Here is a 57,671-nt window from a genome sequence, read left to right as displayed (position 1 = left end):
GCGACGGCGAGCTGGGAATCGATCCGCTGCTGGTGGTCGCCCCCGCGCTGGCCCTGCTCGCCGGGACCGTGGTGACGCTGCGGCTGCTGCCGCCCGCGGCGCGGCTGGCCGAACGGCGGGCCGCGCGCGGCCGGAAGCTGACGGCGGCGCTCGCGGGCTGGCAGCTCAGCCGCCGCCCGGCCCGGGGAGCCGGGCCGGTGCTCCTGCTGGTGCTGGCCGTCGCGCTGGGCATGCTGGCGATCGGCCAGAGCGCTTCGTGGGACCGCTCGCAGGACGACCAGGCGGACTTCCGGGCGGGTGCGCCGGTCCGGCTGACGGGCGGCGGCGGTACGGTCCAGTTCGGGCAGGGCGGCATGTTCGACGGGATGCCCGGGGTGGCCGCGGCCGTACCGGCGGCCCGCCAGACGATGGGCCTGCCCGGCGGACGCCAGGCGACGGTCCTGGCACTGGACACGGACCGCGCGCTGAACCCGGGCGGCGGGCCGACCACGGAGCCCGGACGGCCGAAGGCCCCGGCCGCCGAGGGCGCGACCACGGCCCGGGACGCCTCGCCGGCGACCACCGCCGGCCTTGGGAGCCGTACCACCGACAACTCCGGTGACGGTGCCGGTGCCGATGACGGCGTCGGGCTGCGGTTGCGCGGTGATCTCGCGGCGGACGGCGACCCCCGGCGGCTGATCGCGGGCCTGCGGCCACCCGCCGGGGAACGCGCCGGGTTCGTTCTGCCCGACGGCACCGACCGCGTCGAGCTGGACCTCACCCTGGGGTCGGCGTACGACGGCCCCTACGGCACGGCGGCGCTGAACGCCGGGGCCCTCGGCACCCCGGGGCTGACCGCCGCCGTCACTGTGGAGGACCGCTACGGGGTCCCGTACCGTCTCACTCTCGACAATCTGCGGCCCGACGGGAAGCGGCAGCGTGTGACGCTCGATCTGGCGAAGGCCGCGGACGCCCCGGTCGGCAGGGCCGCCGGACCGCTGGCGCTGACCGCGATCGAGTTCGACGAGCCGGGCTATCCGGACCGGATCGCGCCGAAGCGGCTGACCGTCGGGGCGATCCGGGCGGTCGGCGCCGACGGCGTTGCCCGGCCCGTCGCGGCCCCCGATGGGCTGACCTGGCGGGCCACGGCCACCATCGGCGTCGACTCCGAAACCGGCCCCGAGGACCGGCGGCCCGCCGTCACCTCCGTCACTTCAACCCCGGGCGCGCCACTGGATCTGCGCTATCACACGGGCACGTCCCCGTACACGAGTCAGTGGGGGCCCGATCGTTCGGTCGCGGTCCGGGTCACCGCGAAACGCGGCCCCGCGCCGGAGCCGGGCGCGCTGGCGACCCCGGCGTTCCTCGACGCGAGCGCCGCGAAGGTGGGGTCGCGGATCCAGGTGCCGATGCAGGGCGGCGACATCACGGTACGGATCACCGGGGTGCTGGCGGCCGTACCGACGACCGGCCCCGGCTCCGGGGACCCGGCGGCGCCCGTCAAGCCCGAACTCGACGGCGGTGCGCTGCTCGTCGATCTGCGGGCCGTGAACCGGGTGCTCGCCGAGCGTCCCGACGCGTCCTTCGCGCCCGGCGAGTGGTGGCTGTTCACCGACCCCGGGCAGGCCGGCCGGGTCGCGGCCGCCCTGCGCGACCGGGCCGAGATCGACCCCTCGCAGATCCAGGTACGCGACGAGATCGCCCGCGAGCTCCACGAGGACCCGCTGGGCGCCGGGCCGCAGTCGGCGCTGCTGGCGACGGCCGCGGTGGCGGCGCTGCTCGCGGCCGTCGGGTTCGGGGTCGGCACGGTGGGCGCGCTGCGGGAGCGGTCGGCGGAGTTCGCGGTGCTGCGGGCACTCGGCGCGCCCCGGCGGCTGCCCGCGAGGCTGCTGGCGGTGGAGCAGTCGCTGCTGATCGGTCTCGGGTTGCTGATCGGTGCCGCGCTGGGCGCGGTACTGACCCGGGCGGTGGTACCGCTGATCGTGCTGACCGGCCGGGCCACCCAGCCGGTCCCGGAGGTGCTGGTGCAGCTTCCCCTCGGGCGGGTGGCGCTGCTGCTGGTGGGGGTGGCGGCGGCGCCGGTGCTGATCGTCGCCGCCCTGATGCTCCGGCGCGTGGATTCGGCGGCGGCGCTGCGGGTGCGAGGAGGCGAGTGACCGTGAAGGCGGTGAGGACGGTGAGGGGGAGGACACCGGTGACACGGTGGCGTTCGCGAGGGGAGACGGTTTCCCACGACGACGGGCAGAGGCACGGACGCAGGCACGGGTACGGGCACGGGCACGGACACGGGCACGGGTACGGGTACGGGCACGGGTATGCCCGTACCCGCCCGGGACGGGCCGACGTCCGCGCCGTCCGAGGGCGGTGGGCGTGGTGAGGATCGTCGCCCCCTGGGTCGGCACCCGGCTGAGGACCGCGCCGTTCTCCGCGCTCGCGCTGTTCGTCCTCGTCGCGGTCACCGCCTTCCTCTGCGCCGCGTTCCCGCGCGCCGTCGACGCGTACGAGGGCGAGGGGCTGCGCCATGAGCTGACCACCGCCGCGCCCGATCAGAGCGGCTTCCGGATCGCCGCGCCGCCGCAGGCGCCGTACGACCCGGACGACCCGGAACTCCGTGCGTCGGCCGGCCCGGAGAAGCTGGCCGAGCGGCACCTGCGGATCGTGCGCACCCTGCCCGACCCGCTGCGGACGGATCCGCGTGAGTCGGCGTACGGGGTGCGCGGCCAGCGGCCCGGCAAGGGGAGCGCCCCCGGACTGACCGAACTGGACGGCGGGCCTCCGGCGTTCACGCTGGCGACGCGGTCCGGGCTCGCTGAGCACACCACGGTTCGGTCCGGCCGGCTGCCGAAGGCGCCGCCACCGGACCGGGTGGACCCATCGGCGGCCGCCGCCACCGACGCCGTGGTGACCACGGCGACCGCGAAGGCGCTGAACATCAAGGTGGGCACGGTCGTCCAGGTCCCCCGCGACGGGGCGGATCCGCTCGCCGTCACGGTCACCGGGATCGTGGATCCGGTCCGTCCGCAGGGGGCGTACTGGTCGGTCCAGCCGGTGCTGCGCACTCCGTCCTTCCTCTATACGGAGGGGCCGCCTCCGGAGCCGTACTGGCACGGCGCGCTGCTGTTGCCGCCCGAGGCCGCCCCGGCGCTGCTGTCGCTGCCGCAGGAGGCGGAGCCGTACTGGGACATCGCGGTCGACCCACGCGGGCTCGGTGTCGGGGATCTCGACGCGGCCGGCCGGGCGGTCTCGGCGGTCGAGAGCGGACCGGTGCTGTCGGAGCTGCGGTCGGCGATCTCCCCGGAGCTCCAGGTGATCACCGGCCTCGGCACGGTGCTGGAGGAGTACGGGGAGCTGCGGGGCGCGATCGCCCCGGTGGTGTCGGTGGCGGCGTTCGGTGTCGGCGGGGTGATCGGTGTCGTCCTGTTGACGGCCGGGGGGCTCGCGGCGTCGCGGCGCGCTTCGGAACTGGCGCTGCTGCGGGCGCGCGGCGGGTCGCTGCCCGGGATCGTGGGCCGACTGGGCGCGGAGACCGCTGTTCCGGCGGTCCCGGGGGCGCTCGCCGGAGGGGCGCTGGCGCTGGTCGTGGTGGACGGGGGGCGGTTGTGGCCGGCGGTGCTGGCCGTGGTGCTGGTGGCGGTGGTCGCGTGCGGGGCCCTGCCGGTGCGGGCCGCCCTGGAGCACCGCAGACCGCGGCCGGGCGGTGGCCGGGACGATGTGGTGGCCGCCAGGCCTTCGCGCCGTCGTACGGTGGCCGAACTGACCCTGCTGGCGCTGGCCGTTGCCGCCGTCGTGACGGTACGGCGCCGGGGCACCGGCGACGGCGCCGACCAAGGGGTGGACCAGCTCGTCAGCGCCGCTCCCGTGCTGCTCGGGGTGGCCGCCGCGCTCGTTCTCGTACGGCTCTATCCGCTGCCGCTGAGGCTCGCGGCGCTGCCCGTGGCGCGGCGGCGGGGCGCGATCGGCTTTCTGGCGCTGGCCCGTGCGGGGCGCTCCCCCGCCACCACCGTCCTGCCATTGGTCGCGCTGGTGCTGGCGCTGACGACGGCCGCGTTCGGGGGCTCGGTGCTCGCCGGAGTCGAGGCCGCGCGGGACCGGGCGGCGCTGATCTCGGTCGGCTCGGACGCCCGGATCGACGCGGCGGGCGCGCTGCCCGAACGGCTGGCGGACACAGTACGGAAGCTGCCGGGTGTGAAGGGTGTGGTGGAGGTGCACCGGGAGACGGACCTCTCGCTACGGGACGGCGACGACGCCGAGGGGGTGACGCTGCTCGCCGCCGACGCGGAGGCGTACGCCCGGCTGGCCCGCTCCACCGACCTCGGCGGCTTCCCGACGGGCGCGCTGCGCGCGAAGGGCTCCGGTCCGCTGCCCGCGATCGTCTCGCCGCGCGTGGCGGAGCGGCTCGGTGACGGTGCCCGGACGATCGGGTCGCTCAGCGCGCCGCTGACCGTCGAGGTGGCGGCCGTGCGCGAGCGGACCCCCGCGCTCTCCGACGGCGACTTCGTCCTGGTGGACGCGGCGGCGCTGACCGGCCCGAGGGCTCCCACGACCCTGCTGATCGGCGGCGCGTCGGTCGCCGGGGAGAAGCTGCGGGCCGCGGTACGCGACACGGGCGGGGCGGACGGGGCCCGGGTGGCGCTGCGGTCGGTGGAACGCGACGCTTTCGCCGAGTCGCCGGTCCAGACGGGCGCCGAGCGGGTGTACACGGTCGCGGCGCTCGCGGCGGCCGGATACGCGGCCCTCGCCCTGCTGCTGGCGCTGGTCAGGGCCGCCCCGGAGCGGGTGGCGCTGCTGGCCAGGCTGCGCACCATGGGACTGACCCGGAGTCAGGGGCGGCGGCTGCTGGTGCTGGAGAATCTGCCGGGGTCGCTGCTGGCGGGCACCGGGGGCGTCCTGGTGGGGTGGATCGTGATCCTCGTCCTCTCCCCCGGGATCGATCTGGCCCGCCTGGCGCAGGCATCGGGCGGGACGGCCGTGTCCAGGGTGCCGGTCGAGCTGACCACGGACCTGTGGAGCCTGCTGCTGCCGGGCGCGGGTGTCGTGCTGCTCGCGGCGGGCGTGGCGGCGGCCCAGGCATGGGTGACCACCCGGCGCTCCTCGACGACCGAACTGAGGGTGGGAGACACACGATGACGGATCCGACGACCACGGCACCGGACGCGGCCGCGCCCGCGGGAGCGACGCCGGAGCCGGCCGCGCCCCCGGGGGCGACGCTGGAGGAGTTGCAGAAGCGGGTCGCGACCCGCCGTGACGGGCCCCGGTACGGGCACGACGCGCTGATCACCTGCGACCGCCTGGTGCGGATCTTCTCCACGGACGGTGTCGAGGTACAGGCGCTGCAGGGGCTCGATCTCCTCGTCCGGGAGGGCGAGCTGATGGCGCTGGTGGGCGCGTCCGGCAGCGGCAAGTCCACGTTGATGAACATTCTCGCCGGACTCGACGTGCCGACGGCGGGCGCGGCGGCGGTGGGGGGCTTCGATCTGCTCGCGATGGGCGCGAAGGAGCGGCTGCGTTACCGCCGGGACGTGGTGGGCTTCGTCTGGCAGCAGACGGCGCGGAATCTGCTGCCGTATCTGACGGCGGCGCAGAACGTGGCGCTGCCGCTCCAGTTGCGCGGTCGCGGCGGGGGCGGCGAATCGCGCCCCCGGGGGCGGGCGGCGAAGGCGGCCCGGGTGGAGCTGCTGCTCGGGCTGATGGGGGTGGCGGAGTGCCGCGACCGCCGTCCGCACCAGATGTCGGGCGGTCAGCAGCAGCGGGTGGCCATCGCCGTGGCGCTGGCGAACGAGCCGTCCGTCCTGCTTGCGGACGAGCCCACCGGCGAGCTGGACTCGCAGACGGCGGAACAGATCTTCGCGGCGTTCCGGCGGGCGAACGAGGAGCTGGGGACGACGATCGTGATCGTCACCCATGACCAGACCGTGGCGTCGGAGGTCCGCCGTACGGTCGCGATCCGGGACGGGCGCACCTCCACGGAGATCCTCCGCCGTACGGAGGTGGACTCGGCGACCGGCCAGGAGTCGCTGGTGGCGCGGGAGTACGCGATGCTCGACCGGGCCGGGCGGCTCCAGCTCCCGGCGGAGTACACGGCGGCCCTGGGGATGCGCGACCGCGTGATGCTGGAGCTGGAGCGGGACCACATCGGGGTGTGGCCGTACGACGGCCCCGGCTACGCCTCGCCGCCCGGCCGCGTCCCTCGCCCGGCTACGACGCCTCGTTGCGCGGCGACAGCAGGTCTTCCAGCTGCTCCTCGCGCGCGGGCGCGGCGACGAAGAGGAGTTCGTCGCCCGCCTCCAGCGTCTCCTCGGGGCTCGGGGTCAGGACCCGCGATCCCCGGATGATCGTGACCAGGGTGGTGTCCACGGGCCAGGCGACATCGCCGACCTGGGTGCCCGCGATCGGGGACTCCGGCGGCAGGGTCAGCTCGACCAGGTTGGCGTCGCCGTGGCTGAAGCGCAGCAGCCGGACCAGGTCGCCGACGCTGACGGCCTCCTCCACGAGGGCGGACATCAGACGCGGGGTGGAGACGGCGACGTCGACGCCCCAGGACTCGTTGAAGAGCCACTCGTTCTTGGGGTTGTTCACCCGGGCGACGACCCGCGGAACCGCGTACTCCGTCTTCGCCAGCAGGGACACCACGAGATTCACCTTGTCGTCGCCGGTCGCGGCGATGACCACATTGCAGCGCTGGAGCGCGGCCTCGTCGAGGGACGTGATCTCGCAGGCGTCGGCGAGCAGCCACTCCGCCCGCGGCACCCGCTCCACCGAGATCGCGGTGGGCGCCTTGTCGACGAGGAGCACCTCGTGCCCGTTCTCCAGCAGCTCACCCGCGATGGAACGGCCCACCGCGCCGGCACCGGCGATGGCGACACGCATCAGTGACCGACCTCCTCGTCGGGGCCTTCCGCGAAGGCCGCCTCGACCTTCTCGATCTCATCGGTACGCATCATCACGTGGACGAGGTCGCCCTCCTGCAGCACGGTCTGCGACGTGGGCAGCACGGCCTCTCCCAGCCGGGTGAGGAAGGCGACCCGTACCCCGGTCTCCTCCTGGAGCCGGCTGATCTTGTGGCCGATCCAGGCGGGCGAGGTGTGGACCTCGGCGAGCTGGACGCCGCCGCTGGGGTCGCGCCACAGCGGCTCGGCGCCGGACGGCAGCAGCCGCCGGAGCATCTGGTCTGCCGTCCAGCGGACGGTGGCGACCGTGGGGATGCCCAGGCGCTGGTAGACCTCGGCGCGGCGGGGGTCGTAGATCCGGGCCGCGACGTTCTCGATGCCGAACATCTCACGGGCGACCCGAGCCGCGATGATGTTGGAGTTGTCACCGCTGCTGACCGCGGCGAAGGCCCCGGCCTCCTCGATGCCCGCCTCGCGCAGGGTGTCCTGGTCGAAGCCGACACCGGTGACCCGGCGGCCCCCGAAACCGGAGCCCAGGCGGCGGAAGGCCGTGGGATCACGGTCGATCACCGCGACCGTGTGCCCCTGCTGCTCCAGGGTCTGCGCGAGAGCGGCTCCCACTCGCCCGCAACCCATGATGACGATGTGCACGACCGTCCTTCCGCCCGTCCCTATTCTTTGCTCGAATTTTGAACTTTATGTGCTTTCTCGCACATTTACCCGGAGCGTCCTTCGAGTTTTTGCCGAGACTTAAAGGTCCCCGGGATTAAAGGGTCTCAGACCGCGGCCAAAGCTACACAGCCGCGGCCCCATCAGGGACACCGGCACTACTGGAGCGGGGGATTCCGCCCGTCTCGGGACGCCGAACGGCGGGGTTTCGGACCCCGATAGCGCCCATTCCCCCACCGTTCCGTCCCGCTCCCCGGGCGGCGGGTGGGCCGCATCGAATCGAACGCTTACGATCCTCTCCGTGTCCAAACTGACCGACCTGCCCAAACGCATCCTCATCGGCAGGGCCCTCCGCAGCGACCGGCTGGGCGAGACGCTCCTTCCCAAGCGCATCGCCCTGCCCGTCTTCGCCTCCGACCCCTTGTCGTCGGTGGCGTACGCGCCGGGCGAGGTGCTGCTCGTCCTCTCGATCGCGGGCGTGTCGGCGTACAGCTTCAGCCCGTGGATCGCCCTGGCGGTCGTCGTGCTGATGTTCACGGTGGTCGCCTCGTACCGCCAGAACGTGCACGCCTACCCGAGCGGAGGCGGCGACTACGAGGTCGCGAACACCAATCTCGGCCCCCGCGCCGGACTGACCGTCGCCAGCGCGCTGCTGGTGGACTACGTCCTCACGGTCGCCGTCTCGATCTCCTCAGGGGTGGAGAACCTGGGCTCGGCGATCCCGTTCGTCGTGGAGCACAAGGTGCTCTTCGCGACCTTGATCATCATCCTGCTGACCGTGATGAATCTGCGCGGGGTCCGGGAATCCGGGAAGCTCTTCGCCATCCCGACGTACGTCTTCGTCGCCGGCGTGTTCCTGATGATCGCCTGGGGCGCGTACCGCGGTCTGGTACTCGACGAGACGATGAAGGCGCCGACCGCCGACTTCGAGCTGAAGGCCGAGGAGGCCGGGCTCGCCGGATTCGCGCTGGTCTTTCTGCTGCTGCGGGCGTTCTCCTCCGGTTGTGCGGCGCTCACCGGGGTGGAGGCGATCAGCAATGGCGTTCCCGCGTTCCGCAGACCGAAGTCGAAGAACGCGGCGAGCACCCTGGCGCTGATGGGCGTCCTGGCCGTGACGATGTTCTGCGGCATCATCGGGCTGGCCATGGCGTCGGATGTGCGGATGGCCGAGGACCCGGCCCACGAACTGCTGAAGAACGGGGTCCCGGTCGGCGGCGACTATGTGCAGAATCCGGTGATCTCGCAGGTCGCGGCGGCCGTCTTCGGGGACGGTACGTTCTTCTTCGTGCTGCTGGCGGCGGCCACGGCGCTGGTGCTGTTCCTCGCCGCCAACACCGCGTACAACGGTTTCCCGCTGCTCGGCTCGATACTGGCGCAGGACCGCTATCTGCCGCGCCAGCTGCACACCCGGGGCGACCGGCTGGCGTTCTCCAACGGCATCGTGATGCTGGCGGGCGCCGCGGTGCTGCTGGTCTGGGTGTACGGGGCGGACTCCACCAAGCTGATCCAGCTCTACATCGTCGGGGTGTTCGTCTCCTTCACCCTCAGCCAGACCGGCATGGTCCGGCACTGGAACCGCCACCTCAAGACCGAGAAGAACCCGGCGCGCCGCCGCCGGATGATCCGCTCCCGGGCGATCAACGCCTTCGGGGCGTTCTTCACCGGCCTGGTGCTGGTGGTGGTGCTGGCGACCAAGTTCACCCACGGGGCGTGGGTGGCGCTGCTCGGCATGGTGTTCTTCTACGCGGTCATGAGCGCGATCCGGCGGCACTACGACCGGGTCGCCGCGGAGATCGCGGCGGCCGAGGAGCCGAGCGACGACAGCGTCCGGCCGTCGCGGGTGCACGCCGTCGTCCTGGTGTCGAAGGTGCACCGGCCGACGCTGCGGGCCCTGGCGTACGCCAAGCTGATGCGGGTGGACAAGCTGGAGGCGCTGAGCATCAACGTCGATCCGCAGGAGACGAAGGCACTGCGGGAGGAGTGGGAGCGGCGGGGCATCAACGTCCCGCTGAAGATCCTCGACTCCCCGTACCGGGAGGTCACCCGCCCGGTGATCGAGTATGTGAAGGGGCTGCGCCGGGAGAGCCCGCGGGACGTGGTGAGCGTGTTCATCCCGGAGTACGTGGTGGGGCACTGGTACGAGCATCTGCTGCACAACCAGAGCGCGCTGCGGCTGAAGGGACGGCTGCTGTTCACGCCCGGGGTGATGGTGACCTCGGTGCCGTACCAGCTGGTGTCGTCCGAGGCGGCGCGCGAGCGGGCCCGTAAGCGGCAGAACTGGAACGCGCCCGGATCGGTTCGGCGCGGCCCGGTCGAGGACAGCTCCCGGAAGTAGGGCGGCCCCCGGCCGCGTAGACTGGTGGGCTGCCCCTCCCGTCACCCCCGTAAACGCCTTGTGAACGCCTTGGAGCCATCCGCCATGCCGCACGCGACCGACGCGCCGTCCGCCTCCCCCGCCTCCTTGGTGGGTGAGGAGTACGAGGTCGAGGTCGGGCCCGTAGCCCACGGCGGCCACTGCATCGCCCGTACCGACGAGGGCCGGGTGCTCTTCGTCCGGCACACCCTGCCCGGCGAGAAGGTGATCGCCAGGATCACGGACGGTGACGAGGACTCGCGTTTCCTGCGGGCCGACGCGGTACGGATCCTGGAAGCGGCCAAGGACCGGGTCGAGGCCCCCTGCCCGTTCTCGGGACCCGGCCGGTGCGGCGGCTGCGACTGGCAGCATGTGAAGCCGGGTGCCCAGCGGCGCTTCAAGGGCGAGGTGATCGCGGAGCAGCTCCAGCGCCTCGCGGGGCTGACCCCCGAGGAGGCGGGCTGGGACGGCACCGTGATGCCCGCGGAGGGCGACAAGCTGCCCCCGGGCGAGGTCCCCGCCTGGCGGACCCGGGTCCAGTACGCGGTCGACGCCGAGGGCCACCCGGGCCTGCGCCGCCACCGCTCCCACGAGGTCGAGCGGATCGACCACTGCATGATCGCCGCCCCCGCCGTGACCGAGCTGGGCATCGAGAAGCGCGAGTGGCCGGGCATGGCCTCGGTCGAGGCGATCGCGGCGACCGGCTCCCACGACCGCCAGGTCGTCCTCACACCCCGCCCCGGCGCCCGGCTGCCCCTGGTCGAGCTGGACCGCCCGGTCTCCGTACTCCGCGTCGACGAACGCGACGGCGCCGTCCACCGGGTCCACGGCCGCGCCTTCGTCCGCGAACGTGCCGACGGCCGCACCTACCGCGTCGGCAACGGCGGCTTCTGGCAGGTCCACCCGCAGGCGGCGGACACCCTGGTGAAGGCGGTCATGCAGGGCCTGATGCCCCGCAAGGGCGAGACGGCCCTCGACCTCTACTGCGGCGTCGGCCTCTTCGCGGGCGCGATCGCCGAACGCGTCGGCGAGAAGGGCGCGGTCCTGGGCATCGAGTCCTCCAAGCGCGCCGCCGAGGACGCCCGCCACAACCTGGACGACCTCCCCCGCGTCCGTATCGAACACGGCCGCGTCGACCGGGTCCTCCCCCGTACGGGCATCACCGAGACGGACCTGATCGTCCTCGACCCCCCGCGCGCGGGCGCCGGCAAGCAGACGGTCCGCCACCTGGCCTCCCTCTCCCCCCGCCGCCTCGCCTACGTCGCCTGCGACCCCGCGGCCCTCGCCCGCGACCTGGCCTACTTCCACGAGGTCGGCTACCGCCCGCGCACCCTGCGCGCCTTCGACCTCTTCCCGATGACGCACCACGTGGAGTGCGTGGCGATTCTGGAGCCGGTGAAGAAGGACGCCTGAGCTGGGGTTGTGCCGATGCGCGTGATGCACATTGCGGGCGTTACGGGCGATATCTCGACGCTGAAATGACGCTCGCTGATCATGGCCTGACGCCGTGCCGACCAGCGGATTTCCGTTACTGAGCGTTGATGCTGACGCTCGCGGGCATCTCCTGCGCCTCCCCTGCGGCGGTCAGCGGACAACGAACCGGCCCCTTCTTCCCGTCCTGGACGGGAAGAAGGGGCCGGTGCACGTTCCGTGCACTACGCGACGAGGGTAAGCGGGGTCTCAAGCCACTCCCAGACTCCGAGAATGATCTTGTGGGCGTCGAGCTGAAGGCGGGCGTAGCGCCGGGTGGCCTGGGAGCTTTCGTGACCGAGGAGGTGCTGGACTTCACAGAGGAAGACGCCTCGCTGGACGAGCCAGGAGGCGCAGGTGTGGCGCATGGCGTGGGGCGGGTAGTGCGGTACGGAGTGCCGGTCGCCGTCGGTGTCGAAGTAGTGGGCGTGTTGTCGACTGCGGGCCACCAGGTCTGAGTTCGCCAGTTGCCGTCGTCGAGAAGCCGGCCGTCGGCTCTTGGGGTACTCCTTGATTCCGCTCTTGGTGTTGACCTCGACGACGAAGAGGCGGGAGCGGCGGCGGTCGATGCGGTGGTGATGGAGTCCGGCGAGTTCACCCCGGCGGAGCCCGGCGCAGAAGCCGAGCAGGCACATGGTGCGCCAGGCGGCGGGGAGTTCGTCCAGGGTGCTCCGGGCCCGGTCGACGGCGAACCACTCCGGGGGCTTGGCGGCGATGGTGGGCGGGTCGATGCCGCGGCAGGGACCGACAGGGAGATTTGTGGCATTTTCCGCAAGAGGGCCAAATACCGCACTCTTAATGGTTTCCTGTCACAGCTGGAAACAGGAAACCCATTCCGCCGGTGACCGGATACCGGGATACTGTTTTCGCGCCAGGGGCCAGGAAGATGCCTCCGCGTTTCTATTCGATCTATTTCATGTGGGGATGGAAGATTCCATGCACACTCATCGCTGCGGCGACCGCTCCGCCACTTGAAATCGAAACACGCATACCATGAATTCAAAAAGAAAGGCTAAGCCATTCGTGATGAATGATCCGATCAATTTCGGGAGCGAGCTCCGGCGCAGGCGCAGAGAAGCCCGGATGTCGATCTCTGAAATGGCTCAGCGTGTCCACTACAGCAAAGGCTATCTGAGCAAGGTGGAGACGGGCAGGGCCACTGGAAGTCCTGTTCTCGCTCAAGCATGCGACAGGGAGTTGGGTGCCGGTGGAGAGTTGGCCGAGTTGGCGTCCAGCAAGCTGGATGAGGCGTCGACTTTACCGACTACTCATCCGCTCAATGGCCTGCCACCGGTGACAGGCCACTTCATTGGACGGTCGAAGAAACTGGATGATATCGCTTCGTTCGTCAATGAAGATACCGGCGAAAATGTGTGTCTGATCAGCGGCATGGCCGGAGTGGGCAAGACTGCCCTGGCGTTGCGCGCAATCTGGAATGTGGTGGAGTTATTTCCCGACGGGTGCCTGTTTCTCAACCTCGGTGGAGACACCCCGGGCCGGAGGGAAATCACACCGCACGTCGCACTCGATGCGTTGCTCAGACTGCTCGGAGTAGCGGGCCAGCGCATTCCGTCGGGGGTTGACGCCCGGGCAAATTTATACCGTAGCACCGTACGGGAAAAAAGGATACTGATCTTCTTCGACAACGTTCGCAGCGCTGCGCAGGTCATTCCGTTACTCCCGGCAGAACAGAAATGCAGGGTGATTATCACCAGCCGGAATCGACTTCACGCCCTCGACGATGCGATTTATCTGTCGGTGGATGTGCTTGCGAAGGAAGAGGGAATCGCGCTCTTCCGCTCCGCCGGTGGTCCCCGCGCTGATCGCGCGGACCATGACACCGTCACTCGTATCGTGGCGCACTGCGGTGGGCTGCCGCTGGCGATCCGTATAGCGGCGGCCAGGTTCCGGGGTAACTCGGCCTGGACACCCACGGACCTTGAGTCCCTGCTCGCCGATGAGAAGTCCCGGCTCAGTGTGCTCGACGACGGCGAGCGCAGTGTCGCAGCGGCCTTGACGGTGTCCTGTCGTGCGCTCACCGGTGAGCAGCGGCGTCTTTTCGCCCTGTTGGCCCTGTATCCAGGGCCGGATATGTCCGTCGGGAGTGTAGCCGCCCTCGCCGGTATCGATCCGCTGCTGGCACGAAGCCTCATGGACCGACTGAGCGACGCTCATCTGGTGACCTATGTCACGGCCGATCGAATCACTCTTCACGATCTCGTCCGTGAATTCGCCCGCGGCAGCGTTCTTCCCGGGGTCTCCGAGCGTGCCCAGGACGCTTCCGTGCAACGACTGCTCGATCACGCGTTGCTGTGGATCGGGGAGAGCAACGCGCTCCTCACCCCGCACCGCTATCGAGTACCGCACTCGGCAGCGGAACCCTCGGACCATGAAAAGTTCGCCGGCCGTCAGTCCGCGCTCGACTGGATCGCCGCGGAGTGGGCAGGCCTGGTGGGGATGTGCCATTTGGCCGCCGCGCGCGGGCTGCACGGTGGGTGCTGGCAGTTGGCATTTGCACTGCGGGAGTATTTCTATCTCAACAAATTGTGGGATCCCTGGATCGAGACCCATCTGGTCGCGGTTGACACGGCCCGGGCGTCACGGCATCGGCGGGGGTTGGCGATATCTCTCAGCAACCTCGGAATCGGATACGTGGATCGAGGGGATCTGACCGCTGCTGTCGAGCAGTATCAAGAGGCCCTGGAGATCTTCCGGGAGCTGAACGACGAGCGTGGCATCGTCGACTCTCTGTGTAACCTCGCATGGGCGGATCTCTACCGGGGGGAGCCCGAGAACGCATTGCGCGGCTTGCGCGTGGCGCTGGGCCACTATCGACGCATGGGAAACGACAGAAACGCAGCCATCACACTCCGCGGTATCGCGCTGACGGAGTCGGAACTCGATCTGTACGCGGATGCGGTTCACCATGCGAAGCACGCTCGCGAAGTGTTTCGTACCCTGGATCTCTGGCTGGACGTGGCGATGTCGACCAATTGCATTGCATGGGCGCACTTCAGGGCCGGCAACCATGAGGCCGCTGCTTTCCACTACGACCTGGCCGCCAGCCAGGCCGAGCAGTTCGGGAGCTGCTATGAAAAGGCTCGGGCGCTGGCCGGGCTGGGTAACATTCACGCCGCATCCGGACGGCATGCCGCGGCGGTCGAGCAATGGGCGCGTGCTGATGCGGCCTTTTCCCCACTGCCAACCGTCATGGTGGGGGAAGCCCGGGTACGTATGGCGTGGTCCGATACGTCGACGAAGGAATAGGGAGCTGGTGCGGTAACGGAAAGAGTGCGAGATGGAGTTCAGTGCGGCGGAGGTTCTTTCGGAACTCAAGAATCTCCGTAGAGGATTCGGCGTGGAAGACCCCCATGCTCTGGCGCGTGCCGGTAGCGCACTGCGGTACATCGCGGGCGTGACCGTCGAGGACAATCCGGCCAGGCAGCGCGAGAAGATCAAATCCTGTCTGCAGGAGTGGACCTGCGCCCTCCCCTTCGATCTGTCCTTCTACAGCAGGGTCGCCCTCGCACTCGATGGCTCGGGTACCGAGCGATTCGAGCGCAGGCTGCGAAGGATCGCCGTGGAACTCGACCGTGACGCACGCACGGCGCGTCGGCGGGTCGATGAGGCGTTCGAGCGCCTCGCCGAGGAGGCGATGGCGGCCGTGGTTTCCCTGCGACCCCGGCGCCCCGAAACACCTTGGCATCTCAGAAGCCTCAAGACACTTGTTCTCCTCGGTTCCCAGGGAGCCGAGGTCATCGAAGAACGACACGTTGTAAGCCACCAGGACGGATTGATGGACATTTCCCATTCATCCACCTTCGCGACAGCAGGCATGGAGACGCCCGCGGCCGACCCCGGAGGCATTTCGATCACCGTGCTCCGGGGCGGCACGTCGCCCGGGTCTGCCTGGCTGTCAGCCACCAGGCTGGGACTTCGGGTACGACTTCCTCATGCGCTCGATGCGGGGCGCAGTCATGCCCTGACGTTCCGCACCTCGGCGCCTGGCGGGAAGGCACTCGCACCGTACTACGTGTGCACGCCCAGGATGCCGTGTGAGCGGTTCGATCTCACGGTCCGTTTCGACGGATGTCCACCGCCGCACCGGGTATGGCGTCTCGAGGACGAACTCCCGCTGGAGGCCGGAGATGCCTCGCTCCGCCGCAGTGCGGTAGATGTCGACGCGGTGGGAGAGGCCCATGCCACGTTCACCGATCTGAAACCGAACCGCTCGTACGGACTCGGCTGGCAGTTGACACCCGTCCGGCCGGACCTGCACTTGCGCTTGTACCCGGCAAGGCAGGTGCGAGCCGTTCGGTGATCAATCCACCGGCGGCGGAAGCAGATCACTGAGGTCAGGTCGGTCGGCCTCGGCCCGGGCGGCGGCGGCCGCGTCCAGCAGGGTACGCAGCAAGAGGTCGTCGCCGCCGACCGCGGCCAGCAGAAGGGCATGGTCTCCGCCGCCGATCGCATCGACGGTCTCGAACCCTTCACGGAGAAGGCTGAGATACACCGGGCGCGGAATAATACGTTCCGCGTGTCGGGCGAGCGGCACGAATTCTTTGGGGATACCCAGTTCGAGCTGGGCCGGCAGCAGGTCCGGTAGATCGCCGAGATCCTCCATCTGACGTATATGCGCCGTGATGTCCAGGACCGCTCCCATGACGTCGGCCGTCCGCCGGGCCGCCTGGCGGACCGGGCCGGTGCCCCTCGCGGTGACGGGCAGCGTCAAGGTGATCGCCTTCTCGATCTGCGACAGCGCCATGCCCTGCGTCCACATCAGACAGGCGAGGGCACTGCGGGCGCGGCCGTGCCCGGCACCGTTCCGCTGCCGGTCGCCCAGCACTCGGGCGACCAGCGCCTCATGGACGCCCTGCCGCCTGAGCGCCGATTCGAAGGACTTGCGCTCGGCGTTCGCCTTGGGACTCCGCTGCTCGAAGCGGACATCGTGCAATTCCGCGGTGAGATGAGCCGCGCAGATGAGTGTCATCCGGTTAATGCCGTCGTCGGGTACCGCTCGCAGCGCCTGGACGACGGCGTCGACCGAATCGACACCCAGACCGCTCCGGATGACGATCTCTCCCAGCGGTGTCAGAGCGAGTCCGGAGTTCGACTTGTCCAGGAACCCACTTTCGGTCAACTGTGCTACGGCAGCGCTCAGGCCCGGGCCCGGGAAGGGCTCCGTCGACGGGGCGGCCCGGTGCTGGTGGGCCGCGAAGGTCCAGGCGAAGAACTCCTCGATACCGGCTTCGGTCAACCGCCCCAGGTGCGCGACCGGTCCGGCGAACGCGGAGAGCACGGACGATCGCAGATCTGCCGCTGTATGGGGCAGCGCGGACCGGATCGGGCCGGGCGCGGCAAGCACGTAATCCCGTTGGATGCGCTGGGCCTCCAGGGGGCCGTTGGCCAGGACGAAGGAGCGACCTCGTTCGGTGAGTCCTTTGCGTCCGGCGCGACCCGCCATGTTCTTGTACTCGGGTACGGAGTACTTGCGTTCGCCCGCGCCGGGGTGATCGAGCTCGCAGATCACGACGGAGTCCGCCGGCAGATTGACTCCCTGGGCGAGGGTCGTCGTGGAGACGAGTACCCGTAGCTCGCTCCCGGGTTGCTTGAACGACTGCTCCAGCAGGCGTCGTTCCTCGTCACTCAGGTCGGAGACATGGAAGGCGACCCCTCTCGCCAGGCATTCCCGCAGCAGATCGTTGACTTGGCCGTCGTCCCCCTGGGGCAGTCTGCTGATCACGGTCTCGGCGGGTGGGAGGCCAAGACGTCGGGCGAGGCTCCGTGCGGTGGTACGGACGTCGTGCCGGGTGGCACGGAAGACAATGACCTGATCGCCCTCCTCGACCAGTCGTGCCGTGAGCTCCACCGGCAACTGGTCGAAAGAAGAAGCAGGGTGCGGTAGAAACTGTTCGGCCTGGTCTTCTTCGTCTTCCGGCCGATCGGCTCCGGTATCCGACCGAGGGACAAGTCGTCCGTCCGTGCCGATGACGCCTTCCACCAGGACCGTCTCCCGCTCCTCACGCCGGACCAGCGTGGCATCGAGCCACTGCGCGAGTCCGTCGGCATCGCCGAGCACGGCGGACAGACCGACGATCTGGGGCACATGTGCGCTGCGCCTGCGCATCTTCATCCAGGTGAACAACATCTCCAACTGCGGTCCGCGCTCGGGCAGCCCCAGCGCGTGGATCTCGTCCACCACCAGGACTCCGACAGTGTCCAGGAGATAGGGATGTCCGGAGAGGAGGCCGATGTACTTCTCGTAGGTCAGAATCGCCAGTTCGTAGGAGCCCTTGAAGAGCTTGGAGATTTCGTCCCGCAACTCGCCTGTAGCGCGGATCGTCCTGACTCCTGCGGCGCCGTACAGGTCGACGAACCGCTCGTACTGGTCGTTGACAAGGGCGCGGGTGGGCAGCAGGAAGACGGCCTTTCGGCCCTGGGCCACGGCACGCATCGCGGCGATCTCGCCGATCATCGTCTTCCCTGCGGACGTGGGCGCGCTCACCAGAACGCTGTTTCCGTCCAGGAGCACTGCCTCATTGACCGCGTCGACCTGCAGTTCGTTCAGCTTGTTGAACTTCTGGCGCCAAGCGTCGATCACGTCCTTGTGGATCCCGTACTGGCCGAGAGTCGACACGGCGCGGGTGATGCGCGGGGGCTGCCATGAGTCGTCGATCGCGAGGTAGCACGGACCCGGCTTCAGGACGGGGAAGCCCATTTTCCCGGCCCAGCCACCGACGCGCGGCTCTTGGACTTCATTCTTCAGCTCAAGCCTATGGGAACTGATGTTCGTGAACAGGTATTCGGTCAGCTTGGTCAGTGGGATCTTGCCGTCACTGGTCAGACCCTTGTCGCCGAGGAGAGCGCGAATGAGGTAGTAGCTCAGGAGGCCATGGCGCAGCTCCCGGCTCTCCTGCGCTTCTTGGTCCTTGTCGGATGCCGTAAAAATGAGCCGGCCGCTTCCGGTGATCCTATGCAGGACATCGCGGGGTGAGGGCTCCATGGAGCGGCTCGTGTAGGCGCTCTGCGGCTCCGGCAGCACTTTCGCCAGGGCCGAACCCGAGTAACAGCAGTCCAGGGCCACCAGCAGTCTCTTCGCCGGGATCGCGTTGATCAGCTCCGTGAAGTCTTCCAGGCGCAGAGCTGTTTCGGCCAGGCTTGCCGGGTCCGCGTCATGGGTGGCCAGCTCGGCGGTAGGCGTACCGTGGCCGGAAAAGGTGATCATGACGAAGTCGTCCGGCGCGCTGTCGCGTCCGAGCTGTCGCATTTCTGTCAGCAATCTGTCCTTGGTTGCTTCGCTGTCCAAAACTAGGCTGGTTGGCCCCCGGTAGTTGTCCGAGAGCAGGGCGTGCAGTGCGATGGCGTCCCGCTTGGCGAATCTCAGTGCCTTCAATCCGGGATGCTGATAGTTGTCTACTCCGATGAACAAGCCGCGGAATGGCATCCGAACTCCAGAGGTTCTGTTGTTGAGGGGAGGAGAGTATGACATGGCCGGCCAACCCTTCAGTGCACTCCGAGAAATGGAGTGCTCGGGTGTCGTTCCGCATTTCAAGAAGGGGGAAGGAATGGCTGATTGGGAAGCCCCGGACGGTGTCGGAGGCAATGGGAATCTGGTGCGCATTCACCCGTCCGATATCGGGGCAAAGAGTGGCAAGTGTGCCCAGCTTCTTGCGATGAAGGTCCGCCCAGGAATGTCCCGGGTGGTCGAAGGACCCGTATCCCGTCGCCCGTCCAAGGCCTCCGCCCTGGGTCCCTTGTACGCGGTTCTCGACCTGATCGAGTTCGATCAGGTCCCGCTGGACGAAGCGCTGACGAAATGGCGGCACGACCCGAACCGCCGACCACCGCACCCCGGCCTCGTCCAGTGGACGGAGCACGCAGTACGGGGATATCTGGCGGCAGTGGCGGGGAGCGCACCGCTGGCACCGGTGTCGCGCCAGTGGGCCCGGCAGCGTACCGACCTTGAGGACGATGTCCCCGTCGTGCACGAAGAGACGGTGACCGGGCGGCGCTACGAGGGCGACGGAATCCGCGAACTGCGCATTCCACGTATCAGGTCCGTCGATCGAGGCCCAGGAGACCCGACGGACGGCGAACGGGCGGCGACCGCACTTGCCGCCGCGGTGCTGGCGGACGCCAGACCGGTCCTCAGTTCGCGGTGGAAGCCTCAGCAGCAGCTCACTCTGGGGAGATTCACCCCTGCCGCCCACATCCGAGTCGTCGAAATCGGCTGTGTCGACGCTTCCCGCAACGTCCTGTTCGAAGGCACCCCGGCGGAGGCGTACCAGCTCTATGTCCGCACGGCGGATGAACGTGTGCGCACCGTGAAGGAGGGTGGCGGCTACCACCCGGGGCAGGACTGCGGGACGTGCGAGCTTGTCGACATCTGTCCCGCGGTCCCGTCCCGTCCCGGCTTCCTCGGCGTCGACTCCCCGCCCACGCGGCGCCGTTCCTGGTCCATGACGACGGCACGGGCCTATCGGACCTGTCCGGCACGTGCGTACCTCCAGGGCCTGTTTCTGCCCAGGGCCGATGCGGCCGAGAACACGGCGGCGACCGTACGAGGGCAGGCCGTGCATACGGCGATCGAGGAACTGCACAGTCGTAGCCCGGTCCGTGCCTGCGCATCCACCGACGCGCCGGCCACACCGGAGCACTGGCGGGCAGGCAGCTGGGAAGTGAGCGGCTTCCAGGCGAGGCTCGGCACACAGATGGTCGGTGATCACGCCCTCGTCTGTCCGCTGCACGGACTGCCCGGCGACGCACAGGTGTATCCGGAGCGGTCGCTCGTCGTCCATGACCCGGAGGCCGACGTGGTCGTCGTCGCCAAGACCGATCTTCTCTATCGGCGGATGGACACCTGGTTCCTCCGGGAGACCAAGACCACTCGTTCCCTGGACGAGACCGACCCGCTCGTCACTTACCCCCAGCTCGCTCTGGCACTGCTGCTGGCCCACGAGGGCGCGGTGCCCGGCACGACGGAGGGCAGGACCACCGGCTGCCGTGTGGAGCTGGAGCGGTTGACGGGCAGCGGGCCGGTACTGACCGAAGTCGACGGCGAAGACGATGAAGACGGTGAACTGCTTTCGCAGGCGCGCCAGATAGTCACCGACTACGCCACCCCGTGGCATGCGGACGAGGAGTACGTGGCCAGTCCGGGCAAACACTGTGAGACGTGCCCCGTCATCCGGTGGTGCCCGGACCGGGCGGGGAGGAGCGCCACGTGAACGAGTGGATCACAGGGCCACGGGACGACGCGGGCGAGCGTCGGCGTCGCGTGGTCGCCGCGGCGTTGCGGGCCGCATACGCGTGGTCGGTGCGGGGGCGTTTTCCCACGGCCATGCGCGAGGTCGCCATGATGACCGGCGTCGTCATGGAGGCGCACGGCCTCGGTCACGGTCCGGTGTCCCCCAGCGGTCTGATCGACTGCCTCCGTTCCCCTCTCGGTGAGCTGCCAGCGTTCGCCGGATCGGGTGAGACCGAGGACTCGGCGGTCGCGGACGCGGTCCTGCTCGACTCGCACGACCGGCTGACGCCCGACGTGCACGACTTGGTCTGTGAATACGCCCTCCCTCTGGCCGGCACCATCGAAGCGGAGGCTTGGCTACCCACTTGGACGCGGATGCACGCGGACCATATCCGTCGGCAGGCGTTCGCCTCCCTGATCGAGACGCGGAGCCAGGACGACTACGTCACGTCCAGGAAGTTCCTGATCGACCACCCGGCCGGAAGCCGCGAGGAACTCGCCGAGCTCGTCGGCACGACGGGGGTCCGTGTGGTGTTCCGGGGGTACACCGAGATCCCCGCCGATCAGCAATATCACGCGACCTCCGACACGGCCTGGTGGTGGGCGTGTCCCGTCTGCGCCTGGCCCTTGGAGGTGACCGGGCGGACCGTGCGCTGCCGCTATCGGCCGCACGCATCCGTCTTCCGGATCGTCCCGGGAAGGGCACCCCGCTCCCGTCCCGGCCTGACCGCCCTCGACGAGGGGCCACGGGTGGCCAGGCCCGAAGCCCGGCCGGTGAACGATGCCGTCTGTCTGGACGCGGGTGTGTGGCGGTTCGTCGTGGTTCCCGGTGCCGGCGAGTTGAGACTTTGCCGCGCGTTGGAGAAACAAGGGGCTCAGGTCCGTATGTGGCCCGACCTCGACAGCTACGACCTGCATGTCCTCGCGGGCCCGGACGAGTTCCGGATCGATATGAAGGAGTACCGGTCCGTGCACCGACTGATCGCCGACCTGCGAACGAAGCCGCCGCGGGCACGTGTCCTGCTGCCCCAGACCCATGAGCACCAATGGGACGTCGTCAAGGCGGCACTGCCCTCCCTCGCCGTCACGACGGAGACACGCTTCCGTGCCGAGGTCCGGCATGCGCTCAAGAAGGGCCGGGCAACGTGAGCAATGCCCCTGGGACGCGATCCCTCCCAAGGCTGATGGGGGCCGCGATCGGACTGGCCGCGAGCTTCTTTCCCGTTGATGTCGCTACGGGCCACAGACGTACGACCACACGCGCGGACGCCCTGTTCGTCCTCGACGGTCACATCGCGGACTGGTCCGGCTGGTCCACCCTGTCCGACGGTGACGCGAGGCGGTTCACCAAGCTGCTCCGCCGCCGCCCTAACCAACTGGCCAACGCCGAGGTGGCGGGCAAGGTTCTGGATCGCCTGCTGGTCGACGGGGAGATTCCCGGCTGCCGGGCGGCCGACGACTACACAGGAGACGACAACGGGAGGATCCTGGTAGAGCCCGGGATGCCCCTGCCCACATTCGTCGACGGCTTCCTCCGCGACCTCGACGTGCTCGACACAAGGCGCGAGCGCAGCCTGCCCTCGGCCGAGGCAGGACCGCACACCACCACGACGGTGATTTCGGGACCCGATGGCATCGGTCAGAAGTACGTCGACTTCCGCTACGAGATCCGGCCGCACCATGTGGCCCGGCCCACCCCCGCACCGACTCTCATGGACACGCCCGCCCTGCTCGATCGCTGGGTGCCCTTCCCCGAGCTGCGGGACATCGCCGCGCGGATCGACCACGGCCTGGACAACACCGGCGACACCGACTTCCGGCAGAGAGCTGTGGACCAGTTCGCCAAGCGGATCCGGTCGCGGGAGGGGACGCCCGTAACCGGGCTACGGCTCACCGCGGGCATCCTCAACGAACTCCTCGCCTACACCGGCTTCGGGAAATCGGTGGTCCTCGTCGAGACTTTCGCCTGCTGGGCCGCGACCCAAGGCATTGTCATGGCGTTCGTACTGCCCACCAACGCGGATGTTGTCCGGGTTACCCACGCGGTGGAGCGTGCGTTGCACCTGCTGGGTGAGGACACGGACAGGACCGTGGTCCCGCTCGTGTCCCCGCGCGCACTGATCAAGGTGGCGGAGACGTCGTCCGCGCGAACGTCGGCGCAGGGGCCCGACGCCGACTGGATCTGGCGGCGCTTCGGGTACGGCTGCGCACTCGCCGCGGTGGCCGACTCGGGTGGTGCCGCAGACCGCTGGCAGCCAGGCCGCGAACCGTGCGCCAAGCTGCGCAGTCCGCGTCCGCGCGGCAGGGACAAGAGGGTCGCCTGCCCCTGGCGTACGACCTGTGACCGTTCTCGACCCGTTCGGGATGCGTGCGCTGCGGATATCATCATCACCACACACGCCAATCTGCTGACCGGCCTGCTACAGACACCGGTGAACGACGGAGGCGGCGAGAGCGACCGGCTGACCGTCGAGGAGCTGGTGCTGCGCCGCTGCCAGATTGTCGTCATCGACGAGATCGACCTCTTCCAGCAGTTCGCCATCGACCGGGCGGGGCGGGGACTGGTACTGGATCGGGCGGGGCGGACCAACACTCCGCTGCGGAACTTCGACCGGGACTTCGGCGAGGCATTCGGGCGGCTCCACGACGAGACCGACGCGAGTGTGCGGGATGCCTTCGTCAATCTGCGTTATCTGTCCGAGACGTACGTCAGCCATCTGACCTATGCGCGGCTCGGGACCACCAGCCGCCCCGGACGCCGTCGTCCCCGGGGACCCGGCCGCTTCTGGATGGTGCCCAGGCGGTGGGACAACTGGCTTGCCGGAAAACTGTTCGGAGTCGAACCCGACGATGTGAGTGCCGGCCAGATGAACACCTTCCGATCATTGTTCCCGGACGGGCCCGGCATCGCCCCCGACGCGCCGAAGGGCTTCGCCGAGGCCCGCCGCGAACTCACCCTGGTGGTCACCCCCGGCGCTGGAGGACTCGCGGTGGCGACGGCCCGCACGGCCCTCGATCGCCTGACCAGGGCTGTTCCCGAGGAGGACCGTGCCCACGTGGTCAACCGGATCCTCCGCCGGGTCATCCTCGAACGCATCCGTGTCTCCCTGCACAGTCTCATGGCCAACAACGCGCAACTCGTCGATGTGGGGGTGGAGTCCGCCCAGGACATCGCGGAGGCCCTCGGCAGCTACAGCCGGTGGCAGCTCACCCCGACCGGGCCGCTCGGCAGGCTCGTCTTCGCCTTCACCGAGTACTTCGACGACACGGGAGCCGACCCGGCACAGCTGATGACCACGGCTTTCGGCGGTGACCCGCACTCCTACGTCGTCGGGCTCGGTGACACGACCGCCCTCGCCCACGCCGGGGTCCGCAGAATCGTCCTGAGCCTCTCCGCGACCTCGTACTTCCCAGGCGCCCCGCACCATCATGTGCACACCAAGCCTGCCTGGTGGGTGGCTGACGACACACCCGGCATGGTGCATATCCTCCCCGCCCCGATCCTGGACGAGGAGACACGGCCGCGCCGGATCTCCGGCCTGGAGGGCAGCGCGCGGGACGACTCGATCACCCGCATCGCCGGATCGCTGTGGAGTACGTACCTCCGCACGGAACTCGAACGGCTACGGGCCGACGACCGGGACCGGGCGCGCGTCCTGCTCGCCACCACGTCGTATCTGGCGGCCCGTCAGGTGGCGGAGGGGCTGTTCTCCGCAGGTGTCGACGCGTCACGGATCTGCCTGGCGGTCCGCCCCGGCGAGGGTGAGCCCGGTGCTCTTACGGACATGGGCAACAGGCGGTGGCGGGAGCTGCCCGCCGACCGGCTGGAGGACTTTCCGTTGTTGGAAGAAGCGGACATTCTCATCGCCCCGCTGGCCCGAGTGCAGCGAGGGGTGAATATCATCGGCAAGGGCGACCGGTCCGCCCTTGGCTCCGTATGGCTGATCGTCCGGCCCATCCCGCTGATCGACGAGCCCCCCGAACTGCTCGCGCACATCCAGGCCAAGGCGCTCGCCGAACACCGCGGCCCGTCCAGCGATCCACTGGCCCTGCTCGCCGAGCGCAGGAGAACTGCCGGCACATATCTGGACGATATCGTCCGCAGACCTCCCTACTTCCAGGCGCAGCCGGAGGAGGTCAAGCTCGGGGTGGTCGCCGAGATCATCAACGGAGCCGTCCAGCTCATCGGCCGCGCGCGCCGAGGTGGCACACCTGCCGTCCTCCACCTGGTGGACGGGGCCTTCCACGACCGGCACGGCGGAACCGACTTCGCCACGCTGATCCTCCAGCTCCGGGAGAAGTGGCGCAGGGACGGCGTTCTCCATGACATGCGCGCGTACTACGGAACGACGCTGGAGGCGTTCCTCACTTACGCCGAAAACCAGAGCCCCGGAGCGTCCTCGTGCTGATCACTCTCGCCTATCGCATCCCCAGGGAGGACTTGGACACGCTGCTCGGCACCGTGACCGCATACCCCCTGACCAAAGAGTTCGCCGCCGTGTGGGACGACCTGCCCCGGACGAAGGGACGTCGGCGCCAGCCGTACGCGGCCCTGGCCACCGGCCTCGTCGCCGCCACGGGACAGCCCGTACGTCTCTTCGGCGAGGGAGAACTCGCCGAAGACGAACGCACGACCGGCAGCCGCATGCTGCTCCTGACCACGGACAACGCCCTCGACTACCGATTGAGGGTGGCAATACGAGCGTGGGAAAGACATATCCGTGAGAAAGGGGGCACCGCGGGACTGGCCGACTTTCTGCCGGAGCCGGAGGCCGGGCGTTCGTTCACCGAGTTCATGACCTTCCGGCCCGGGATGGTCCCGACCGCTCCGAACTGGGTGTTCCGCACGGCGGCCTGGCAGATCACGCGACAGTTGGCCGACGGCCCCCTCTTGGTGGACGAGAGTCGTTCGCCCCTGACCTTGCGGATGGACACCGACGGGTCCCTACTGGCGTGGGACCGACGAGACCTGATCGTCAACCGAAGCGGATCGGCGTTCAGCATGGCCAGGGTGAGCGCCCGGCTGATCACCCGTGCGGGCGTGGACGACGCGGTGGTGTGCTTCGACGCCCAGCTGTCCCGGGTCTCCCCTCAGGGGCACTGGGCCAAGTACGTCTGGATCGATCGGGGCGACGCGGACAAGCCGGTCCTTCGGCTCCCGCTGCTGCGCAGCCTGGACAAGGAGACCGAGCGCTGGCGCAGTGATCTGAACCCGGCCATCGCGAAGATCCTTGAAGCCTGCCAGCTACAGCCACTGAGGATTCCCGACGAACTCCACGCTGTTCCCGACCTGATCCGGCCCCACATGGCGGGCAGCCGGTTCCACGCCCTCGGCAGCGGGCCAGGGCCGAGGTTCATGCTCCGGCTACACGAACACATTGTGCGCATGCTGCCCGAGCTCGTGCCTCTGACCTACGAGACCGACAGACGCATCAAGCTGCTGAACCCGGTGAAGCGGTACCCGGCGGGCGGCCCGCCGGCCGCCGGGGTGGGGCCCAGCGGCTACGACAGAGTGACGCTGGCCTGCGTCTACAGCACGGCCGAGGCCAGGCAGCGCATGCTCGACGAACTCGGGGATCTGGCGGGCCGTCCGGTGTCGCCGGACCCGGACTCGTCCGCCCCGGTGGCGATCAACGACCGACTCGATGTCGTCGCCCGGCATTGCCCGGATCTACTCGCCCACCAGACGGCGAACCGCGCGGCCCATCTCGATTCGCTGCGGCTGTCCAGTGGACCCGCACATCTGGTTGCCGCCTGGTTGGAGACCGAGTACCACCCTGCCGCCGAGCGGCCCACGCTCGATGCCAAACCGCATCTGCGACGGCTACTGGGACACCTGGGCATACCCACCCAGTTCCTCGCAACCGATCCGCTGGAACTGCCCGACGAGGCGAGCCCCCGCAGCGCCGATACGAAGAAGCACGCCGCCCGTGCGGCCCTGCGCGATCTGCTCCGGTCCTCGGGCGTGCTGGATGATCGGCTGCGGATTGCGCTGACCGGCGAACGGCTGCTCAATCCGCTCGACCGCAAGGCCCTTCTCGTCGGCATCCACATGCGGAGGCAGCAGACCGGCGGGAGCGGCTCGCCACTCGTTCTGATCATGGTGGCCATGTATGTGGACCCGGACGCCCTGGAGCCGTGGCGGGTACTGGTGTACAGCGACCGGCGCCGGGCGTGGGTCCGCGCCGCCGAGGGCACCGCGGACTTCTTCGCCGGCTCCATCGGTACGACCCGTCTCGGCCGGACCCAGGAGAAGGCGGAACGCACACGCAAGGAGGTCGAGGACAGGCTCCGGGCCCTGTGCGTCGTGAACCGAGCGGACGTCCCCGTGGTGATCTTCGCCGACACCCGCTCGACCAGGACCGTGTGGCCCGGGTTGCAGGACAGCAAGCTGGGCGCGGGACCGTTGCCGGGGGACGGACTCCACGAGCGGGGAGGAAACGTGGCTGTGGTCCGTCTGAGCACCGACATCAAGGAGATCGGCAGGCCGGTCACGCGCCGGGAGAAGGCCAACATGCCGAAGGACCCGCTCCAGCCTGCCGCTCCCGACCGCAAGGTCTACCGGCTGATGGAGAGCACGGCGAGCTCCTGGCTGCTCGCGGGAAGATCGGTGACGATCAAGTCCAAGGGCGGTGACCGAGGAGCGCGCTACACGCGATGGACACTGCCACCGGAACTGAGGTCGGAGCTGCGGGTGCCCTGGCACGCGTACACGGCCCGCGAGATCCTCGTCGTCCGCAGCGGAACGTGGTCGCCGGAATCACTGGTGGCGCTCACTGCGAGGCTCTGCGACCAATCCGTCTCCTGGGACGACCGGACGACACTGCCCGGGCCGCTGCACCTGGCCATGGTCATCGACGAGGATCACCCCGAGTACCGCGCCTCCTCGGAGGACGAGGGCGACGAAGGCTGATCGGTCCTCGCCCCCCCCTGGTCAGGACTCGACGGTGCCCGGCACCCCGGAGGCGCTCATGCCCTCGATCCGAGGGGCGGCCGGGGACGCCGGGGCCGTCGGGTCAGCACAGGCAGGAGGTCCTCGATCCCCTCACGAGTGAATTCGTCGACGAGATAGTGGTCCATTGTGTAGGGCCGGAGGAAGAGAGGAAGATCCTCCACCCGTTCGCCGGGAAGGACTACCGGCAGGATCTTCGGCCCCCATGTCTCGCTGTCGGCGTGCAGCAGTTCCCGTAGCTGGCCCAGCTCCGACTGCAGGCCGCGGTGGGTCTTGTGGTCCACCTCCCCGTTGCCCACCGCCTTGCACATGGGTGACGCGAGGACAATGACGAAATCGGCTGCGCGAGTGTGCCGGATCGCCCAGAGACTCCAGTCCCCCCGTTCGTCACAGTCCCATTGGTCCATGTGCGCGTCGATGCCGCACCGGCGCAGCAGTTCACCGAAACGCAGAGAGCTCGCCTTGCGCCTCTCGTCGTCGTGCGCATAGGAGATGAACACGTACGGGGGGCTGCCCGGTGGCCTCTCGGCGGGGCCGGCCGAAGTCGGCGGTTCCGCTGCGGCGCGGCGCTGCGTGGGTGCGGAGAGAGTCAGGGTGAAAGAGACCGGCTGCTGGTTCGGCCGGTAGTCCACCGCCTTGTCCGAATGGACGGCATAGCGCACCGAGAACTCGACCCGCTGCTTCACACGGCCCTTCGGCACCACCAGCACGGCCCAGGCGGAGCGCGCGCCCTCCGGAACTCCGCCCGAAGGAGAACTGTGCTGCCACCGGATCGCGCCGCGACCGATACCGAAGACGTTGATGACGTCCGTCGTACCGGGAAGATGGGCGACGGCCGAGGAAGCGAAGTCCGTGGGGACCAGCGCCAAGTACTGATTGAGCGTGTACGACGTCGGTACTTGGGGCGACGACGCGGCATGAGGCAGGGCGTCGACGACAAAGGCCGAATCAGGAGTGTCGGATGCGAAGTCCACCCCGACCTCGAACCAGGTCAGCGGGGGAAGCCCCGGCTCCAGCGCCAGTTCGTAGTTGATCCTGATCAGATAGGTGTCCCAGTCGTCGTCCATGTCCGCCGGGGTGCTGACGGCGTCCTCCTGCCACATCCCGAGGGATACGGCTCCGATCCGGACACCGTCCGGGGCTGTATCGATCCGGCGGCTGCCCTCGTCGACGAGGGTGAGATCGACTGCGATCGTGCTTTCCGGGCTCACGTGCACCTTCCGAGTCGCTGATGAGGTGAGGTCACGGTAGGCCCGGTCACGGCAGGCCTCGGCAGTCTTCTCCCTTACTGTCCGGCTTCTGTCAGGTTTTCCCGGCGGGTGACAACTGGGCGGCCCTCAGCCGGGACAGACCACGACCAGCGTCCCGTCCATCGGCAACCCGCCTCGTCCACAGCGATACCCCGCGACCATGGACTGTGGCCGCGGGGCTCCACTCCGCTGATGTCGAGCAACAACACAGTCGCCGTCGTCGCGATCGAGCTCGGTAGTGCCGTACCGAACGCCGCGCCCGCCTGCTGGGGCGTGTTGTACGCCACCAAGGCCATGCCCGGGTCGGACGCGGGGAGGCGGGCCGTGCCAGGACCGATGCGGCATGTGCGGCCGGGCCGAGGGCCGACAGGGCGGCACATGGCAAGGGACGTGGGACACCGGGGTGCGCCGACCCGGCCCTCGGAGGCCTGAGGTGCTGGAGCATGTGGGATGCCGGTGGCCGCGGCGGCGGACGGCACCCCGGGACCGAAACGGCAGGCAGACCGGGCTGTCAGTAGTCTCTCCGGTGTCCACATCCGGGGTCAGGGCCCGTCCCGCGCAGCACCTGCCCGGTCGGACACCGGCTCCCGCCCGCAGCGGGTCCACGACGCGGGGCCCTCCACGGCCGTCGCGAGGGCCGTGGAGGGCTGTTTCACGTCAGGGCGGCGAACGGCGCGGGGTGGGGGCACCACCGGCGCCGCGTGCTGTTCAGGGGATGGGGGTGAAATTGTTGAGCTGTCGCAGGGTCCAGCTCTGGTTCGCCGTGTTCCACTGGTCGTCCCTGGCAATGCAGTCCCACTGCTGCAGAGGGGCTTGCTGGCCGGGCCTGCCCGACGGAGCCGCCGCGTCCAGGCATCTGCCGGTGGCCCGGTTCTTCAGGAGCATGGTCGAGGGGAAGCACTGTCCCGACGGGCAGCTTCCCCCCACCCAGGAGATGGTCCACTCCGCCGGCGCGTAGCCGGTGTTGCAGTACGGGTACTGGATGACGTGCGTGCCGTTCTCGTAGTACCCCGAACGCCAGTCGAGCATGAGGCACTGCCCGGAGTGCCGGGCCTTGAGCCGGAAGTACCCGCTTCCGCTGTCGAGCAGCTCGTACTCCTGGGAGCCGCTGGCATTGTCCGGCCACAGGAAGACGCCGGTGTACGGAGCGGTCGACGCCCCTATGACGTCGGCGCGCAGCCCGGTCCGGGAGTTCACGAGCTCGTAGCGGGTGGGTTCCGCCGCCTGAGCGGGCGTAGGGGCGAGCGCTGCGAAGACGGCGAACACCAGGGCCGCCGCCATGGCCGCCGGAGTGAGTCGAGAGCGTCTGGGCCCGACCGGCATCGGCGGTTCGGCCGATGCCGTGGTCCTGCAGGGACGGTAGGGCAGTAGGGCGAGGGACATCCGCATGGTGTTCTCCTCCGTGAGTCTTGAGTGCCCTGCGTTCGTCGTCGCCGGTTCGCCGGAGCGGGACGGAGCGCGAGCGATCTCGTCCCCAGGTGTCGCCGGAGCGTTCTCCCGTCGCACGCTGTCCGCGGTGGCCCGGCGGCAGAGCGCCATGGTGGCCGCATGGGCCGAGCCGGTCGGCCCGTACCCGTCCCCACCCTGGCGTCGCGGCCTGTGCGCCGACCTTGCGGCCACCTTGCGGGCCAGCCAGCATGGGCAGTGGGGGACGTTCCGCGTGCGCTGTTGATCAGACGGGGGGAACGTGTGGACTTTCGGCTGTTGGGCGAGATCGAGGTGCGGTCGGCGGGACGGCCGCTCGACGTGGGGACGCCGCGGCAGCAGGTGGTGCTGGCCGCGCTGGTCGTCGACGTCCGAAGACCGATCGCGATAGAGGCACTCATCGACCGGGTCTGGGGCCATGACCCGCCCGCCAATGCCCGGCCGGTGCTGTACGCGCATCTGAGCAGGATCCGGGGGCTGCTGAGACAGGCAGCCGCCCCCGGGGGCGGGACGGCGGCGCGGATAGAGCGCCGGCACGCCGGCTATGTGCTGGAGGTCGACCCCGAGCTGGTGGATCTTCACCGGTTTCGTCGACTGGTCGAGCAGGGTACTGACCGCCAGCGTGACGAGGAGGCCCGGGCCGCGGCGCTCGCCGAAGCCCTGCGCCTGTGGCGGGGCGAGCCGCTGGCCGGTCTCCCGGGCGCATGGGCCGCGCAAGTCCGAGCGAGCTGCCATGGACGGCGGTTGGATGCGGCGGTGTGGTGGGCGGAGGCGGAGTTCCGGCTCGGCCGCCCCACCGCGGTGATCTCCGCGGTGCCCGATCTCACCGCCGAGTATCCGTTGGCCGAGCCCCTGGAATGCGTACTGATCCAGGCGCTGCACGCGGCCGGGCGGGGTGCGGAGGCCCTGGACCGCTACGGCACCGTCCGGCGACGGCTGGCCGAGGAGCTGGGCGCCGACCCCGGTGAGGCGCTCCGGACTGTGTACCAGACCGTCCTGAGGGGGGATCCGCCCCCGCCGGAAGAGGCCGGCGCAGCGCTGCGTACCGTCAGGCCGGAACCGCTCCGATCACGGGCCGCGGCCTCGCCTCCCGCGGTGGCCCACCGCTGGGCCGATCCGGTTTCGGCGGGCGTCGGGACGCCGTCGAGCCGGCAGCGGGTGAGGACGCCCCACCGACGCGCCGCGCTCGCCGCCCTGGTCGCGATGGTCCTGCCCGCGGCGACGGGGTCGGCGCCCGTCCTCCGCCGGGACGAGGGCGAGCGGGACGAGAATGACGGCCCGCAGGCGCCGTCGGTCGAACTCGCGCGGGAACTCTTCGCCGCGGCCGAGGCATTCGACCAGGAGGGGAGCGCACGTGAAGCGCGGGCGACCGTCGTGGACGCGGTGCGGCTGTGGGGCGAGCTCATCGGGCTGGACCCGGACCGCAACGCGCCGCTTCTCGCTCCCGCCGTCCTGCGGGCACTGGGCAGAGCCGGTGTCGACTTCAGCGTCTCGCGGCCCGTGCTCCTCAGCTGGCTCGGCAATCCGGTTTACACGCCCTATCCGGCGATCTCCCAAGTGATCCTGTTACAGGGATGGCGGTTCACAGCACCGGTCTTCCTCGACGTCGTCGTCTGGAACTACGAGCACACGCCCGGGGCCACCTCTCCCCGCACCGTCGCCGACGTACACACCGATGTCCTCAAGGCAGCCGTCATGGAGAACACGAGAACGCGCCACGGCACGCGGGTGACGGAGTTCGATCAACTCCTCAAGCCCTGAGTGCCCACGTGCTCGCGCCCGAAGCCCTCCCGGACGGGCGCTGCGAACGGGCAGGCCGGTCGTGGCGCGAAGGCACCGGCCCGGGCAGGGGCCCGGGGGTGAAGGGTCGCGGCGCGGCGGTGCCGGAATCGTCAACCTCGGGGTTAACGACCTTTGCGGGCTCGGCCCTTGTTCCTCCCGCGCGGCGGCGGGATTCTTTATCCGTCCCCGAGAGAACAGCGCAAGGAGCTGCATCAACATGTCCTTTCACGGAGTCGCGAGGTGTCGGCCGCGATGAATATCACCGGGTCCACTGTGGTGCTGGACGTCGTGGATCCGTCCTCATCCAGCCGCTTCTTCACCATCCACCTCGGATACCGGGAAGTGCTGACGGGCGAGGACTTCGTGGCTCTCGCCCGCGACGACCGGGCTCCGGACGTCCTGTTACGGCAGCGGGACCTCGAACTGCCTCCCGGCCGCTCTGCCGGGGCGCTCGTCTCGTTCGCGGTCACCGGCATCGTCGCCGAGGACGAGCGGTTGCGCGGGGAGGGCGCCAACATCACCGTCCCGCTGCACCGTGAGCCGTGGGGTGCGTGGCAGTTGGAGCTGACCGGCCCCGACGGTTTCGTGGTCCAGCTCGTGGAGTGGACTCCCCCCGCCGGATTCTGACCTCCGGTACGCGGCCGGGCCGCGCCGCGACGAGTGCCGTGTCGTTCGTTGCGTCGAACCTCGGACTCCATGGCTACGACAAGCCGCTTTGAGCCTTGTCCATTTTCAACATGAGAAACAACAAGCCGAAGGGCAGAACAATGCAGAAATTCGACACCCCCACTCCGGTCTCCGTCGTCCTCGAAATCCCGGCGGGCGACATCCGGCTGTTCGCCATCGACGGGGCCGATACCACCGTCGAGATCCGGCCCGCGGACGCCTCGAAGGGCCCGGACGTCACGGCGGCCGAGCGGATCGTGGCGGAGTACCGCGACAACGTACTGAAGGTCGCGGCCGAGTCGGCGGAGAGCCGTGTTCCGGGCAGCTCGGGAGCCGTGCGGGTGACGGTCGGGCTGCCCGCCGGTTCCCGCGTCGAGGCGAGGACCGCCGCCGCGGCGGTCCGGAGCGTGGGGCGGCTCGGTGACGTGATCGTGGAGGGCTCGCGGGGCTCCCTCCGGTTCGACGAGACCGCGAGCGCCCGCCTGAGCCTCCTCTCCGGGAACATCAGGGTCGGCCGCCTGGGCGGCCCCGCCGAGATCGAGACCCGGCAGGGCGGGATCACCGTCGAGGAGGCCGTACGCGGCACCGTCGAACTGCGTACCACCGCGGGCCCGATCTCGGTCACCGCCGCCGCGGGAGTCTCCGCCTCCCTGGACGCGGGCACCGCCCACGGCCGGATCAGCAACGCGCTCCGGAACACCGATGGCGACCCCGCCCTCACCATCCGCGCCACCACCTCCTACGGCGACATCACCGCCCGCAGCCTCTGAGCGCCGCCCGGCCGAAGGCCGGTCTCCCGGCGGCACCACGCGACACCCGGCAGCCACACCGAAGAAGGACGATGAGCATGAGCACCACTCAGGACTACCTGACCGCGGAACAGCTCCTCCACCGGCCCGTCCGCCCCGGCCGACTCGTGGTCGGCGACAAGGTCCGGCCGCAGTGGATCGACGGCGGAGCCCGGTTCTGGTACGCCGTGAGCGCCGGCCCCGGCCGGCGGTTCGTGCTGATCGACCCGGCGGCGGGCACCCGCGAACCGGCCTTCGACCACGCCCGGCTCGCCGCGTCGCTGGCGGCCGCATCCGGGCAGCCGGTCGACCCCGCCGCGCTGCCGTTCACGTCCGTCGAACACCACGGGAACGCCGTGGAGTTCGCCGCTCTCGGCGCGTACTGGCGCTGCGATCTCGACCACTACGGCTGCGAGCGGGCCGAGTTCACCCCGCCGGGCAGCCCGCTGGAGGTCCGGTCGCCCGACGGCAGGCTCGCGGTGTCCCGGCGGGGGCACGACCTGTGGGCGCGCTCGCTGTCCGACGGACGCGAGTGGGCGCTGACCACCGACGGGGCGCCCGACCACCAGTACGGCACCGGTCCGGACCGCACGACCAGCACCGTCCTGCTCGCCAAGACAGGGCTGCCGCACCTACCACCGGCGGTGGCCTGGTCGCCCGACTCGACCAAGGTACTGGCCCACCGGACCGACGAGCGTTTCGTACGGCGGACCCGCCTCGCCCGGGCCCGGCCCGCCGGCGGCAGGGCGCCCCTCCCGCACACCCGGCGGTACGCCCACGCCGGGGACGAGCACATACCGTTGGCCGAACTGGTCGTCCTGGACGTCACCGAGGGCACGGTGGTCCGCGCGCAGACCGAGCCGCTGCTGATGCCGCTGCTGTCGCCGATCGCGGCCGAGTGGGCGTGGTGGGCTCCGGACGGATCGGCCGTGTACTACCTCGACCGGCCCCGCGACCTGCGCACGATCACCCTGAACCGGCTCGACCCCGCCACCGGCGAGGTCGCCACCGTCGTCACCGAGACCGGGCTCACCCGCGTGGAGCCCGACCAGTGGGCGTACGAGCCGCCGATCGTGCGGGTGCTGGCCGACGAAGTGCTCTGGTACTCGCAGCGGGACGGCTGGGGCCACCTGTACCGGTACGACCCGCACACCGGCGAACTGCTCGGGCAGGTCACCTCCGGACCCTGGGCGGTGCGGCAGATCCTGCGTGTCGACGAGACGTCGCGGGAGGTCTTCTTCACCGCATCCGGCCTGGTCCAGGACGACCCCTACCGGCACACGGTGTGCCGCGTCGGCCTCGACGGCTCCGGCTTCGCGAAGGTCACGGACGACGACGCGGACCACATCGCCACCGTGCCGCCCGGGCAGGGCTACTTCGTGGACTCCGCCTCCACCGTGGACACCCCGCCGGTGACCCGGGTCCGCGACTGGACCGGCCGCGTGCTGGCCGAGCTGGAGCGCGCCGACATCAGCCGGCTCGCGGCCACCGGCTGGACGGCGCCGGAGCGCTTCCGGGTCAAGGCGGCCGACGGGGTCACCGACCTCTACGGAGTGCTGTACCGGCCGCACGGCTTCGACCCCGCCCGGCGCTACCCGGTGGTGGACAACCTCCACCCCGGCCCGCGGCTCAACCAGGTCCTCCCGGGCTTCGACCCCGGCGGTCCGGGCCTGGACGCCGAACCCCTCGCCGCGCTCGGCTTCGTCGTGGTCGCCGTCGACGGCCGGGGAACCCCGGGCCGCGGCAAGGCATTCCACGACTTCTCCCACGGCCGCCCGGCCGGCGCGGGCGGCCCGGCCGACCATGTCGCGGCACTACGGGAGCTGGCCGGGACCCGGCCGTGGATGGACCTGGACCGGGTCGGCGTGCTCGGCCACTCCGGCGGCGGCTACGCCGCGGTACGGGCGATGGCCGACTTCCCCGAGGTGTACAAGGCCGGTGCCGCCCTCTCCGGTTCGCACGGCACCCCCTGCTTCGACCTCGGTTTCGTGGAGGCGTACGACGGTGCGGACAACCCCGAGGCACGGGCCCGCCTCTCGAACATCGACCTCGCGGACCGGCTCACAGGCCCGCTGCTGCTCATCCACGGCGGCATGGACGACCAAGTCCACCCGGACCACACACTGCGGCTCGCGGACGCGCTCATCGCGGCCGACAAGGACTTCGAGCTCCTCATCGTGCCCGACGCCGAGCACACCTTCATCGACTGCATCTCCTACGTCCGCAAGCGCTGCTGGGACTTCCTGGTGCGCGAGCTGATGGGCACCCGCCCGCCCGCCTACCGCCCCGCGCCCTTCCCCATCGGACCCGAACCGCTCGCCGAACTGTTCGCCTGACCCTCCGAGCTGCCTTTCTCCCGCCGAAGGCGACCGTCTGAAGCACTCCTCCGCTTTGCCTCGCAGCACGCGTGCGTGCCAGGCTGACCCGCGCTCCACCCGGCCCCCGGGCCCGGCAGCCGACCAACGGGGTGAGGAACATGGAACTGCGGGACATCGAAATATTTCTCACGCTGGCCGAAGAACTGCACTTCGGGCGGACCGCCCAGCGGCTGTACGTGTCGACCGCACGGGTCAGCCAGGCCATCAAACAGCAGGAGCGCAGCATCGGCGCGGAGCTGTTCCACCGCGACAGCCGCAACGTACGGCTGACACCGGTCGGCGAACAGCTGCGCGCCGACCTGTTGCCCGTCCACCGCGGCCTGCGGGAGAGCCTGGAGCGGGCCAGGCTGGCCGCCCGGGGCAAGACCGACGTGCTGCGCGTCGGCATGATCTCCGGCAACGCCCACGAACTGCGCCGCTACTGGGACACCTTCCGCTCCCGCCACCCCCAGTGGGGTCTGAGGCTGCGGCACGCACCCTTCACCGAGCCCTTCGCCGGGCTGCGCCGCGGGGACGTGGACATCCTGGTCTGCTGGCTACCGGTGCTGGAGCCCGACCTGGTGGTCGGCCCGAAGTTCTTCTCGGAATCCCGGATACTCGCGGTGGCGATCGACCACGAACTGGCCGGGCGTGCCAGGGGAAGCCTGGAGATGCTGGGTGACTTCCAGGTCCCGGCGGGCCTTTCGGTGCCCGGTTACTGGGGCGACGTCTATACGCCGCCGCACACGCCGAGGGGTCGCGTGATCGAACGCACCCAGCCGGTCGAGAACGTCGACGACATCTTCGCTCTCATCAGTGCCGGCGAGGGCGTCAACCTTTTCCCCGCGCATGTGAGCCGCTACTGGGCACGCCCGGACATCGCCTGGCTGCCCATCCCCGACATGGACACCCTCGATTTCGGACTGGTCTGGCGCGGCGAGGCGGAGAACGACCTCATTCGAGCCTTCGCACAGGTGGTACGCGACCTCCACGAGAGCTGAGGCCCCGTCCTCGCCCGCACCGGGACGCCTCTGCCCCGCTTCCCCCGGGTTCCGTAGGACGGCGGCACGTCAGGTCGTACACCCGTCCTTGGATCCACTCGAACGGGATCATTCGGTGCCCCTCTTTCATCCGGGCTTCTTCGCCATACTTCGCATCAGCCCGGCAGACGCCGGTGCGGCCTCCCGCCCGCAAGCGGGGTGCTACCGGCGCGGCGGGCGCCCATGTCCGCGGAGCCGGGCGGAATCCGTCTGCCACCGCCGGTGCACAGGTCGAACAGCACTCCCCCTCTCCTGGCCCAGACCACGGCCAAGCGCGCCCCGGGCAGCGTGGCCTGAAGGAACATCGTGATGAGCACCTTCACAACAGCCGCCCCGCCCGACGACGGAACCGCCCCCGAGGGCGGTTCCCGGGAGGCATCGGCCCGGCCGCGGTATCAGGATGAACCGGTCGCCGTGATCGGGATGGCGTGCCGCTTCGCCGGTGGTATCTCCACTCCGGAGGGGCTCTGGCGGCTGGTGGCCTCCGGCGGGGAGGTGATCGGGGGGCTGCCCACTTCCCGCGGCTGGGACCTTGATTCGCTGTACGACCCGGATCCGCGGAACCGGGGCACCTTCTCCATCCGGCAGGGCGGGTTCCTCGACGATCCGGCCGGCTTCGACGCCCGGTTCTTCGGCATCGGGCCGCGCGAGGCCGCGGCCATGCACCCGCATCAGCGACTGCTGCTGGAGACCGCGTGGGAGGCGTGCGAGCGCGCCGGGATCGTCCCGGGGTCACTGCGGGGCACCGGTGCGGGATCGTTCGTGGGCGCGTTCCACACCGACTACGGCCCGCGGATGCACGAGGGATCCGCGTCCGAGGGGCATCTGCTGATCGGTTCGACCGGTATCGCCGCCGGGCGCCTCTCCTATGTCCTGGGACTCGAAGGCCCGGCGGCCGTCGTCGACACCTCGTGCTCGTCCGGTCTGACAGCCGTGCATCTGGCCGTCCGATCGCTCCGGTCGGGCGAGTGCCCGCTGGCCCTGGCCAGTGGGGCGTCGGTCCATGCGACACCCGGGATGCTCGTGGACTTCAGCCGGCAGGGGGTCCTGGCCGACGACGGCCGCAGCCGCGCCTTCGGCAGCGGGGCCCGGGGGTTCGGCATGGCCGAGGGCGCCGCGACGGTGGTCCTGGAACGGCTCGCGGACGCGCACCGCAACGGGCACCCGGTCCTGGCGGTGATCCGGGGCACGGCCTGGAACCAGGACGGCGCGAGCCAGGGTCTCTCCGCCCCGAGCGGAGCCGCCCAGCAGCGCGTCGTCCGGGACGCCCTGGCCGACGGCCGGCTCACGCCCGGGGACGTGGATCTCGTGGAGGCCCATGGCACGGGGACCCGGCTGGGCGACCCGGTCGAGGCGGGTGCGCTGCTCGCCACGTACGGGCAGGACCGGCCGAAGGACCGGCCGGTCCATGTGGGCTCGGTGAAGTCCAACATCGGGCACACCCTGGCCGCGGCCGGTCCGGCCGGACTGATCAAGGTGATCCAGGCCATCCGGCACCGCACACTGCCCCAGACCCTGCACGCCGGGACACCGAACCCCGAAGTGGACTGGGACAGCGGGCATCTGCGGCTGCTCACCGAGTCGATCCCCTGGCCCGGATACGGGCGCCCGCGCCGGGCCGGGGTGCTGTCCTACGGAGTGAGCGGCACCAACGCCCATGTGATCGTGGAGGAGGCTCCGCCTCCGCCGTCAGCGGTACCCCGGCAACCGGTGCCACCCGCCGGAGAACCGGCCGCACCCGAATCCATGAGGCCCTGGATCCTGTCGGCCAGGACCGCCGGGGCACTACGGGCCCAGGGACAGCGGCTGCTGACCCATCTGTGGGAGCACAAGACCCTCACTCCCGTCGACGTGGGCTGGTCACTTGCCGCCACCCGGACACGGTTCGAGCACCGCGCGGCGGTGTTCGGCACCGATCGCGAACGGCTGACCGCAGCGCTGCGACGGCTGGCCGACGGCGACGAATCACCCGATGTCGTACGGGGCACGGCGCACGCCCCGGCACGCACGGTCTTCGTCTTTCCCGGCCAGGGCTCCCAGTGGCCGGGTATGGCGGTCGACCTGCTGGCGTCGTCACCGGTCTTCGCGGAGCGGATGGCGGCATGCGAGCGGGCACTCTCCCCGCATGTGGAGTGGTCGCTGACGGACGTCCTGCGCGGCACGCCGGACGCCCCCGGTCTCGACCGGGTGGATGTGGTGCAGCCGGTGCTGTTCGCCGTCATGGTGTCGCTCGCCGCGCTGTGGCGGGCCCACGGAGTCGAGCCCGACGCCGTCATCGGCCACAGCCAGGGCGAGATCGCCGCTGCCTGCGTCGCCGGTGCCCTGAGCCTGGAGGACGCGGCGAAGGTGGTCGCGCTGCGCGGCAGGGCGCTCCTCGAACTCTCCGGCACCGGCGGTATGGCGACCCTGGCGCTGGGCGCCGAGGAAGCCGGGGAGCTGGCCGGACGCTGGGAGGGACGGCTGTCCGTCGCGGCTCACAACAGTCCCGGCAGTACGGTCGTGTCCGGCGGCGCGCAGGCACTCGCGGAGCTGCTGTCCCTGTGCGACGAGCGCGGGGTGTGGGCCCGGCGGATCGCCGTCGACTACGCCTCGCACTCCCCGCACGTCGAACGCCTCCGGGAGCGGCTCTCGGCCGAACTCTCGGATATCCGGCCCCGGCAGGGCACGCTCCCGTTCTGCTCCACCGTCACCGGAGGCATCATCGGCACCGGCGAGCTGGACGCCTCCTACTGGTTCCGCAATCTGCGCCGGCCGGTCCGGTTCGCGCCCGCCCTGGAGTCCCTCCTGCGCGACGAGCACACCGCCCTCGTCGAGATCAGTCCGCATCCGGTACTCGCCATGGGCATGCAGGAGATCGCCGAGGCCGCGGGCGCACCGGCCGCCGTACTGTCGACGCTGCGACGCGACGACGGCGGCATGGACCGCTTCCACCGGGCGCTCGCCGAGGCCCATGTCCACGGAGTCCCGGCCGATTGGGCGACGGTGTTCGCCGGGACCGGCGCGCGGCCGGTGGATCTGCCGACGTACGCCTTCCAGCACGAGCGGTTCTGGCTGGACGAAACCTCGGGCAGGCGCTCCGGGGCCGCCAGCAGCGGCCAGGACGCCTCCGGCCATCCGCTGCTCGGCGCACAGACCTTCCTCGCCGATTCGGGGCAGCTGCTGCTGACCGGACGGCTGTCCCGGCACACCCACCCCTGGCTGGCCGACCACGCCGTACGCGGGACGGTACTGCTGCCCGGTACCGCCTTCCTGGATCTGGCCCTGCACACCGCTGCCCTGCTGGGCCGCGACCGCGTCGGCGAACTCGTCCTCGAACAGCCGCTCGTCCTGCCCGGGGACGACGCCGTCCGCATCCAGATCGCCGCCGCACCCTCTTCCGACGGTACGTACACCCTGCGCATCCACTCGCGCGCCGAGAACGCCGCCGACGGCACTCCCTGGACCCGTCATGCCTCCGGGGTGCTGTCCGCCGGGTCCCCCACGACTCCTGCCGCGCCCACCGGCCGGTCCCGGCCGTCGTCCGGGGCGCTCCCCGTCGGCATCGACGGCCTGTATCCACGGCTGGCGGACACCGGCTACGAGTACGGTCCGGCCTTCCGCAATCTGACGGCCGTACGGCGCGACGGCGACACGATCCTGGCCGACGCGGAACTCGACCGTGAACACCACGCCGACGCCGCCCGTTTCGCCCTGCATCCAGCCCTGCTGGACGCCGTACTGCATGCGCTGCTCGCGGAGTCCGGCAGCGGTACGGACGGGCTGATGCTGCCCTTCTCCTGGCACGACGTCCGGCTCCACACCGCGGGAGCCACCAGCCTGCGGGCCCGTCTCGTACGCGAACCGGACGGCACCGTCGGCGTCACGGTCAGCGACACCTCAGGCGCGCCGGTGGCCGAGGCCCGGTCTTTGGTCCTGCGCCCCGTCAGCGGGAACGCCCTGCGGTCGTCGGCCGTCGCCGAGACGGCTCTGCACCGTGTCGTCTGGCCCCCGAAGCCGCTCGGCCCGGCCGGTGGCGGCGCGGACGGCACCGACTGGGTCTGGGCGGGCTCCGTTACGGCGCTGCGCGCGGTGACGGCCGGTCTCGTACCCGATGGCCTGTGCCATCCGGATCTCCCGGCCCTCCGGCAAGCCGCCGCGGCCGGGGCGCCGTCCCCGGAGACCGCCGTCCTGCTCCCTCCGCTCCAGAACGGCGACGACGTCACCGGGTCCGGAGTGCGCGCTCTCGTCCGGGAGACCGTCGAACAGCTCCAGGGGTGGCTGGCCGACGACCGGAACACCGACACCCGTCTGCTGGTGGTCACCCACCGCGCGGTGACCACCGAGGCGGGCGAGGAGCTGCGCTCCCCCGGGCAGGCCGCGCTCTGGGGGCTGCTGCGTTCCGCCCAGAACGAGCACCCCGGCCGGTTCACCATCGCCGACCTCGACGGCCAGGAAACCTCGTTCCGGGCCCTGCCCGCCGCACTGGCCACCGGCGAACCCCAGTTCGCGCTGCGCGACGGCACCCTGCGCACGCCCCGGCTCACCCCGGCCGCCCCAACGGCCGCGCTGACACCACCGGACCTCCGGGCCCCCTGGGAACTGGAGTTCGGCACCACGAACACCTTCGACGGCATGCGGCTGGTCCCCGTGCCCGAGGCGGACCGTCCGCTCGGCGAAGGGGAGGTCCGGGTCTCCGTACGCGCGGCCGGCCTCAACTTCCGTTTTGTCCTCATGGCCATCGGAATGGTCCTGGACCGCAATGCTCATTTCGCCGAGGCGGCGGGTGTGGTGACCGGGATCGGGCCGGGCGTCACCGGCCTCGCCCCCGGCGACCGGGTCATGGGGCAGCTGCCCGGCTACACCGTGTTCGCCACCGAAGCGATCACCGACCAACGGCGCCTGCTGCCCGTCCCGGACGGCTGGTCCTTCCCCCAGGCGGCCACCGTTCCGGTGGCATACCTCACCGCCTATGACGCCCTCGTCCGTGTCATCGGCCTCAAGAAGGACGCCAAGGTCCTGATCCACGCCGCGGCCGGCGGCGTCGGCATGGCCGCCGTCCGGCTCGCCCGCCATCTGGGCGCCGAGGTCTACGCCACCGCGAGCCCCGCCAAATGGGACGCCCTGCGGGCCATGGGGATCGCCGACACCCACCTCGCGTCCTCCCGCACCCTCGACTTCGAGCGCGACTTCCGCCGGCGGACCGAAGGGGCCGGGGTGGATGTCGTACTGAACTGCCTGGCACAGGAGTTCATCGACGCCTCACTGCGCCTGATGCCCCGCGGCGGACACTTCGTCGAGCTGGGGAAGACCGACCTCCGCGACCCCGTGACCGTCGCCAACGATCACCCCGGTGTGGACTACCGGGTCATCGACCTGTCCTCGGCGGACACCGGCCGCTGGCACGCCCTGCTCACCGAGCTGTCCGACCTGATCCGGCAGGACGTCGTCACCCCCCTCCCCGTGGTCGCGTGGGACGCCCGCCGCGCTCCCGAGGCGTTCCACCACATGAGCCAGGCCAAGCACACCGGCAAGAACGTCCTGATCACACCCCGCACCCCGGACCCCGACGGCACCGTGCTGATCACCGGCGGCACCGGGACCCTGGGCGGCCTCCTCGCCCGCCATCTGGTCACCGAACACGGCACCCGCCATCTGCTGCTGACCAGCCGACGAGGACCCGACGCACCGGGAGCCGCCGCTCTGCGCGACGAGCTGACCGCACTCGGCGCCCGGGTCACCATCGCCGCCTGCGACACCGCGGACCACGACTCGCTGCGCCGTCTCCTCGATACCGTGCCCTCCGCCCACCCGCTGACCTCCGTCGTCCACACCGCCGGTGTCCTCGACGACGCCACCCTCACGTCCCTCACCCCCGGACAGGTGGACCGCGTCCTGCGCGCGAAGGCCGACGCCGCCCTCAATCTCCACGAACTCACCCGTGGCATGGACCTCTCGGCCTTTGTGCTCTACTCCTCCATGGCCGGGCAGCTCGGCACCGGCGGACAGGCCAACTACGCCGCGGCCAACACCTTCCTGGACGCCCTCGCGTACCACCGCCGCGCCCAGGGCCTGCCGGGCATCTCACTCGCCTGGGGCCACTGGGAGCGGGACAGCGGAATGACCGGCCATCTGGACCACGCCGACCGGGCCCGGATCCGGAGCCAGGGCCTGCGATCCCTCACCGACCAGGACGGCCTGGCCCTCTACGACGCGGCGGCCCGATCCCACGAACCCCTCCTCGCCGCGACCGCCCTCAGTCTCGCCAACTCCTCGCGGGGCAGCACATCACCCCTGCTGCGCGAACTCGTCCGGCCGCGAAACCGGCCCATCCACTCCACACCGGACACCGAACCCTCCACCGCCGTCCAACTGGCAGGACTCAGCGCCGAGAAGCAACGAATCGCGCTGCTCGATCTCGTGCTCGACCGCGCCGCCGCGGCGCTCGGACACACCAGCAGGGACGCCGTGGACCCGGACGGCCGCTTCCGCGCCGCCGGGTTCGACTCCCTCGCGTCCGTCCAGCTCCGCAACAGCCTCAACATCGCGACAGGCATCCGGCTGGCCACAACGGCGGTCTTCGACCACCCCACCCCCCGGAAGCTGGCCGAGCACCTCACCACCCTGTTGTCCCCCACAAGCGCCCCGCCCGGCACCGGGGCCGAGCGGCCGGACACCGTCGCCGGCTACCACGCCGCGCGACGGGCGGGCGACCCGGCCGGCGCTACGACGACGGCACGCGCCGCGGCGAAGGCCCGGCTGGCGGCGGAGTGCCACGGGAAGACCCGGGTGGCTCCGGCCCGGCCCACGGTCCTGGCCGCCGGAGGGCGGGCACCCCGCATCATCTGCGTCCCCGCGCTGCCCGCCCCGGCCGACCCGTTGCAGTACCGGACACTGGCCCGGTATCTGCCCCCGCACCGGGGCGTGACCGTCATCCCGCTCCCGGGCTACGTCGAAGGCGAACCGCTGCCGCCCACCCGGGACGCGCTGGTCAGCCATATGGCCGGAGCCGCCCGGGAAGCGTCTCAGGGCGAACCGTATGTACTGCTGGGACACTCCAGCGGCGGCTGGGTCGCCTACGCGACGGCCCAGCGGCTCTCCGACCACCCGAACCCTCCTCTCGGAGTCGTCCTCCTGGACACGAGTGTCGGCGGTGAGGTCACCCCCGGCCTCGCGACCGAAGTGACCTGGTGCTCCTGGGAACGCACCGGTGAGGCGGACCTCCTCGACACGGCCGGCCTCACCGCGATGAGCCACTACTTCGACTTGTTCACCGCATGGGACCCGGACCACCCCCGACTGCCCGCGCACTTGGTGGCGGCCGAGGCGCCGATCCTCGGCCGGAAAGCAGAGTTCCCCCTCGCGCCGAGCACCACCACACCCGGTGACCATCTGACCATGATGCGGGAACACGCCGAAACCACCGCTCACGCCGTCGAGGAATGGATCGTCCGCATCACCGGCCCGAACACCGGCTGACCGGTGGGCGTGAGGCCCGGCCGGCTCCCGGGCGCCGCCGCCGACCCCCGGTCGGCTGTCTCCGGCAACGGCGGCTCGGTTTCGGCAGGCCACGCGGGACGGTCAAGGGCGTAGCCGGTTTCCGGGCCGCCGGAGGTGGTTGCTCAGAGGTGGGGTTTGACGAGTTCGGCCACGTTGTTCTTGGTGGCGGGCCCGATACGGGTGGCGACGATCTTCCCGCCCTTGAAGACGTACAGCGTGGGGATGGCGGTGACGTTGTACTTGGGGGGTGTGTCGGGGCTGCGGTCGATGTCGAGCCGTGCGACGGTGAGGCGGTTCGTGTACTCCTTGGCGATGTCCGCCAGGATCGGGTCGAGGGCCCGGCACGGGCCGCTCCACTCGGCGCGGAAGACCGCGAGGACCGGTCCGGCGGCCTTGACCACCTTCATCTCGAAGTCCGCGTCGGTGACGTTCACGACTGTGCCGCTCAAGGGAATCACTCCTTCGCAGGGGGTTGGACAGCGGCGGACGGCCGCTGTAGCACCGGGCCCGCGGCGGTCGGCCGCGGGCCCGGGGGCCGTTCAGCGGTCAGGGGGTGGCGAGGCCGAACCAGTACTCGAAGGTCACCAGCAGGCCGTTGAGGGTGTCGAGCGGCTCCAGGGTGCCGGTGTCGACGGTGAGTTCGCCGTCGGTCTGGAGCTGCTCAGGGGTGGCCCGGGAGATGGCGAGAGCGTTGAGGCCGGCGCGGGTGATCGTGTAGGTGGCGTCGGCGGTCGCCGGGTCGGTGAGGCCGGGGGCGTACACGAGGACGCCGTTGCGGAGCCGGACCGTGCACTGGGTGGGATCGTCGGCGAGACCGTCGGTGATCTTGAAGCCCAGGGTAAGAGGGTGGCCGGCGGCTTCGGGGCCGTCGAGGCGGATGCCGAGGTAGTCGAAGAGCATCTCCAGCGGCATCGCCTCCAGCACGGGCTGGGTGATGATCTGCGGGGCGGGGAAGTTGGGCGGGGTGCCGTCGGCCGGCCGGGTGCGCAGTTCGTGCGCGGCGGCGAGATAGAAGTTGCGCCAGGGGCCGCTCTCCGCCTGGTAGCCGAGCTGTTCGAGGACATCGGCCTCCAGCGCGCGGGCCTCCTGGTGTGCCGGGTCGGCGAACACGGCATGGGAGAGGAGTTCGGCGGCCCACCGGTAGTCGTCGGTGCTCTTCGCGTTCTCGAACGCCTGCCGGGCCAGCTCCACCACCTTGGCCACGCCGCCGATCGCCTCGACGTAGCGGGGACCGGCCTCCTCGGGCGGCAGCGGGTGCAGATGGGCCGCGTTGCCGTCGTACCAGCCCAGATAGCGCTGGTAGACGGCCTTCAGGTCATGATTGACCGTGCCGTAGTAGCCCCGGTTGAACCACTGCCCCGCCAGAGACTCCGGAACCTGGGCGTCCAGGTCCTCGGCGATCTCGGTCATCGTCCGGCCCTGGTTCGCCAGCCGCAGCGCCTGGTCGTGCAGGAACCGGTACAGATCCGCCTGGCTGGTCAGGAACGACACGATCGCGTCCGGCGACTCGTCGGTGTTCCACCGGGGCCAGAAGTGCGAGGCGAACAGCGTCTTCGACCGCCCGCCGTACCACTCCACCGACTGGTTCAGGTACTGCGACCATCCCTTCGCGTCCCGCACCTGCGCGCCGCGCAGACTGTAGAGGTTGTGCAGGGTCGGGGTGGCGTTCTCCGCCATGCACAGCGCCTCGACGTCGGGCAGATAGAAGTTCAGCTCCGCCGGCGCCTCCGTACCCGGAGTGAGCTGGAACTCCAGATTCACCGGCCCGAAAGCGACGACCTGACCGGGCTGCGCCACCTCGGAGGTCACCGTGTAGGTCGGCGGCAGCAGCCCCGGCGACCCCGAGGACATGGTCTTGCCCAGACCGGCGTCCACCTGGCCCTTCTCGGACCGCTTCAGCAGCGCGCCGTACATGAACTGCGCCCGGCGCTGCATGGCGTTGCCCGCGTAGACGTTCTCGCTGACCGAATGCTCCAGGAATCCCTCCGGAGCGATGATGTCCACCCCCTTGGGCAGTCGGCCGCCCTCGAACAGGCCCAGCACACCGCCGTAGTGGTCGAGATGTGAATGGGTGAAGATCACCGCACGGATCGTACGGTCCTTGCCCCGCAGCTGCCGGTGCTCCCGGTACAGCTTCCAGGCGGCCGCCGCGCACTCCTCGCTGATCAGCGGGTCGACGACTACGACCTCCGGGGACACCCCCGTGGGGTCCTCCAGGAAGGAGATGTTCGACAGGTCCATCCCGCGTACCTGGTACACGGCGTCCGGGACGACCTCGTAGAGGCCGGCGTTCATGTTCAACAGCGCGTTGCGCCACAGGCTCGGGTTGACCGTGTCCGGAGCGGGCCCGGTCAGGAAGGTGTACGGGGCCAGATCCCAGGCGGGTACCTGGCTGCCCTGCTTGTCCACCACGAAGTCCGGAGGCAGCGCCGCGATCAGGCCCCGTGTCGCGAGCCCCACCTCCGGATCCTGACCATCCGGCGGGACGACCACCGCCGCGTTCAGATCCCTCGTCAACGATGTCGCGGGCTGGGGCGCATCGGACAGCGGACCGGTCAACGGACTCTCCCTTCACCAGGCGGGGCGCACCTCAAAATGAAGCAGGGCAAACCCCACGAAAAGACACCGGAGCTCCCGGGGTAAATCGAACGAAGTTACGGACTGTAATCGCCCGACTACGGAAGCATTCCATCCCTCGATCGTTGAGGAAAGACACCGAACCAGCCACACCGGAGCTGTCAATGGGTGCCGTGCTCCGTCTCCGCCGGTGAGGCGTTCCCGGCGGCCGGGCGGGCAGGAGGCGCGGGGGCGGCCGGGGGCGGCCGAGCCACGAACGGCGTCTCGGAGAACCACGGCAGCGGCGGGACCGGCGACGGCAGGGACTCCCCCGGCACAACTGCTCACACCTCAAGGCGGACAGCTGCCCGGCACCCGGCGCGGCCGGTAGGATGAGCGGGCCCGGCCGCCGCCTCGGCGGGTGGCCCGTGTCCGGCGAGAGGACCCCGCAGTGCAGCACCGTCCCGTCCGTGCGGCGGTGTTCTCAGCCGGGTCCTGGGGCACCGCCGTCGCCAAGGTTCTGGCCGACGCCGGCACCGACGTCGTCGTGCACGCCCGGCGCGGCGAGATCGCCGACGCGATCAACGCTACGCATCGAAACCCGGACTACTTCCCGGACGTCGAGCTGCCCTCCTCCGTGACGGCGACGACCGATCCGGCCGAGGCGCTGGACGGTGCGGACTTCCTCGTACTGTCGGTCCCCGCGCAGTCCCTGCGGGCCGCCGTCGCCGCGTGGGCGCCGCATATCGGGCCCGACACCGTGATCGTGTCGCTGATGAAGGGCATCGAGGCGGGCAGCGGCCTGCGGGCGAGCCAGGTCATCACCGAGGTGACCGGCGTACCCGTGGAGCGGGTCGCGGTGCTGTCGGGCCCGAACCTGGCAGCCGAGATCATGGACGGCCAGCCCGCTGCCGCCGCCGTCGCCTGTTCCGACGAGGACGTCGCACGCCGCTTCCAAGCGGCGTGCCACACCCTCTACTTCCGGCCCTACACCAGCACCGACGTGATCGGCTGCGAGCTGGGCGGCGCGGTGAAGAACGTCATCGCGCTGGCGGTCGGAATCGCCTCGGGCATGAGCCTGGGCTCCAACGTATCGGCCATGCTCATCACCCGCGGTCTGGCGGAGGCCACCCGTCTCGCCACGGCCATGGGCGCCCACCCGGCCACCCTCGCGGGGCTCGCCGGTGTGGGCGACCTGGTGGCCACCTGCTCCTCCCCGTTCTCCCGCAACCGCACCTTCGGCACCCACCTCGGGCACGGTCTGAGCGTCGCGCAGGCGACGGCGGCGACCCGGCAGACCACCGAGGGAGTCAAGAGCGCGGAGGTGATCCTCGCCCTTGCCCATGCCCACGGCGTCGAGATGCCGATCACGGACGTGATGTCCGCCCTGCTGAACGAGAAGATCACGCTCGACGAGGCCGCCGCCGCGCTGATGCAGCGGCCCCCCAAGCCCGAGCGCTGACACCGCGCCCCCTAGGCCAGGGGGGACGCCCGTGGTGGCCGACCCGAGACGCGACAGTGCGCGGAGCGATTACCCGGCGCCGATCAACTGTTCGGCCCATCCGGTCAGTCGTCTGCGGTCCGCTTCGGTACACGCGGCACCGGCCACGCCCGACCGCCAGGCGTCTTCGGCGCTCAGCCCGAGCGTGGCGGCGGCTTCGTACTCGCGTTGCAGGTCCGTGCCGAACATGGCCGGGTCGTCGGTGCCGATCGTGCACCGCACTCCCGAGGCCACCAGCCGTGCCAGCGGATGGGCCGCGAGCTCCCGGACCGCACCGGTGCGCAGATTGGATGTGGGGCACACATCCAGTACGACGCCCCGCTCGACGATCTCGGCCAGCAGGTCGGGATCGCGCCAGGCGCCGATTCCGTGCCGGATACGGCGCGGCAGGTAGGGCATGACCTCGCGTACCGACTCCGCGTCGTCCGACTCCCCGGCGTGCGGGAGGAAGGCGAGGCCCCCGTCCGTGGCGATCTTCAACGCCCGGTCGTACTCGGCCAGCGGCATCGCCGACGGCTTCCCGCCGATACCCAGGCCGACGACGCCACGCTCCGCGTACTGGACCGCGATCCGTGCGCACTGCTCGGCCAGCGCCACATCGACGCCCCGGTACAGATCGGGGGTGAGCCGCACCATCACACCGAATCGGTCCTCGGCTTCCGCCGCGCCCTCGCAGTACCCGGTGAACAGCTCGTGCCAGTCCACACCCCTCTGGGCCCGTTCCGCGGGCGAGAAAATGGCCTCGACATAGGCGGCCCCGAACTGGGCCACGCGACCGATGTAGTCGACAGTGATCTGTCGGAAGTCGTCGGCTGTGCGCAGGCAATTAGTCGTGAGAATCCAGGTGTTGATGAACTCGCCGAGTGTCGTGAAGCGGTACGTCTCCGCGAGTTCCGCGACGGTGTCGGCCGGGAGCCGCACACCGTTGCGCCGAGCCAGGGCGAGGAGCGTCGCCGGTTCGACCGTACCTTCGAGGTGCACATGGAGTTCGAGCTTCGGTGGTACTGGCCGTGCGACCGGTGGGACTGCCGCTGGGCCACTCATGCGCGCTCCTGGGGTGCGGGGACCACACCGATGACGGTGGATTCCTCGGCTCGGGCCAAGCGCCGGTTGAGGTTGCCGGCAGACGGGTCGAGTAGCTGCGATACGGCCCCGACCAGGGTTTCGACCACCGGAACGCCCAACTCCTCGAAGTGCTCGCGTGCGTGCAGGGCGTCCTCGCCCGGGTGGTAGAGCAGGCAGTGCACGCCGCATTCCTGCGCGGCGCGGGCATCGTCGACGCTGTCGCCCACCACGACCACCCGTTCGGGCGCGATGCCCTGCCGTTTCAGATGCTCGGCGAGGTGCGGTGCTTTGTAGGCGAGTGTACCCAGCGTCCCGTCGATACGGGTGAAGAACTCCGCGATGCCTGTTTGGTCGACCAGACGCATCAGCCGATCGTGTGGATGCATGGATAACAGTGACTGGCGTCGGTTCGCGTCGCTCCAACGGGCCATGGCCGTAATGGAGTCACCGGTGAGCGCGACCCTCTCCCGGTGCCGCTGGTACGCGTCCTGAAAGCACTGGTCCAGCCGGGTCTGCTCGTCGTCGGTGAGAATACGCCCGGCCAGCCGGTTGTAGAACTCGGGGATCGGCTGGCAGTGCTTGAGCTGGTAGTCGGCGATGGTGATCGGCGGCATTCCGCAGAGGGCGAACGCGTCGACCGTCGCGTCGATCAGGGCCCGGCTGTCGTTGAACAGCGTGCCGTTCCAGTCCCAGACGATGTGGTTCACGAGTGATGTTTCCATGGTTGTCCCTTCAGGTCATTCGGCCTCCTGCCGGGCGGCGACCACCGCGCACAGCAGGTCCGCCACGCCGTCCAGATCGTTGCCCGGGACGATGACGTCGGCCGCATCCAGCACGAGTTGGTGGGCATTGCCGACGGCCACCGCCACGGTGGGAAGTGTCATCATCGGCAGGTCGTTCGGCATGTCTCCGACCGCGGCCACGGCCGTGATGGATATCCGGGCCGCGGACGCGATGGCGGTGACCGCGGCGCCCTTCGTGGCCCGGGCATCGGAGATTTCCAGGAACCGCTGCGTCGAGTACGTCACGAGGTACGCGCCGCCGAGGGCAGCCGACACCGACGGGGCGAGGTCTTCCGCGGGCAGAGTGGGGTGCGCCGCCAGGACCTTGAGGATCGTGCCGTCGGCGAGTGCGTCGGACACCGATCCGGTACACAGCTGGCCGCTCCATTCGTGCGCGAGATCAGCCGGAAAAGAGGGGTCGAGAAAGAGCCGGCTCTCGTCCACCGCACCCAGGACGAGCTCCGGGAACCGGCTCCGTATGATGCGGTGGACCTCGGAGGCGCGCTCACCGTCGATCACCCTGCGGTGCAGTACCCGCCCGGTCTCGTCCAGCACGACCGCACCGTTGCTGGCCGCCACGTATCCGCGCAGACCCGCTGTGCGCAGCAGACTGACGGTGTCGGCCAGCGGCCGACCGGTCACGAAGGCCAGCCGCACACCGTCGCGGTACGCCGCACGCACCGCCGCCCTGACGCGTTCCGGCACGGTTCCGCCGGAGTCCAGCAACGTGCCGTCCAGGTCCATCGCCACCAGTTCCACTCCGGACACGGCCGTGGTGTGGTCCCGGGTCACGGTCGGCGAGCTCTGAGGCCCTGCCCGGACCCAGAGCGGACGTGCGGTCACCCGCACTTCGGCCAGCGTCTCGCCGGCCACCACCGCCTCGATGCGGCCGTAGCCGGCCAGCAGTCTCGTCACCCGGCCGGTGTCCAACGGCAGCCACAGCCAGCCGTCGTCGAAGACCGGCACCCCGCGTGCCGCCGCGTTGTCCGCGTGCACCCGCGCCAGGGTGTCGGGGGCGTCGAACAGGTCGACCGCCGAGAGCCGGTCGCCTGCGAACGACAGCACGACCCGGCTGGCGAACTCCACCCGCCGCCGCTCCCCGGTTCCCGGCCCGCTCCAGCGCAGGCGTGTCACACCGGAGACCGGGTCCCAGTGTGCGTACACGTCCGGGTCGTCCGGCCCGTGCTCGGCCGCCCGCTCTGTTTCTGTTCGGTCGGCCATCGGTTCCTCCTCTTTTCCCGGCGACCACAGGCCTCTGTGCGGTGCCCGCTAAACCGACTGCAGACGGTCCAGGCCCGACACGACCGGCGGACCGAGTGCCGCCGGCCGCAGTTCGATCTCGGCCACCGCCATGTCGGGCGGGTTCATGATGAGATCGCGTACCACCCGGCCGACCGAACTGGTGGTCATCTTCAGAGACGACGTATCACCGTCCTCGTTGGCTATCGCGCCGGGGCTGACGAGAGAGGTGCGCACACCGTGCGGTCGTTCCTCCAGCAACAACACCTCACTCAACGCCTTGAGCGCGGCCTTGGGCGCGCAGTACGCCAGGCCGCCCTCGAAGAAGCGGCTGCCGGCATGACTTCCCATCAAGACGATCGTGCCGCGTGAACGGCGCAGCATCGGCAGGGTCCGCTGCACCAGGGCGACGGCGGACGTCAGATTGACGGTCAGCGCCGTGGTCCACCGGTCCAGGTCGATCTCGGAGACGGGGGCGAGGTACCGGTCGACCGCATTGGTGACCAGTGCGTCCAAGCGTCCGGTGTGCCTGAGCACCTCCTCGACCGCGGCATCCAGCTCGGCTGGGCGGGACAGGTCGCAGAGCACCTCCCTGGTACTGCCGGAGGGGTTGCGATTGAGCTGCCACACCTCCATACCGGCTTCGCCGAGTTCGGCTACGATCGCGCGTCCCGTGCCCCGGTTGCCGCCCGTGACCAGCGCGACGGGCGGCAAGCGGTCCGTTCTCCGGTCACCCGCGGCTACGGACATGACTCAGCAGCACCTCCCAGCGGGCCACGACGTCGTGCTCACTCGCGCCGCCGCGGAACAGGTCCTTGTCCAGTGGCTTGCCGTGTTCGTCACGCAGACGCATGCAGTCGGGGGAGATCTCCGAGATGATCACCGGCACTCCGTCCGGGCCGGTACCCAGGATCAGGCAGAAGTCCCACAGATCGAGCGGCGACAGCCAGTCGATCAGTACGGCGTTGGTCCGCAGCGCCGTCTCGTGGAACCGCTCCACCGGCACGCCGGTGGCACGCAGGTAGTCCTCGGCGATGGGCTGATCCTCTGGATCGATACGAAAGTCGTACTTGACCACCGGCGGCACGAAGCGGTGTCCCTCGGGGAAGAGTCCCGGGTACTTCCGTGTCGTCGAGCCGGTGGCGAGGTTCTTCACGATCACTTCGAAGGGCGGTGCGGGTACATAGTCCGCAAGATAGGTGATCTCGTCGATCCGTCCCCGGAACGCCGTCCGGACACCGGCCTGGGCCAGGCGTTCGGCGGCCTGTTCGTAGAAGTCGAGACGCTGTCGGCCGGTTTCCCGGAACATCTCGTCGCGTTGGTGGGTGAAGCTGCGGAGACTCGGGATGAGCTCCACGACGCAGGTCCCGTCGTCGAGCAGCCATAACCGTTTGCTGTGCCCCTCCACATCGGGCGGCCTCGTCTTGACGGTCGCATCGGGCAGGGGTGTCGTCCGAGAGGGCATGATGTTCTGGTTTCCTTACGTTTCGGTGTCAGTGCGGCAGTACTTGCTGAGGAGCCTTGGCGTCGGCACGCGCACGGTCCGGGTCCCGGCGCCACGCCGCAGGCAGGTGCGACACATCGCCCAAGCCGTGCAGGGTGGCTCCGCCCGGGGTGACGGTCAGCCAGGAGATCGATCCGACGGTCACGCCGCTGATGTCGCGGTAACGGGACGGCGCGACACCCAGGAAGAAGGCCAGGATCAAACGGATCGGGGCCTTGTGCGTCACGACGGCCACCGCGGTCCTTCCGTGCATGGCGTCGCGTACCGCCGCCACCGTGCGCGCCATCACCTCAAGGCCGGTCTCGCCCCCGGGAGGTGAGAAGTACGCGGGGTCCCGCTCCCACCGCTGGTGCTCCAGGGGCACGGGTACCTCGTGCGGTAGCAGGTTCTCCCAGGCGCCGAAGCGGAGTTCCCGCAGCCGGTCTTCGACCAGGATGTCGGCCCCGTGCGCGCCGGCTACGGCCTGGGCGGTGCGCCGGGCCCGGGAGGCGGGGCTGCTCACGACCGTCTCGATCCCGCGCAGCGCGTGGTGGGTACTCGCCGCCGCGGCCATCTCGGTCCCGACCGACGTGAGTTCGGCCTCGTGGGCGCCGCAGAAGCGCCCGGCGACCGTGCACTCCGTCTGCCCGTGCCGGATCAGCACCAGTCGGCAACCTCCCGTGCCGGAGGTGTTCTGACGGTCACTCGGCATGGTTGCCCGGCCCCGACACACCGCTGTGGACGGGTGCTTCGCCCCTGTAGAGCTCGATGCCCATCGACTGTGCCAGCGCGGAGGACACGTACTCGTCGCACTCCTCGGGCAGCTCCCGCAGGCCGGCCGGCCAGCCGGACGCCTCCTCGACCGACAGCCAGAGCGCGAGCACCTGACTGGCGAACGTGACGTCCATGACCTCACTCGGGTTGCCCCGCCCGGCGGTCAGGTTGGCGATGTTCCCGCCGCCGATCAGGTACAGCCGACGCCCGCCCGGCAGAGTGAGGACCTCACATCCCGGATGGGCGGCCGGGGCCCGCTCCAGGGCGAGCCGGTCCAGCGCCGCGACATCGATCTCGTGCGGCAGATGGCCCCCGTTGGCAAGCACCGCGCCGCTCTTCAGCAGTCCGAAGTGCTCCTCGCGCAGTACGTTCGAGGTGCCGGTGACGGTACAGAACAGATCGCCGAGCCGGGCGGCCTCGGTCATCGGCAGCACCTCGAAACCGTCGAGCACCGCGATCAGCGCACGGGTGGGCCGCACCTCGGTCACCACCACCCGGGCGCCCAGACCGCGAGCCTTGGCGGCGATACCGGAACCGACCCGCCCGTAGCCGGCCACCACGAACACCTTGCCGGCCAGCATCCGGCCACTGGCGGCCATGATGGTCTCCACCATGGACTGGGCCGTACCGTGCGGATTGTCGACGGTGTCCTTGCCGAACGATTCATCGCTCTTGACCACGGGGAACCGCAGTGGCGTACGGCGAGCGAGCTGGTCCAGCCTCAGCAGACCGTCCGGCGTCTTCTCGGTGGCCAGAACCGGTGGTGGCACATGCGCCATCGTGGTGTGCAGTGCGCTGATCAGCATGGCGCCCTCGTCCAGCACCATGGTGGGGCCGTCCGGCCAGACGGACAACGCCTCTTCGACGCCCTGGCGCAGGTCCGCCTCGCTCATCCCCCGCGAACCCGACACCCGCACGCCCCTGCCCCGCAACAGCGCCGCGAGCTGGTCGTCCGTCGTGCTCGTACTGGAGGCGCACCAGGCCACCTCGGCGCCCAGTGCGATCAGGGTCTCCACCTGTACGGCGGTCTCGGCGGTGACATGCCCGCACAGCGCGAGCCGCTGCCCGGCCAGCGGTTTGCCGACCCGGTGGTCCTCGCGGATGCGGGCCAGCACGGGCATCTGCTCGGTGGCCTGGGCGAGTCGGGTCGCCGTTGGATCCGATGTCATGCGAACTGCTCCTCTCGCACGCCACCGTCCGCCGTCGGCGCTCCGTCGTCCGGTTCGTCGTGCGCTTCGTCGAACCGCACGCCCATGGCGACCAGCTTGCGCCGGGCCACCTCCTCGTCCTGGGCGGCGTCCACGTCCTGCACGCCGGGCGGATACCGGTGGGGGCGGCGGACGAAATCGATCGTGACCAGGGCCTGATTGGCGAACGTGACGTCCATGACCTCGCTCGGGTTGCCCTCGGCCGCGTCGAGGTTCACCAGACCGCCACCGGACAGCAGGTCCAGGTACCGGCCGTCGTGCAGCAGATACCGCTCCACATGCGGCCGAATCCGCGACACCGACCGGGACCGGGCCCGTAGATCCGTCAGATTGATCTCGGTGGTGGAGTGCCCGGTGTTGCAGACCATCGCTCCGGAGGGCAGCAGGTCCAGGTGCTCCCCGGTGAGCACGTCCGGGCGGCCGGTCGCGGTGCACACGATGTCGGCGATCCGCGCCGCCTGGTGCAGGGGCAGCACCTCGAAGCCGGCCATCCGTGCGCGCACGGCGGTCCGTGCGGAGCGGCACACCACCACGACCCGCGCGCCCAGACCGCGGGCGCGCTCGGCCACTCCGCGACCGACATGGCCGTACCCGCACACCACGAAGAGCTTGCCGGCGAGAAACGCACCGGTCGCCCGCAGGATGCCGTCGAGTGTCGATTGCCCGGTGCCGTAGGTGTTGTCCACCTCCCATTTGGTCACCACGTCGTTGACCGAGACCACGGGGAACGGGAACGACGTCGTGCCGGCCAGCTCACGAATGCGGCGGGAGCCCTCCGAGGTCTTCTCCGTGGCGCCGATGAGGCCCGGGAGCCGGTCGAGAGCCCTGCCGGCCATCTCGATCAGATGGGCACCGTTGTCCAGGATCATGGTGGGTCCGTCGGGGAAGCTGTGGAACGCTTCGGCCGCCGCGTCACCCACCTCGGCGGTGGTCATACCACGCCGGCCGTAGCCCCGGACGCCCTCGGCGGTCAGCGCCGCGGCCACGTCGTCCTGTGTGGAGACCTCGTCGCCACCGGTCCACGCGACCTCGGCGCCGGCCGCCACCAGTAACTGCACCAGGACGCCCGTCTCCTTGGTGAGATGCACGGATCCCACCAGGCGTTGGCCGGTCAGTGGCCGGTCGTCGGCCACCTCCCCCCGGATGCCCTCCAGCACCGGCATCTGACTGCGGGCCAGCGCCAGCGCGGCCTGACCCCGCCGAACGAGCTCCCCATCAGGAGCGCGTACGAGCCAGCTCATGTTCGCGCCCCGTTCAGAGCATGCTGGCAGTCGCAGTCGAACGTGGTCGGCAGTGCGCCGACGATACGGCGCACCATGTCGATCGTCCGGTCGGTGTCCGCGTTGAAGGCGGCGATCACCCCGGCGTGGGAGACCTTCTCCGCCTCCTCGTCACCGGCCACCTCGGCGGCGGCGACGTCGTAGTCGGTGATGTAGGACAGGTTCATGTAGCAGAGTTCCAGCTCGCGGGCGAGCACGACCTCCGGGTACTGGGTCATGTTGACCAGGTGCCAGCCCTGGTTGCTGAACCACCGGCTCTCCGCCGCGGTGGAGAACCGCGGGCCTTCGATCACGACCACGGTGCCACTGCCGTGTACGGACGCGTCCGCGTCCGACAGCGCCTCGGCCGACAGCTCCCGCATGCGGCCGCAGTACGGTGTCGCCGAGCTGATGTGTGCCGCCTGGGAGCCCGCGAAGAAGGTGTCCTTGCGTCGCCGGGTCCGGTCGACGAACTGGTCGACCAGGACGAAGTCGCCCTTGCGGTAGGAGCGCTGAAGGCTTCCCACCGTATTGAAGGCCACCACCTGGCGGACGCCCAGGTGCCGCAGCGCCCAGAGATTGGCCTGGTAGGGCAGATCGGAGGGGAGGAAGTCGTGGTTGCGTCCGTGCCGGGGCAGGAACGCGACGTTGCGCCCCTCGATCGAGGTGATGGATATCGGCGCACTGGGTTTGCCGTACGGGGTGTCCACGACGACCTCGTTCGCGTCGTCGAGGAACCGGTAGAAACCGGTTCCCCCGATGAGGGCGATCGAAGCCTCGGTGCCGAGTTCGGACATTGCGCCTCCATTATTGAGGTGCCGGCCGTCGGGGGCAGGCACGGTGATGGCAAGGAACTCAAGGGGCGAGCAGGTCACGCACGGAGGTGAGGAGCCGGTCGATACGGCGTGCGCTGTCCCGGCCGGACAGCACCTCGCCGTAGATCCGGATCCCGGCCTCGGTGGTAGAGGGACGCAGGAGCATCCACTGGTCGTCGTCGAGCCAGAACTTCATGCCGTCTATCTCGGTGATCGAAGGATCCGATCCGCTGATGAGGCCGGCACGGGCGAGGGCCTTCGTCCCCGTCGCGTGGAGGGCGTCCGGACCGCCGGTGCCCGGTACGCGGGACTCGAACCACTGAAGGCGTCCGACCTCGTCACCGAGTGCGTCCAGCAGGTCACCGAGTGGACGCCCGGTGGTGTTGAGCAGTTCGGCCAGCAGCGCCACCGCTGTGAACGGGTCGCGATCGATGCCCTGGTCGGCGAAGGCCAGGTCGCCCACGCTGCCGCCGGCGACATCGGCCCGGCCGTCGGCCAGCAACGGGGACAGGAACTTGAATCCGATCGGGGTCTCGTGCACCCCGCGTCCCTGATGCCGGGCGACGACGCGCACCGCCGTGCCGGTGGCGAGCGGGTCGGGGTTTCCGCCCGCACGGTAGCCACCCCGCGCCCGCCCCCGGGCCGGGG

General features: G+C 70.2%; 35 protein-coding genes and 1 pseudogene (1 of these 36 running past the window's edge). 18 read left to right on the top strand and 18 right to left on the bottom strand.

The genetic code is table 11. The features are described 5' to 3' along the window. From ACFXG1_RS11670 to ACFXG1_RS11660, 3 genes are all read left to right on the top strand, one after another. Positions 1 to 2,135: the 3' portion of an FtsX-like permease family protein gene (locus ACFXG1_RS11670; protein ID WP_384742197.1), read on the top strand. Its footprint begins 1,387 nt before the window's first position; the window shows 2,135 of its 3,522 coding nt (coding positions 1,388-3,522); its start codon lies off the left edge, out of view; the stop codon is at positions 2,133 to 2,135. Between the two features lie 217 nt (positions 2,136 to 2,352). Further along, positions 2,353 to 5,106, top strand: a complete 2,754-nt coding sequence (locus ACFXG1_RS11665) for an FtsX-like permease family protein (protein ID WP_384742195.1) — start codon at positions 2,353 to 2,355, stop codon at positions 5,104 to 5,106. Beyond that, positions 5,103 to 6,311 carry an ABC transporter ATP-binding protein gene (locus ACFXG1_RS11660; RefSeq protein ID WP_384742193.1) on the top strand — a complete coding sequence of 403 codons (1,209 nt, stop codon included), beginning with the start codon at positions 5,103 to 5,105 and terminating at the stop codon, positions 6,309 to 6,311. Before ACFXG1_RS11665 ends, ACFXG1_RS11660 begins: the two co-directional genes overlap by 4 nt. Here ACFXG1_RS11660 and ACFXG1_RS11655 read toward each other — a convergent pair. Beyond that, positions 6,259 to 6,846, bottom strand: a pseudogene (locus tag ACFXG1_RS11655) (potassium channel family protein); the annotation flags it as partial. The gene ACFXG1_RS11660 and the pseudogene ACFXG1_RS11655 overlap by 53 nt on opposite strands. Further along, complete coding sequence (locus ACFXG1_RS11650; RefSeq protein WP_358824191.1) at positions 6,846 to 7,517, bottom strand: TrkA family potassium uptake protein; 672 nt, start codon at positions 7,515 to 7,517, stop codon at positions 6,846 to 6,848. The pseudogene ACFXG1_RS11655 and the gene ACFXG1_RS11650, both read right to left, overlap by 1 nt. A gap of 319 nt (positions 7,518 to 7,836) precedes the next feature. Here ACFXG1_RS11650 and ACFXG1_RS11645 point away from each other — a divergent pair, with 319 nt between their 5' ends. Continuing rightward, complete coding sequence (locus ACFXG1_RS11645) at positions 7,837 to 9,870, top strand: APC family permease (RefSeq protein WP_384707553.1); 2,034 nt, start codon at positions 7,837 to 7,839, stop codon at positions 9,868 to 9,870. 84 nt (positions 9,871 to 9,954) lie between these two features. Then, positions 9,955 to 11,301 (top strand): class I SAM-dependent RNA methyltransferase, encoded by a 1,347-nt coding sequence (locus ACFXG1_RS11640; RefSeq protein ID WP_384707556.1) that lies wholly within the window; start codon positions 9,955 to 9,957, stop codon positions 11,299 to 11,301. Between the two features lie 242 nt (positions 11,302 to 11,543). Here ACFXG1_RS11640 and ACFXG1_RS11635 read toward each other — a convergent pair whose 3' ends face one another. Beyond that, positions 11,544 to 12,023, bottom strand: coding sequence for a tyrosine-type recombinase/integrase (locus tag ACFXG1_RS11635; RefSeq protein ID WP_384742221.1), 480 nt, complete (start codon positions 12,021 to 12,023; stop codon positions 11,544 to 11,546). Positions 12,024 to 12,351: 328 nt separating this feature from the next. Between ACFXG1_RS11635 and ACFXG1_RS11630 the strand changes: the two genes are divergently transcribed. Then, positions 12,352 to 14,625, top strand: a complete 2,274-nt coding sequence (locus tag ACFXG1_RS11630; RefSeq protein WP_384742191.1) for a tetratricopeptide repeat protein — start codon at positions 12,352 to 12,354, stop codon at positions 14,623 to 14,625. Positions 14,626 to 14,656: 31 nt separating this feature from the next. Beyond that, complete coding sequence (locus tag ACFXG1_RS11625; protein WP_384707562.1) at positions 14,657 to 15,679, top strand: hypothetical protein; 1,023 nt, start codon at positions 14,657 to 14,659, stop codon at positions 15,677 to 15,679. Here the strand turns inward: ACFXG1_RS11625 and ACFXG1_RS11620 are convergent, their stop codons facing one another. After that, positions 15,680 to 18,751: a DEAD/DEAH box helicase gene (locus tag ACFXG1_RS11620; protein ID WP_384707565.1), complete on the bottom strand. Its 3,072-nt coding sequence runs from the start codon at positions 18,749 to 18,751 to the stop codon at positions 15,680 to 15,682. Between the two features lie 280 nt (positions 18,752 to 19,031). Here ACFXG1_RS11620 and ACFXG1_RS11615 point away from each other — a divergent pair, with 280 nt between their 5' ends. Genes ACFXG1_RS11615 through ACFXG1_RS11600 form a run of 4 tightly spaced genes read left to right on the top strand, consistent with a single transcriptional unit; the run spans position 19,032 to position 27,518 of the window. Beyond that, positions 19,032 to 20,585, top strand: a complete 1,554-nt coding sequence (locus tag ACFXG1_RS11615; RefSeq protein ID WP_384707569.1) for a PD-(D/E)XK nuclease family protein — start codon at positions 19,032 to 19,034, stop codon at positions 20,583 to 20,585. Then, positions 20,582 to 21,754: a hypothetical protein gene (locus tag ACFXG1_RS11610; protein WP_384707572.1), complete on the top strand. Its 1,173-nt coding sequence runs from the start codon at positions 20,582 to 20,584 to the stop codon at positions 21,752 to 21,754. Before ACFXG1_RS11615 ends, ACFXG1_RS11610 begins: the two co-directional genes overlap by 4 nt. Before the next feature lie 35 nt (positions 21,755 to 21,789). Next, the gene (locus ACFXG1_RS11605; RefSeq protein WP_384707575.1) at positions 21,790 to 25,014 is read left to right on the top strand and encodes a hypothetical protein; all 3,225 of its coding nucleotides are present in this window, start codon (positions 21,790 to 21,792) and stop codon (positions 25,012 to 25,014) included. Continuing rightward, positions 25,008 to 27,518 carry an RNaseH domain-containing protein gene (locus ACFXG1_RS11600; RefSeq protein ID WP_384707578.1) on the top strand — a complete coding sequence of 837 codons (2,511 nt, stop codon included), beginning with the start codon at positions 25,008 to 25,010 and terminating at the stop codon, positions 27,516 to 27,518. Before ACFXG1_RS11605 ends, ACFXG1_RS11600 begins: the two co-directional genes overlap by 7 nt. A 56-nt stretch (positions 27,519 to 27,574) precedes the next feature. On the opposite strand, the gene ACFXG1_RS11595 is transcribed toward ACFXG1_RS11600, so the two are convergent. Both ACFXG1_RS11595 and ACFXG1_RS11590 read right to left on the bottom strand, forming a co-directional pair. Then, positions 27,575 to 28,768 (bottom strand): toll/interleukin-1 receptor domain-containing protein, encoded by a 1,194-nt coding sequence (locus ACFXG1_RS11595; RefSeq protein ID WP_384707581.1) that lies wholly within the window; start codon positions 28,766 to 28,768, stop codon positions 27,575 to 27,577. Between the two features lie 747 nt (positions 28,769 to 29,515). Next, positions 29,516 to 30,088, bottom strand: coding sequence for an RICIN domain-containing protein (locus tag ACFXG1_RS11590; protein ID WP_384707584.1), 573 nt, complete (start codon positions 30,086 to 30,088; stop codon positions 29,516 to 29,518). Between the two features lie 408 nt (positions 30,089 to 30,496). Here ACFXG1_RS11590 and ACFXG1_RS11585 point away from each other — a divergent pair, with 408 nt between their 5' ends. From ACFXG1_RS11585 to ACFXG1_RS11560, 6 genes are all read left to right on the top strand, one after another. Next, the gene (locus ACFXG1_RS11585) at positions 30,497 to 31,993 is read left to right on the top strand and encodes a BTAD domain-containing putative transcriptional regulator (protein ID WP_384707588.1); all 1,497 of its coding nucleotides are present in this window, start codon (positions 30,497 to 30,499) and stop codon (positions 31,991 to 31,993) included. Positions 31,994 to 32,266: 273 nt separating this feature from the next. Then, the gene (locus ACFXG1_RS11580) at positions 32,267 to 32,641 is read left to right on the top strand and encodes a glyoxalase (RefSeq protein WP_384707592.1); all 375 of its coding nucleotides are present in this window, start codon (positions 32,267 to 32,269) and stop codon (positions 32,639 to 32,641) included. A 140-nt stretch (positions 32,642 to 32,781) separates the two neighbouring features. Next, entirely contained in the window at positions 32,782 to 33,450 is a 669-nt protein-coding gene (locus ACFXG1_RS11575) for a DUF4097 family beta strand repeat-containing protein (RefSeq protein ID WP_384707606.1), read from the top strand. 77 nt (positions 33,451 to 33,527) lie between these two features. Further along, positions 33,528 to 35,804: a DPP IV N-terminal domain-containing protein gene (locus ACFXG1_RS11570; RefSeq protein WP_384742186.1), complete on the top strand. Its 2,277-nt coding sequence runs from the start codon at positions 33,528 to 33,530 to the stop codon at positions 35,802 to 35,804. A 140-nt stretch (positions 35,805 to 35,944) separates the two neighbouring features. After that, positions 35,945 to 36,826, top strand: coding sequence for a LysR family transcriptional regulator (locus ACFXG1_RS11565; protein ID WP_384707597.1), 882 nt, complete (start codon positions 35,945 to 35,947; stop codon positions 36,824 to 36,826). Positions 36,827 to 37,174: 348 nt separating this feature from the next. Next, positions 37,175 to 44,320: an SDR family NAD(P)-dependent oxidoreductase gene (locus tag ACFXG1_RS11560; RefSeq protein ID WP_384742184.1), complete on the top strand. Its 7,146-nt coding sequence runs from the start codon at positions 37,175 to 37,177 to the stop codon at positions 44,318 to 44,320. 143 nt (positions 44,321 to 44,463) lie between these two features. On the opposite strand, the gene ACFXG1_RS11555 is transcribed toward ACFXG1_RS11560, so the two are convergent. Both ACFXG1_RS11555 and ACFXG1_RS11550 read right to left on the bottom strand, forming a co-directional pair. Continuing rightward, the gene (locus ACFXG1_RS11555) at positions 44,464 to 44,790 is read right to left on the bottom strand and encodes a thioredoxin family protein (RefSeq protein ID WP_384717143.1); all 327 of its coding nucleotides are present in this window, start codon (positions 44,788 to 44,790) and stop codon (positions 44,464 to 44,466) included. 97 nt (positions 44,791 to 44,887) lie between these two features. After that, positions 44,888 to 46,801 carry an alkyl/aryl-sulfatase gene (locus tag ACFXG1_RS11550; protein ID WP_384742182.1) on the bottom strand — a complete coding sequence of 638 codons (1,914 nt, stop codon included), beginning with the start codon at positions 46,799 to 46,801 and terminating at the stop codon, positions 44,888 to 44,890. Between the two features lie 547 nt (positions 46,802 to 47,348). Here ACFXG1_RS11550 and ACFXG1_RS11545 point away from each other — a divergent pair. After that, positions 47,349 to 48,359 carry an NAD(P)H-dependent glycerol-3-phosphate dehydrogenase gene (locus ACFXG1_RS11545; protein WP_384717149.1) on the top strand — a complete coding sequence of 337 codons (1,011 nt, stop codon included), beginning with the start codon at positions 47,349 to 47,351 and terminating at the stop codon, positions 48,357 to 48,359. A 69-nt stretch (positions 48,360 to 48,428) separates the two neighbouring features. On the opposite strand, the gene add is transcribed toward ACFXG1_RS11545, so the two are convergent. The 10 genes from add to ACFXG1_RS11495 form a co-directional block, all read right to left on the bottom strand. Further along, on the bottom strand, positions 48,429 to 49,442 hold the full coding sequence (gene add / locus ACFXG1_RS11540; protein ID WP_384717152.1) for an adenosine deaminase: 1,014 nt from the start codon (positions 49,440 to 49,442) through the stop codon (positions 48,429 to 48,431). Next, on the bottom strand, positions 49,439 to 50,170 hold the full coding sequence (locus tag ACFXG1_RS11535; protein ID WP_384742180.1) for an HAD family hydrolase: 732 nt from the start codon (positions 50,168 to 50,170) through the stop codon (positions 49,439 to 49,441). The genes add and ACFXG1_RS11535 overlap by 4 nt, the downstream gene beginning before the upstream one ends. Before the next feature lie 30 nt (positions 50,171 to 50,200). Continuing rightward, entirely contained in the window at positions 50,201 to 51,466 is a 1,266-nt protein-coding gene (locus tag ACFXG1_RS11530; RefSeq protein WP_384716454.1) for an HAD family hydrolase, read from the bottom strand. A gap of 48 nt (positions 51,467 to 51,514) precedes the next feature. Further along, a complete protein-coding gene (locus tag ACFXG1_RS11525) occupies positions 51,515 to 52,234 on the bottom strand; it encodes an SDR family oxidoreductase (RefSeq protein WP_384716456.1) in 720 nt (239 codons plus the stop codon). Beyond that, positions 52,215 to 52,949 (bottom strand): phosphoribosylaminoimidazolesuccinocarboxamide synthase, encoded by a 735-nt coding sequence (locus ACFXG1_RS11520; protein ID WP_384716459.1) that lies wholly within the window; start codon positions 52,947 to 52,949, stop codon positions 52,215 to 52,217. Before ACFXG1_RS11520 ends, ACFXG1_RS11525 begins: the two co-directional genes overlap by 20 nt. A 28-nt stretch (positions 52,950 to 52,977) precedes the next feature. Further along, a complete protein-coding gene (locus ACFXG1_RS11515; RefSeq protein ID WP_384716462.1) occupies positions 52,978 to 53,631 on the bottom strand; it encodes a histidine phosphatase family protein in 654 nt (217 codons plus the stop codon). A 37-nt stretch (positions 53,632 to 53,668) separates the two neighbouring features. Beyond that, the gene (locus ACFXG1_RS11510) at positions 53,669 to 54,910 is read right to left on the bottom strand and encodes an adenosylhomocysteinase (RefSeq protein ID WP_384716465.1); all 1,242 of its coding nucleotides are present in this window, start codon (positions 54,908 to 54,910) and stop codon (positions 53,669 to 53,671) included. Continuing rightward, entirely contained in the window at positions 54,907 to 56,190 is a 1,284-nt protein-coding gene (locus ACFXG1_RS11505) for an adenosylhomocysteinase (RefSeq protein WP_384742178.1), read from the bottom strand. The genes ACFXG1_RS11510 and ACFXG1_RS11505 overlap by 4 nt, the downstream gene beginning before the upstream one ends. Then, positions 56,187 to 57,005: an S-methyl-5'-thioadenosine phosphorylase gene (locus ACFXG1_RS11500; RefSeq protein ID WP_384716471.1), complete on the bottom strand. Its 819-nt coding sequence runs from the start codon at positions 57,003 to 57,005 to the stop codon at positions 56,187 to 56,189. Before ACFXG1_RS11500 ends, ACFXG1_RS11505 begins: the two co-directional genes overlap by 4 nt. Positions 57,006 to 57,063: 58 nt before the next feature. Next, positions 57,064 to 57,671, bottom strand: a 608-nt coding sequence (locus tag ACFXG1_RS11495; RefSeq protein WP_384742176.1) for a hypothetical protein, incomplete at its 5' end; no start/stop codon positions are given.

This window comes from Streptomyces sp. NPDC059248, assembly GCF_042753905.1.
Taxonomy (GTDB): domain Bacteria; phylum Actinomycetota; class Actinomycetes; order Streptomycetales; family Streptomycetaceae; genus Streptomyces.
Note: the sequence above shows the minus strand (reverse complement) of the source record. Positions and strands in the feature narration are given on the sequence as shown.

Bases quoted from the DNA above. Each gene is read 5' to 3' on its own strand.
- ACFXG1_RS11640 (WP_384707556.1), top strand. From the start codon at position 9,955: ATGCCGCACGCGACCGACGCGCCGTCCGCCTCCCCCGCCTCCTTGGTG.
- ACFXG1_RS11590 (WP_384707584.1), bottom strand. From the start codon at position 30,088: ATGGCGGCGGCCCTGGTGTTCGCCGTCTTCGCAGCGCTCGCCCCTACG.
- ACFXG1_RS11630 (WP_384742191.1), top strand. From the start codon at position 12,352: ATGAATTCAAAAAGAAAGGCTAAGCCATTCGTGATGAATGATCCGATC.
- ACFXG1_RS11525 (WP_384716456.1), bottom strand. From the start codon at position 52,234: ATGTCCGTAGCCGCGGGTGACCGGAGAACGGACCGCTTGCCGCCCGTC.
- ACFXG1_RS11510 (WP_384716465.1), bottom strand. From the start codon at position 54,910: ATGACATCGGATCCAACGGCGACCCGACTCGCCCAGGCCACCGAGCAG.
- ACFXG1_RS11520 (WP_384716459.1), bottom strand. From the start codon at position 52,949: ATGCCCTCTCGGACGACACCCCTGCCCGATGCGACCGTCAAGACGAGG.
- ACFXG1_RS11580 (WP_384707592.1), top strand. From the start codon at position 32,267: ATGAATATCACCGGGTCCACTGTGGTGCTGGACGTCGTGGATCCGTCC.
- ACFXG1_RS11625 (WP_384707562.1), top strand. From the start codon at position 14,657: ATGGAGTTCAGTGCGGCGGAGGTTCTTTCGGAACTCAAGAATCTCCGT.
- ACFXG1_RS11605 (WP_384707575.1), top strand. From the start codon at position 21,790: ATGGGGGCCGCGATCGGACTGGCCGCGAGCTTCTTTCCCGTTGATGTC.
- ACFXG1_RS11615 (WP_384707569.1), top strand. From the start codon at position 19,032: ATGAAGGTCCGCCCAGGAATGTCCCGGGTGGTCGAAGGACCCGTATCC.
- ACFXG1_RS11500 (WP_384716471.1), bottom strand. From the start codon at position 57,005: ATGTCCGAACTCGGCACCGAGGCTTCGATCGCCCTCATCGGGGGAACC.
- ACFXG1_RS11505 (WP_384742178.1), bottom strand. From the start codon at position 56,190: ATGAGCTGGCTCGTACGCGCTCCTGATGGGGAGCTCGTTCGGCGGGGT.
- add (WP_384717152.1), bottom strand. From the start codon at position 49,442: ATGAGTGGCCCAGCGGCAGTCCCACCGGTCGCACGGCCAGTACCACCG.
- ACFXG1_RS11565 (WP_384707597.1), top strand. From the start codon at position 35,945: ATGGAACTGCGGGACATCGAAATATTTCTCACGCTGGCCGAAGAACTG.
- ACFXG1_RS11570 (WP_384742186.1), top strand. From the start codon at position 33,528: ATGAGCACCACTCAGGACTACCTGACCGCGGAACAGCTCCTCCACCGG.
- ACFXG1_RS11560 (WP_384742184.1), top strand. From the start codon at position 37,175: ATGAGCACCTTCACAACAGCCGCCCCGCCCGACGACGGAACCGCCCCC.
- ACFXG1_RS11575 (WP_384707606.1), top strand. From the start codon at position 32,782: ATGCAGAAATTCGACACCCCCACTCCGGTCTCCGTCGTCCTCGAAATC.
- ACFXG1_RS11530 (WP_384716454.1), bottom strand. From the start codon at position 51,466: ATGGCCGACCGAACAGAAACAGAGCGGGCGGCCGAGCACGGGCCGGAC.
- ACFXG1_RS11660 (WP_384742193.1), top strand. From the start codon at position 5,103: ATGACGGATCCGACGACCACGGCACCGGACGCGGCCGCGCCCGCGGGA.